General features: G+C 73.2%; 36 protein-coding genes. 16 read left to right on the forward strand and 20 right to left on the reverse strand.

Translation table 11 applies throughout. The features are described 5' to 3' along the window. Positions 1 to 705: 705 nt before the first annotated feature. Both ACY34K_RS30300 and ACY34K_RS30305 read left to right on the forward strand, forming a co-directional pair. Positions 706 to 2457: an ABC transporter ATP-binding protein gene (locus ACY34K_RS30300; protein WP_462752806.1), complete on the forward strand. Its 1752-nt coding sequence runs from the start codon at positions 706 to 708 to the stop codon at positions 2455 to 2457. Further along, positions 2454 to 4307, forward strand: coding sequence for an ATP-binding cassette domain-containing protein (locus ACY34K_RS30305; protein WP_462752808.1), 1854 nt, complete (start codon positions 2454 to 2456; stop codon positions 4305 to 4307). The genes ACY34K_RS30300 and ACY34K_RS30305 overlap by 4 nt, the downstream gene beginning before the upstream one ends. Here the strand turns inward: ACY34K_RS30305 and ACY34K_RS30310 are convergent. Continuing rightward, positions 4295 to 5689, reverse strand: a complete 1395-nt coding sequence (locus ACY34K_RS30310) for an FAD-binding oxidoreductase (RefSeq protein WP_462752810.1) — start codon at positions 5687 to 5689, stop codon at positions 4295 to 4297. The genes ACY34K_RS30305 and ACY34K_RS30310 overlap by 13 nt on opposite strands. Positions 5690 to 5803: 114 nt before the next feature. Next, complete coding sequence (locus ACY34K_RS30315) at positions 5804 to 6400, reverse strand: response regulator transcription factor (protein ID WP_462752812.1); 597 nt, start codon at positions 6398 to 6400, stop codon at positions 5804 to 5806. Positions 6401 to 6963: 563 nt separating this feature from the next. Here ACY34K_RS30315 and ACY34K_RS30320 point away from each other — a divergent pair. Next, positions 6964 to 9126 carry an extracellular catalytic domain type 1 short-chain-length polyhydroxyalkanoate depolymerase gene (locus tag ACY34K_RS30320; RefSeq protein ID WP_462752874.1) on the forward strand — a complete coding sequence of 721 codons (2163 nt, stop codon included), beginning with the start codon at positions 6964 to 6966 and terminating at the stop codon, positions 9124 to 9126. On the opposite strand, the gene ACY34K_RS30325 is transcribed toward ACY34K_RS30320, so the two are convergent. The 6 genes from ACY34K_RS30325 to ACY34K_RS30350 all read right to left on the reverse strand — a co-directional run bounded on the left by ACY34K_RS30325 (position 9113) and on the right by ACY34K_RS30350 (position 17338). Further along, entirely contained in the window at positions 9113 to 10180 is a 1068-nt protein-coding gene (locus tag ACY34K_RS30325) for a trypsin-like serine peptidase (RefSeq protein ID WP_462752814.1), read from the reverse strand. The genes ACY34K_RS30320 and ACY34K_RS30325 overlap by 14 nt on opposite strands. A gap of 27 nt (positions 10181 to 10207) precedes the next feature. Next, a complete protein-coding gene (locus ACY34K_RS30330; RefSeq protein WP_462752816.1) occupies positions 10208 to 11332 on the reverse strand; it encodes a trypsin-like peptidase domain-containing protein in 1125 nt (374 codons plus the stop codon). Between the two features lie 2 nt (positions 11333 to 11334). Next, positions 11335 to 14283 (reverse strand): AAA family ATPase, encoded by a 2949-nt coding sequence (locus ACY34K_RS30335; RefSeq protein ID WP_462752818.1) that lies wholly within the window; start codon positions 14281 to 14283, stop codon positions 11335 to 11337. Continuing rightward, complete coding sequence (locus ACY34K_RS30340; protein WP_462752820.1) at positions 14264 to 15385, reverse strand: hypothetical protein; 1122 nt, start codon at positions 15383 to 15385, stop codon at positions 14264 to 14266. Before ACY34K_RS30340 ends, ACY34K_RS30335 begins: the two co-directional genes overlap by 20 nt. A gap of 71 nt (positions 15386 to 15456) precedes the next feature. After that, positions 15457 to 16437 carry an alpha/beta hydrolase family protein gene (locus ACY34K_RS30345; protein ID WP_462752822.1) on the reverse strand — a complete coding sequence of 327 codons (981 nt, stop codon included), beginning with the start codon at positions 16435 to 16437 and terminating at the stop codon, positions 15457 to 15459. Positions 16438 to 16447: 10 nt separating this feature from the next. Beyond that, positions 16448 to 17338, reverse strand: a complete 891-nt coding sequence (locus ACY34K_RS30350) for a DNA/RNA non-specific endonuclease (RefSeq protein WP_462752824.1) — start codon at positions 17336 to 17338, stop codon at positions 16448 to 16450. Positions 17339 to 17527: 189 nt separating this feature from the next. On the opposite strand from ACY34K_RS30350, the gene ACY34K_RS30355 reads away from it, so the two are divergent. Next, positions 17528 to 18373 (forward strand): caspase family protein, encoded by an 846-nt coding sequence (locus ACY34K_RS30355; protein ID WP_462752826.1) that lies wholly within the window; start codon positions 17528 to 17530, stop codon positions 18371 to 18373. A 179-nt stretch (positions 18374 to 18552) separates the two neighbouring features. Here the strand turns inward: ACY34K_RS30355 and ACY34K_RS30360 are convergent, their stop codons facing one another. Beyond that, positions 18553 to 19629, reverse strand: a complete 1077-nt coding sequence (locus ACY34K_RS30360) for an ABC-2 transporter permease (protein WP_462752828.1) — start codon at positions 19627 to 19629, stop codon at positions 18553 to 18555. A gap of 93 nt (positions 19630 to 19722) precedes the next feature. Here ACY34K_RS30360 and ACY34K_RS30365 point away from each other — a divergent pair, with 93 nt between their 5' ends. Then, on the forward strand, positions 19723 to 19983 hold the full coding sequence (locus tag ACY34K_RS30365; protein ID WP_462752830.1) for a DUF6296 family protein: 261 nt from the start codon (positions 19723 to 19725) through the stop codon (positions 19981 to 19983). A gap of 97 nt (positions 19984 to 20080) precedes the next feature. Here the strand turns inward: ACY34K_RS30365 and ACY34K_RS30370 are convergent, their stop codons facing one another. Then, complete coding sequence (locus ACY34K_RS30370; protein WP_462752832.1) at positions 20081 to 21427, reverse strand: DUF6777 domain-containing protein; 1347 nt, start codon at positions 21425 to 21427, stop codon at positions 20081 to 20083. Between the two features lie 120 nt (positions 21428 to 21547). On the opposite strand from ACY34K_RS30370, the gene ACY34K_RS30375 reads away from it, so the two are divergent. After that, the gene (locus tag ACY34K_RS30375) at positions 21548 to 22849 is read left to right on the forward strand and encodes a streptophobe family protein (protein WP_462752834.1); all 1302 of its coding nucleotides are present in this window, start codon (positions 21548 to 21550) and stop codon (positions 22847 to 22849) included. 124 nt (positions 22850 to 22973) lie between these two features. Here the strand turns inward: ACY34K_RS30375 and ACY34K_RS30380 are convergent, their stop codons facing one another. The 4 genes from ACY34K_RS30380 to ACY34K_RS30395 all read right to left on the reverse strand — a co-directional run bounded on the left by ACY34K_RS30380 (position 22974) and on the right by ACY34K_RS30395 (position 27709). Then, complete coding sequence (locus ACY34K_RS30380) at positions 22974 to 23978, reverse strand: serine/threonine-protein kinase (protein WP_462752836.1); 1005 nt, start codon at positions 23976 to 23978, stop codon at positions 22974 to 22976. Then, positions 23978 to 24712 carry an SH3 domain-containing protein gene (locus ACY34K_RS30385; RefSeq protein WP_462752838.1) on the reverse strand — a complete coding sequence of 245 codons (735 nt, stop codon included), beginning with the start codon at positions 24710 to 24712 and terminating at the stop codon, positions 23978 to 23980. Before ACY34K_RS30385 ends, ACY34K_RS30380 begins: the two co-directional genes overlap by 1 nt. A 9-nt stretch (positions 24713 to 24721) precedes the next feature. Further along, positions 24722 to 27073 carry an FHA domain-containing protein gene (locus tag ACY34K_RS30390; protein WP_462752840.1) on the reverse strand — a complete coding sequence of 784 codons (2352 nt, stop codon included), beginning with the start codon at positions 27071 to 27073 and terminating at the stop codon, positions 24722 to 24724. Between the two features lie 72 nt (positions 27074 to 27145). Further along, positions 27146 to 27709, reverse strand: a complete 564-nt coding sequence (locus ACY34K_RS30395; protein WP_462752842.1) for a TetR/AcrR family transcriptional regulator — start codon at positions 27707 to 27709, stop codon at positions 27146 to 27148. Positions 27710 to 27797: 88 nt separating this feature from the next. Here ACY34K_RS30395 and ACY34K_RS30400 point away from each other — a divergent pair, with 88 nt between their 5' ends. From ACY34K_RS30400 to ACY34K_RS30410, 3 genes are all read left to right on the forward strand, one after another. Then, entirely contained in the window at positions 27798 to 28217 is a 420-nt protein-coding gene (locus ACY34K_RS30400; protein ID WP_462752844.1) for a nuclear transport factor 2 family protein, read from the forward strand. 108 nt (positions 28218 to 28325) lie between these two features. Continuing rightward, a complete protein-coding gene (locus ACY34K_RS30405) occupies positions 28326 to 29225 on the forward strand; it encodes an SDR family oxidoreductase (RefSeq protein WP_462752846.1) in 900 nt (299 codons plus the stop codon). After that, positions 29222 to 30421: an FUSC family protein gene (locus tag ACY34K_RS30410; RefSeq protein ID WP_462752848.1), complete on the forward strand. Its 1200-nt coding sequence runs from the start codon at positions 29222 to 29224 to the stop codon at positions 30419 to 30421. Before ACY34K_RS30405 ends, ACY34K_RS30410 begins: the two co-directional genes overlap by 4 nt. Here the strand turns inward: ACY34K_RS30410 and ACY34K_RS30415 are convergent. Continuing rightward, positions 30399 to 31442 (reverse strand): YihY/virulence factor BrkB family protein, encoded by a 1044-nt coding sequence (locus ACY34K_RS30415; RefSeq protein WP_462752850.1) that lies wholly within the window; start codon positions 31440 to 31442, stop codon positions 30399 to 30401. The two genes, ACY34K_RS30410 and ACY34K_RS30415, sit on opposite strands and share 23 nt — an antisense overlap. A gap of 107 nt (positions 31443 to 31549) precedes the next feature. Here ACY34K_RS30415 and ACY34K_RS30420 point away from each other — a divergent pair, with 107 nt between their 5' ends. Further along, entirely contained in the window at positions 31550 to 32941 is a 1392-nt protein-coding gene (locus ACY34K_RS30420) for an NADP-dependent succinic semialdehyde dehydrogenase (RefSeq protein WP_462752852.1), read from the forward strand. Positions 32942 to 33004: 63 nt separating this feature from the next. On the opposite strand, the gene ACY34K_RS30425 is transcribed toward ACY34K_RS30420, so the two are convergent. Both ACY34K_RS30425 and ACY34K_RS30430 read right to left on the reverse strand, forming a co-directional pair. Beyond that, the gene (locus ACY34K_RS30425; protein WP_462752853.1) at positions 33005 to 33988 is read right to left on the reverse strand and encodes a glutathione S-transferase family protein; all 984 of its coding nucleotides are present in this window, start codon (positions 33986 to 33988) and stop codon (positions 33005 to 33007) included. 164 nt (positions 33989 to 34152) lie between these two features. Further along, the gene (locus ACY34K_RS30430; protein WP_462752855.1) at positions 34153 to 34983 is read right to left on the reverse strand and encodes an MmyB family transcriptional regulator; all 831 of its coding nucleotides are present in this window, start codon (positions 34981 to 34983) and stop codon (positions 34153 to 34155) included. A gap of 352 nt (positions 34984 to 35335) precedes the next feature. Here ACY34K_RS30430 and ACY34K_RS30435 point away from each other — a divergent pair, with 352 nt between their 5' ends. Continuing rightward, a complete protein-coding gene (locus ACY34K_RS30435; protein WP_462752857.1) occupies positions 35336 to 36388 on the forward strand; it encodes a TrmB family transcriptional regulator sugar-binding domain-containing protein in 1053 nt (350 codons plus the stop codon). 496 nt (positions 36389 to 36884) lie between these two features. After that, the gene (locus tag ACY34K_RS30440; RefSeq protein WP_462752859.1) at positions 36885 to 37493 is read left to right on the forward strand and encodes an LAETG motif-containing sortase-dependent surface protein; all 609 of its coding nucleotides are present in this window, start codon (positions 36885 to 36887) and stop codon (positions 37491 to 37493) included. Between the two features lie 94 nt (positions 37494 to 37587). Here ACY34K_RS30440 and ACY34K_RS30445 read toward each other — a convergent pair whose 3' ends face one another. Both ACY34K_RS30445 and ACY34K_RS30450 read right to left on the reverse strand, forming a co-directional pair. Continuing rightward, the gene (locus ACY34K_RS30445; RefSeq protein ID WP_462752861.1) at positions 37588 to 38607 is read right to left on the reverse strand and encodes a PHP domain-containing protein; all 1020 of its coding nucleotides are present in this window, start codon (positions 38605 to 38607) and stop codon (positions 37588 to 37590) included. Between the two features lie 65 nt (positions 38608 to 38672). Beyond that, positions 38673 to 40736 carry a SpoIIE family protein phosphatase gene (locus ACY34K_RS30450; protein ID WP_462752863.1) on the reverse strand — a complete coding sequence of 688 codons (2064 nt, stop codon included), beginning with the start codon at positions 40734 to 40736 and terminating at the stop codon, positions 38673 to 38675. Between the two features lie 126 nt (positions 40737 to 40862). Between ACY34K_RS30450 and ACY34K_RS30455 the strand changes: the two genes are divergently transcribed. Continuing rightward, positions 40863 to 41546: a hypothetical protein gene (locus ACY34K_RS30455; RefSeq protein WP_462752865.1), complete on the forward strand. Its 684-nt coding sequence runs from the start codon at positions 40863 to 40865 to the stop codon at positions 41544 to 41546. After that, positions 41543 to 42910, forward strand: a complete 1368-nt coding sequence (locus ACY34K_RS30460) for an ATP-binding protein (RefSeq protein ID WP_462752866.1) — start codon at positions 41543 to 41545, stop codon at positions 42908 to 42910. Before ACY34K_RS30455 ends, ACY34K_RS30460 begins: the two co-directional genes overlap by 4 nt. 127 nt (positions 42911 to 43037) lie before the next feature. On the opposite strand, the gene ACY34K_RS30465 is transcribed toward ACY34K_RS30460, so the two are convergent. Further along, positions 43038 to 43214 (reverse strand): hypothetical protein, encoded by a 177-nt coding sequence (locus tag ACY34K_RS30465; RefSeq protein WP_462752868.1) that lies wholly within the window; start codon positions 43212 to 43214, stop codon positions 43038 to 43040. A gap of 246 nt (positions 43215 to 43460) precedes the next feature. Here ACY34K_RS30465 and ACY34K_RS30470 point away from each other — a divergent pair, with 246 nt between their 5' ends. Both ACY34K_RS30470 and ACY34K_RS30475 read left to right on the forward strand, forming a co-directional pair. Next, on the forward strand, positions 43461 to 44231 hold the full coding sequence (locus tag ACY34K_RS30470; protein ID WP_462752870.1) for an IclR family transcriptional regulator: 771 nt from the start codon (positions 43461 to 43463) through the stop codon (positions 44229 to 44231). A 70-nt stretch (positions 44232 to 44301) separates the two neighbouring features. Beyond that, positions 44302 to 45453 (forward strand): AfsR/SARP family transcriptional regulator (locus ACY34K_RS30475; RefSeq protein ID WP_462752872.1); only part of this gene is annotated, 1152 nt, incomplete at its 3' end.

Consider the following 45453-nt stretch of genomic DNA (forward strand, 5'->3'; position numbering starts at 1 on the left):
GGGACCGTCCACGCGAGGAGGAGGCCCACCGACATGCCCGCGCCGCGCCCCGCGCACGAACCGCGCTCCCCCCACGGGGTGCCAGCCGCGGTGGACGCGCGAACCGCGCCCGGTACCGCGCCCGCCGCGTCGCCCGCGGATGGTGCGCGCACCGTCCCCGACACGTCACCTCCCGCGGACGCGCGATCCGCATCCGGCGCGGCGCCGGGAGACGGCTCGCCGCCGGCGGAGGCTGAGCGCACCACCGCTGAGGTGGCTTCCGCGGTGGATGCGCGTACCGCGTCCGGGGCGGCTCCGGCGGCCGGTGTTCCATCGGCCGGTGCCGCGCGGGCCGCTCCGGGCACGTCGTCCGAGGCGGATGCGCGCACCGGCTCCGGTGCCGTGCCGGGGGAGGGTTCGGCGTGGGGGGACTGTGCGCGGGCCCCTTCGGTTGTGCCGCCTGTGGGGGATGGGCGTATCGCGTCCGGTGTGGCTTCTGTGGGTGCCGGGGCCGTTTCGGGCATGTTGTCCGGGGCGGATGCGCGCACCGGCTCCGGTGCGGTGCCGGGGGAGGGCTCGTCACTCACGGGGGGTGCGCGAGCCACCGCCGACGTGCCGCCCGTGGTGGGGGAGCGCGCGGCGTCCGGCGCAGCACCGGCGGGGTCGCGAACCGCCAAGGCCGCACGACCTGCGCGCGGCGCGCGGTGGGCCGGACGGTCCGCGCGCGTGCGCCGGGCCGCACCGGGCGACGACGTGCGGGCGGCGGGCGACACCGCCCTGTTCGCCGCCGCCCGGCACAGCGGCGGGCGGGTCACCGCGATCGCCGTATGTTCGCTGGCCTCGGGCGCCGTCTCCCTCGTCGAACCGGCCGTACTCGGCCGCACGATCGACCTGCTGCTGGCCGGCGCGCCGAGCTCGGCCCGCTGGGTCGCCCTGTGCGCGGTGCTGATCGTCACCGACGTGCTCCTCGACGCCGGGGTCGCGCTGCTCACCGGCACCACCAACGCCCGCACCACCGCCAGGCTCCGCTCGGAGGGCGTGACCCGGCTGCTGGCCGCCGCCCCGCACCACGCGGCGCGCTTCGCCCCGGGCGATCTCGCGACCCGGCTGACCGCCCACGCCACCGAGGCCGGCACCGTGCCCGCCGCGGCGGCGGGCGCCGCGGCCGCCCTGCTGCCCCCGTTCGGCGCGCTCGCCGCCCTGCTGGTCATCGACCCGTGGACAGCGGCCGCGTTCCTCGCCGGAGTGCCGCCGCTCGTGCTGCTGCTGCGCTCCTTCACCCGAAGCTCTTCCGACAGCGTCGCCCGCTACCAGCAGGTCCAGTCCCGCATCGCGGACCGCCTCGTCGAGGCCCTCGCCGGAGCGTGGACCGTCGCCGCCGCCGGGACCGCCGGGCGGGAACGCGATCGCGTCCTGGCGGACCTGCCGCAACTCGGTGCCGAAGGCCGGCGGATGTGGCGGGTCTACGGCAGCGCGGTCGCCCGCAGCGGCGTGCTCATGCCGCTCCTCGTGTGCGTCGTCCTGGCCGTCGGCGGCCTGCGCCTGGCATCCGGCGCACTCGGTGTCGGCGAACTGCTCGCCGCCTCCCGCTACGCCGCCCTCGCCGCCGGGATCGGATCGGCCGCGCAGCTCCTGGGTACCCTCGTCCGGGGCAGGGCCGCCGCCCGCCGCACCGCCGAACTGCTCACTCTGCCGCCCCTCGTCCACGGCCCCCATGCCCTCCCGCAGCACGGGCCCGGCACCCTCGAACTGCGCGGCGTGACCGTTCTGCGGGACGGGGCCAGAGTGTTGTGCGACGTGGACCTCGTCGTTCCCGGCGGCACCACCGCGGCCGTCGTCGGCCGGTCCGGGGCCGGGAAGTCCCTGCTCGCCGCGGTCGCCGGGCGGCTCACCGACCCGGACTCGGGCTCCGTCCTGCTCGACGGGGTACGCCTGGACCGCATCCGCCCGGACGAGCTGCGCCGCGAGGTCGGCCACGCCTTCGCCCGGCCCGCCCTGTTCGGTGCGACCGTGGGCGAGGCCGTCGCCTTCGGCGAACACACGCCCGACGACCGGGAGGTGCGGGCAGCCGCCCGCGCGGCCGGCGCCGACGGCTTCGTCGAGCGTCTGCCGGACGGCTACGCCACCCCGCTCGCCGACGCGCCGCTGTCCGGCGGCGAACGCCAACGCCTCGGCCTGGCCCGGGCGTTCGCCCACGCCGGGCGTCTGCTGATCCTCGACGACGCCACCTCCAGCCTGGACACCGTGACCGAACGGCAGGTCCAGCGGGCCCTCACCAGCGACGTACGCGCCGGCACCCGGCTCGTCGTCGCCCACCGGCTCTCCTCCGCCACCCGCGCCGACCTGGTGATCTGGCTCGACGAAGGACGGGTCCGGGCCGTCGGACCGCACCGGCGGTTGTGGCGGGACCCGGACTACCGGGCGGTCTTCGCGGCCGGCGAGGGCCCGGCCGCCGTCCGAGGGGAACGGAGCCGGTGAGCGCCCCGACGGCCCCGCCCGCCGGACCGGCGGCGGACGAGCGGGGCGCGCTGCGCCGGGTGCTGCCCGAGGGGCGGCGGTTCCTGCTGCGGCGCGTAGGCGTCCTGCTCACGCTGGGCGGCTGGTCCCTGCTGGAGTCGGCGCACACCTTCCTCGGCGGATACGGTGTCGCCCGCGCGCTGGACGACGGGTTCCTCGCCGGGCGCACCGGCGCCGGGCTGCTGTGGCTGGCCGTGGCGGTCGCCGCGACCCTCCTGGGCGGGCTCGGTGTGCGCGGCGTCTTCTCCGGCGTCGCCGGACTCGTCGAGCCGCTGCGCGACGGGCTGGTCCGCAGGGCGGTGACCCGGGCCCTGGACACGGCGTCCGCCGACCCGGCTCGGGCGGACGGCACCGCGGTGTCCCGCCTCACCCACCAGACCGAGATGGCCCGGGACAGCTTCGCCGGACTGGTCCTGACCGCCCGCTCCTTCGTCTTCACGGCCCTGGGCGCGCTGCTCGGCATGGCGTCGCTGGCGCCCGCGCTGCTGCTGGTGGTGGTGCCCCCGCTGCTGCTGGGGATCGCCCTGTTCCTGGCCACACTCGGCCCGATGGCGGCGGCGCAACGCGCGTTCCTCGACACGGACGAGGCCCTGTCGGACCGGGTCGGCGCGATCGGGACCGGGCTGCGGGACATCGCCGCCTGCGGAGGTGCGCGGACCGTGGCCGCCGGCACCGACCGGCTCGTCCGGGCGGCGGCCCGCCTGTCGGGGCACCTGGCCCGCTGGGCCGCCGTCCGTACGCTCGCCCTCGGCCTGGCCGGCCGGCTTCCGGTGATCGCCCTGCTGGTCGCGACGCCCTGGCTGCTGCGGCGCGGCGTCACGGCCGGGACGCTGCTGGGCGCGCTCACCTATGTGGTGCAGGCGCTGCTGCCTGCCCTGCACACCCTGATGGCGGCGGTCGGCGCGGCAGGCACCCGGCTGCTCGTGGTCCTGGACCGCTTCCTGGTCGACGGCCCGCCCCCGCCGCCGCGGGACGCCCCCACCGCACCCGGCACCCTCAGGGCCCCCGACCCTTTCATGACCCCCGTCCCGCCCGGCCGGCTCATGGCACCCGCCGCTCCCGGCCCTTCCGCCCCGCCGGGCGGCGGAGCGCCGCGGCGGCCACCGCCCGCCGCCGAGCTGCGCGGCGTCAGCTTCGCGTACGGGCCGCGGGCCCGCCCGGTCCTCGACCGGCTCGACCTCGTCGTCGAGGCGGGGGAGCACATGGCCGTCGTCGGCCCGAGCGGTATCGGGAAGTCGACGCTCACCGCCCTCCTCGCGGGCCTCCTCCCTCCCTGCCGGGGCACGGTCCTGCTGGCCGGCGCCCCCGCCCGCCCGCCGGGCACCGGCGCACCGGACCCGCGCCGCACCCTGCTGCCCCAGCAGGCGTACGTCTTCACCGGCACCGTCCGCGACAACCTCCGGTACCTGCGCCCGGACGCGGACGGGGACCGGGTCGAACAGACCGTGGAGGCGCTCGCCCTCGGGCCGCTCGTGCGACGGCTCGGCGGGCTCGACGCGGTCGTCGATCCGCGCCGACTCTCCCACGGCGAGCGGCAGTTGCTCGCCCTCGGCCGCGCCCACCTCTCCACGGCCCCCTTGCTCGTCCTGGACGAGGCCACCTGCCATCTGGACCCGGACACCGAGGAGCATGCCGAACGTGCCCTCGCGGCACGCCCCGGCACCCTCGTCGTCGTCGCGCACCGCGTCTCCTCGGCCGTGCGCGCCGACCGTGTCCTGGTGCTCGACGGAACCCGTGCGCAATGCGGGCCGCACCGCGAACTCCTCGCCCGGTCACCGCTCTACCGGGACCTCGTCGGTCAGGAAACCTGAGCCGTCGGCCTGATGTTGTGGTTGAGGTGGAACACGTTGTCGGGGTCGTACTCTGCCTTGACGTCGGCGAGCCGCCGGTAACCGTCCTCGCCGAAGCCGGAGATCACCCGGTCCTCGCCCTCCTGCCCGATGAAGTTGAGGTACACGGCGCCGATGGACCAGGGCTCGACGTCCTTGCGGACGTCGCGGACCCACTGTCTGCCGCGCTCGTCGTCGGCGGGGTCCTCCCACAGCCCGAACGGGTGGACCACCCAGCTTGCGCCCCGCCACGGCACCGGCCAACGCGACCCGGCCCGTGCCAGCGCGCCGCCCATCGGGAACAGCACGTGCTGCGAGGCCGAGGGCACGATCATGTCGTCGGCGCGGGCGCAGAAGCGGGCCACGGCCTCGTCGGGCAGCGCGTCGAGGTACTCGGCCGACCAGTAGTTACGCAGTCCTGCCGGGTCGTCGATCATGCATTGCAGGTCGGCGTAGGGCAGTTCGGTGATGATCTCGGCCTCGGGGCCGAGAGCCAGCAGCGGTGCCGCGGCCGCCCGCACCTCGGGCTCCGTTCCCGCGCACGTCAGGAGGACCGCGCAGATCTGCCGCCCCACGAGGTGCCGGGGGAGGAAGTCCTCGGGCGGGCCGGTGAGATAGAGGAACCCGCCGCCGATCTCGTCCGGTGCCGACTCCATGACGTCCCGGTAGACGGGCAGGAGGTCCGTCCCCTTCACCGCCGGATAGAAGAGCATGGCGATGGCCATGGCGGGCAGCGGGTGCAGCCGGAGGGTGAGTGAGGTGGCGACACCGAAGTTGCCTCCCCCGCCGTGCAGCGCCCAGAACAGTTCGGGGCGCTCCACCTCACTGGCGCGGACCTCGGTCCCCTCGGCGGTCACCAGGTCGACGGAGACGAGGTTGTCGCAGGCCAGCCCGAACTTCCGCTCCAGCCAGCCCGATCCACCGCCCAGCGTGAAGCCGCCGACGCCGGTGGTGGACGCGCGACCACCGGTGACCGCCAGGTCGTACGGCTGGGTCGCCCGGTCGAGGTGGCTCATCGTGGCGCCGCCGCCGACCTGTGCCGTGCGGGCTTCCGGGTCCACCGTCACCGCGTGCATCCGGCGCAGGTCGACCACCAGTCCGTCGTCGTTGACCGCCTGTCCGGCGACGCTGTGCCCGCCGCCCCGGACGGCCGGCTCCAGGCCGTGCTCCCGGGCGAACCCGACCGCGGCGGCCACGTCGGCCGCCATCTCGCACTGGACGATCACCGCCGGCCGTCTGTCGATCATGCCGTTGAAGATCTTCCGGGCCTCGTCGTAGCCCGTGTCACCCGGTGTGATGGCCTCGCCGCTCAGCGTCCGGCGGAGGGTTTCGAGGGCCGTCCCCGCTACGTTCCGCGTGGTCATGGCGTGCCCTTCCGAGGGCTGTACAGGACCATTTCATCCTAAGCCCGGGCCGTGGGCGATGAGAGATCGAGCGGGACTCCCGGAGGGGTCGGACACGCCGCCCGGACCCGGTCCTCAGACCCAGCCGGCGCCCTGGGTGATCCGTATCGCGTCGATCCGGTTGCGCGCGCCGACCTTGCGGGTGGCCGATGCCATGTAGTTGCGGACCGTGCCGTTGGACAGATGCAGGCTCCGCGCGATCTCGGCGATCGACGCGCCCTCCGCCGCCCGCGCCAGCACGCTCAGTTCGCGGGCGGTCAGCGGCATCCGGGACGCCTCCAGGAAACCGAAGGCCAGCGATTCGTCGACGAACCGCTCGCCCTCCGCGACCTTGCGGATGCCGCGGACCAGGCGGCCCGGAGAACCGTCCTTGTCGACGTACCCCAGTGCCCTGGCCTCGAAGGCCTTGCGCAGCGCCCCGGGGCGGCCCGCCGACGCGAGTACCAGCAGCGCGATCCGTGAGGCCAGCAGCCCTTTTCCCTCCTCCAGGAGCGCGGTGGCACCCGGACAGTCGAGGTCGACCACGCACACATCGGGACGTAAGGATTCAGCGGATCGGCTCGCGGTGCGCCATCCGGCCGAGAACACGTCGAACGACTCCTCCGATTTCAGCAGCGCCGTCAGCGCCGACCTCAGCAGACTCACGCTGTGCAGCACCAGAACCTTCGTCATGCCGTCCCCCTCCGATCCCCACGCCCCCGGAAGCCCCGCAGGACGCTGGCCAGTTCACCCCATGCGACTGCCCACGGCGGCCGGATCGGAACATATCCGCGCCCCTTGTAGGGGCGCGGGGCTCAGACATACGCGCCCCCGCGTGCGGTCGTGCGCGGGGTGTGCATCCTGGCGCCGCTGCGTGGCCGTCTACCAGGTGCAACGCCGCCCGCACAACCCTCGCGCACGTGTTCGTGCCCCGCCGCAGTGTGGGGTCCCCGGCCATATCCCGGCCCGGGCCGCGGCCCCTACGGTTCCCGTCACCCCGTCGACCACGAGCCGCCGAGAGGACCGCCATGCACCCCACCCGCTGTCCGTCCCCCCGTCATCAACGCCCGGCCCGGGTCCTGTTGAGCCTCCTGGCGCTGATCGCCGTCCTGATGACCGCCCCGGCCGGCCCGGCGCGGGCCGCCGATCCCGCCGGCGCCCCGGTCCCCGCGACGGCCCCCGCCGGGACGTCCGTCGCCGCGTCCGCCGCACTGACCCGCGTCGCCTCCTTCGGGCCCAACCCCGGCCTGCTGCATATGTACGTCCACCGTCCCGAGGCCCTGCCCGCCCGTCCGGCCGTGGTGGTCGCCCTGCACGGCTGCACCCAGAACGCCCAGACCTACGCCGACCACTCGGGGCTTCCCGAACTCGCCGCCCGCGCCGGGTTCCTGCTCGTCTTCGCGGAACAGCCCTGGACCAACAACATCAACAAGTGCTTCAACTGGTTCCTGACCACCGACAACCGGCGCGGACAGGGCGAGGCGGCCTCCCTCCGCCAGATGGTCGCGCACGCCGTCTCCGCGTACGGGGCCGATCCCGCGCGGGTCCATGTCACCGGACTGTCCGCCGGGGGAGCGATGACCGCCGTCATGCTCGCCGCGTACCCCGACGTCTTCGCCGCCGGTGCCGTCGTCGCCGGCCTGCCGTACGACTGCACCCGCACCAGCTCCCCGTACACCTGCATGAACCCCGGGGTCGACCTGACGCCCGCCCAGTGGGCGCGGCGCGTACGCGACGCCCACCCTTCCTGGACCGGCCCCTGGCCACGCATCGCCATCTGGCACGGCGACCGCGACACCACGGTCGTGCCCCGCAACGCCGACGAACTGCGCGACCAGTGGACCGCCCTGCACGGACTGTCGCAGACCCCGACCCGCACCTCGGTCATCGGCCCCGACTCCACCCGGCGCGAGCAGTACACGGCGGCGGACGGTTCGGTCGCCGTCGAGGTCGACCGCGTCCCGGCCATCGGCCACGGCACACCCGTCGACCCCGGCACGGGACCGGGGCAGTGCGGCAGTACCGGCGCGCCGTACTTCCTCGACTCGATCTGCTCCAGCCACTGGATCGCCGGGTTCTTCGGTCTGCGCGACGCCGGCGAACCGGCCCGCCGGGCCACGGCCTGCACCGGAGCCCCGGCACCCCGTGTGCCCGGCGCCGCCCACCAGCGCGCCGCGTGCCTGACCGAACTCACCACCGCCGGAACCACCCGCTCCGGCCACACCGACCCGGCCGACTGGGCCGGACTCACCCCGAAGGGCCTGCCCGTCCCCACCGGCGTGCCCGGCCTCCAGATCGACGGGTACTTCCCCGACACCTCCACCACCAACACCAACCACGGCCTCGGCCACGACGCCCAGTTCGTGATCCGGCTGCCCGACCGCTGGAACGGCGGACTGGTCGTCTCCGGCACACCCGGCAACCGCGAGCAGTACGCCAACGACCGCGCCATCGGCGACTGGGTCCTCGCGCGCGGCTACGCGTTCGCCGCCACCGACAAGGGCAACACCGGCACCGGATTCCACCGCGACGGGCACCGGCCCGGCGATGCCATCGCCGAATGGAACACACGCCTCACCCAGCTCACCCGAGCCACTCGCGCCACCGTCTCGCGGTACTACCACCGGCCGCCTGACCTCACCCTCGTGACCGGCATGTCCAACGGCGGCTACCTCGTCCGCTGGCAACTGGAGAACCACCCCGAGCTGTACGACGGAGGCATCGACTGGGAAGGCACCCTCTGGCGCTCCCAGGGGCCCAACCTGCTCACCTTCCTGCCCCCGGCACTGCGCCACTACCCCGCGCACGCCGCGGCCGGAGCCGACGCCGCCGAGGCCCGGGCCGCACTGCACAAGGCCGGTTTCCCGGCCGGCTCGGAATTCCTCTGGCCCGTCCACCACACCCACTACTGGGACCTCACCCAGCGCCTCTACCGCGAGGAACTAGACCCGGGCTTCGACGGGGAGACCGAGGCGGGCACACCGTACTGCGCCCCCGGCACACCGGCGTGCGACGCTGACTACGACTACGCGGCCCGTCCCGCCGAGGTGCGGCGCGCCGTCGAGCGGATCGCGCTGACCGGCCGCATCGGGAAACCCCTGATCACCCTGCACGGCACCCTGGACGTGCTGCTGCCCGCCGCCCGGACCTCCGACGTCTACGCGCGCATGGTCCGCGAGGCAGGGCGCGGCTCCCTGCACCGCTACTACCGCATCGAGGACGGCACCCACACCGACGCGCTCGTGGACGCCTTTCCCGACCGGCTGCGCCCGCTCGTACCGTGCCACCGCACGGCGTTCACGGCACTGGAGGACTGGCTCACGGACGGCCGGCGGCCACCCGCGAGCCGCACCGTCGCCAGGCCGGACGCAGCCGGCCCCGCCGCACTGCTGAACAGCTGTCCCCTCACACGAAGTTGACGCCCGCGGCCGTCAGCAGCGGGTCGTCCAGCAGCTCCCACAGCGGAACGGCGTAGTTGCCGAAGCCGTACCGGCCGCCGAAGTGCAGACCGAGCACCCGGTGGTCGGTGAGGTCGAAGACCGGGGAGCCGCTGTTGCCGCCCAGCGTGGAGCAGTCGTGCTTCATCACGTTCCGCTCCGGCACCAACTCGGTCGCCGTGCCCGGCTGGAGCCGCTTGACGTTGTAGATGTCCATGAAGATCCGGCGCATCGACTCCGGCTCGTTGCGCCGTCCGTCCCACGCCGGGTAGCCCACGCAGTACACCGGACGTCCCGGCAGATCCGCCGGGGCGTCCGCCGCGACGGCCAGCGGCGCCGGCAGCGAACCGGCTCCGTCGGACGGCTCGATCCGCAGCAGTGCCAGATCGAACTGCGGGTGGATTCCGATCACTTCGCTGATCTCGAACGAGGGTCCGCCGGTCCCCGGCAGGGCTCCGAACTCCTCCGCCATGTCCAGCTGTGCGCTCATGCCCTGCTGGAACCGCCAGCCGTCGCTGTCCGCCCCCGCGAACTCCACCGCCACATGACGGTTCGTCATCACGACGTCCGGGCCGACCAGGAAGGCCGTTCCGACCCAGTCCAGGCTGACGTGCCCCGACACCTCCACCCGCCCGACGCGGGCGATCGACTCCCGGATCGCCGCACGGTGGCCGTCGAGGACCGCCCAGTCGCCCGTCTGCGACGGGAAGTCACTGCCCTGCACGACGATGGCGGGCCTGCCCTCCAGCAGGACGATCGCCTCCATCCCGAAGGACTCGTCGTCGGTGATCTCGTCCGCCCGGCCCTCGGCGAGCTTCTCCAGGCCGTCGGCGCCCGCCGACAGCACCCGGTCCCGCTCCTGCCCGGCGAACTGGGAGATCTGCCCGGCGGACGCCTCGTCCGGCGGCAGCTCCTCCGCCGACTCCGGTACCTCCTGCCACAGTCCCGCTCTCACCCGCTCGGCCACCGCCCGCAGGTTCGAGAAGACCCGCTCGGGGCCGGTCGCCACCGGCGACCTTCCACGACCACCACTCATTGAGCTCACCTCGGTCCCTCGGTCCGGTCAGCCGCGCTGCGCGGCCTCGATCTCCGCGTGGACGGCCGGGTGGTGGGCCGCCAGATGCTGCAGGACGGCCTCCATCTGCGTACCGACGTTCACGAAGGCGGTCGTCCTGCCCTGGAACAGCACGTTCTCCACCCGCTTGGTGCCGCGGTGGAGCGCCACCACCTTCCAGTCGTCGGTGAGGACGGGGGACCCGGAGGAGCCGCCCCGGGTGTCGGTGAAGTACCGCAGGTCCCGCTCGTCCGCCTCGTACACCAGGTTGTTGCGCAACGCCACACGCTTCGGCTGACCCCCCGGGTGCTGGATGATGTTGACGGCGACGAAGTCGCCCCGCGCGACCTTCAGCGCCTTCGGCGCGAGCCTCAGCACCGGCCGGGCCGGTGCCTCCGCCAGCCGCAGCACCGCGTAGTCCAGCACGGAGTCGGCCGCCACCAGCTCCCGTACGGTCGCCTCCGCCGTCTCCACGTCGTCGGTGTCGTAGTCGAACCGGGCGAGGGTGTGACGGGCCTGGAGGGCGAGATCGCCGTCGCCGGCCAGCGGCCGGCCGTCGCCCGTGCCGTTGCGGGCGTTGACGACATGGTGGTTGGTGACCAGCAGGTCCGGCGTGACCAGCCAGCCCGTGCCCGCGTGGGGGAAGCCGTTCGGCTGCACCGGGGAACCCCCTTCGTAGGGGGGCACCTTCAGGCGCGCGACCGCCGCGCCGGCCAGGGCGCCGCCCTGGAGGAACCCGAACGGGACCGTGTCGTCCCGGTGGACGATCTGCTCCTTGATCTCCGGGGCTGCCGCTCCGTCCAGTACGTCCGGCTCGCCGCCGGCCTTCCTCGCCACGTCGTCCAGCGCCCGCTGGAAGACCGCGAGCGGCCCCGCCTCGGCGGTCTGGGCCACGGCGTTGCGGAGCCAGATCTCCAGCGGCACCGTGCCGTCGATCAGCCGCTCCACCCGGTTCATCCTGCTCAGGTCCGACTGGACCTGCAGAGCGGGTGCGGGGAGCTGCGGCAGCACCCCGCGGTACTTGGGCATGATCCCGTCGAACAGGAGCGGCCGCACCATCGGGTCGGCCAGCCCTGTCTCCAGCGCGGCGTCCTTCACCTGGAGCAGCTCTTCCGAGGACAGATACTCGGTCATGATCAGCCCGAGCCCTTCCGACCGGGGTGGTCCGTCCGTGCGACGCTCCGGCGGGACGACCCGAGGCCCATGGCCGCCGCGACACCCGCCACGATCTCGCCGCTTTCGTCCCGGACGAGGAGCAGCCGCCGGGCCAGTTCGTCGAGGTTGTTGTGGTCGCGCACCAGGCGCAGGATCCCGGTGATGCTGGACGGCGACGCGGCGCCGGCCTGCCGGGACGGGCCCGCGGCGTCACCGAGGAACAGCATCACCACCGGCATCAGACCCGGTTGTTGCCGCACGGCGCGGGAGATCGCCGCGCCGAGGATGTCCGGGACCTCGTCGTCCGCCGGGAGGCCCACCACGTCCAGCGCGTGGTCGAGCGCGTCCTTGTCCCGGGTGTAGACCTGCGACGCCACGGCCCGTACCAGGGCCGGCTGGTCGGCGAGCACCGCGTCGGGCAGCCGGCGCAGCCGCCGGGCCAGCCGGTCGTCGGCCTCCTCGTCGGGCGTGTTCGTGTTCGCGGCCAGCCGGGTGCGGGCCAGCAGCACGCCCATCGCCTCCAGTTCCTGCCCCAGCCCGACCGCGAGGTCCTCGGCCGCCCGCAGGTCACGGTCGGCGGAGGTCACGTCGCCGTCCTCCTCCGTGAGCCGGGCGCGGAGCAGCAGCAGTTCCAGCCGCCGCTCGGGGCAGTCCGCCGCCTCCAGAGCGGCGAGGGCCTCCCCCGCCGTCTTACGGGCCTCCCGGTGCCGCCCCAGCCTGTTCAGCGTCTCCGTGAGCAAGGCGTGCAAGGGACTGCAGGGCGTCCACGGCCGGCGCTCGCCCAGCCGCTCCAGGGCGTTCTCGGGCAGCCCCTGCGCCAGCAGGTCCTCGACCTCGCGGGCCGCGAGCCGCTCCCAGTCCTCCTGGTCGGCCCCCTCCATCACCTGCTTCTGCGGCCCGAGGCCGAGCTTCGCGCTCAGCAGTCCGGCCGCCCGCGGCCCCATGTCCTGCTCCGCACCGCCGAGGGACCGCTCGACGCCGGGCAGCCAGCGTTCCTCCACCGCGCGCGGATCCTCGTCGAGCCGCAGTCGATGGTAGATCTCCTCGGCGCGGGCCTCCACCCCTTCCCGTGCCGCGTAGTAGTCGACCGCGCGCCGCTCGACGGCCCGCGTGGTGGCGGCACGGTCGTCGTCCGACAGCCGCAGCATGATGGCGCGGACGTCCGGCCGGTGCCGCACGGCGCCGGGGCCGACCGCCTCGACCAGGTCCAGCCGGGAGAGCTCGCCGAACAGCTCCTGGGCGTCGTCCATGGTCTCGATCCGCAGACCGCACGGTTCGGCCAGCACGTCCTTGATGAGCTCGGGCGTGATGACGCGCAGCGCCAGACCGGGGTGGGCCAGCCGGCGCACGTCCTCGTTCGCGATGTGGCTGAGGATCCGGTCGTACAGCATGCCCTGGATCAGCATCTGGTCCACGCGCTGGAAGACCTGTTCGCGCCGCTCCGGCAGACCGCGGAGCAGCTCGTCCGGCTGTTCGCCCCTCTCCCGCGCGCACTCCACCGCCTTCGCGGCGAGCTTCAGACTCAAGGGGTGGCCGCCGACCCGGTCGGCCAGCTCACCGGCCAGCTCCGGGTCCGGGACGCCGCAGGCCCGCAGGAGTCCGACGGAGGCCTCCCGGTCCAGTTCGTGCAGTTCCAGTGTCCGTAGGGCGCCCGCCGCCGGATGACCGACCGGGGCGCGACCCGACACCACGTACCGCAGCATCGGATAGAGCCTCTGCCACGCGAAGAAGATGGCCCACATCCGGTTGAGCACCGGCGACCCGCGATACTGCGCCTCCTCGAACGAGTCCATGACCAGCAGGAACGGCGGATTCCCCTGGCCGGATCCCGCCACCGCCCGGACCATCACGGCCGCGATCCTGCCGATGAGCGAGGTCTCCTCCTCGGTGGCGAGCGTCTGGAACTCCCGTGACGAACTGCGCCCCAGCACGGTCCGGGTCGTGGCGAGCCGGTGCAACTGGGTGACCCGCTCCTGGCTCTCCCACTGGCTGCGGGCCGTCTCCTGGCACTCGTCCGCGAGCGCCTCCAGCTCGGCGCGGTGGGCGGGGTACTGGATGGCCAGTTGCCGGGCGACCTCGGCGATGAGGGTGATGGGCTCGTGCACCGAGAGCGTGGCCCGTTCGAAGTCGACGTACGCGAACGGGAAGTCCGGGGTGCGGTCGTGCACATGGTCCAGGACGAACCGGGCGAGCAGGGTGCTCTTGCCCATCCCGCCCGGACCGTGGACGAGCAGGGGCGGTGCCGGTCCCCGGGGGCCCTCGTCGGCGAACGCCGGGGCGCCCCCGGCTTTGCCGGCGGGTCCCCGTTTCGGCAGCCCGACGTGGTTGCGCAGCTCCTCCAGTTCATGTTCGCGGCCCTGGAACGGGTCCCGGACCAGTCTTTCGAGGGGCTCCAGCCGCCGTGCCTGCTCCAGGGTGTGCCGGAGCTCGGCGGCGTACGGCAGTCCGGTCACACCGGGTACGCGGGAGAGCCACAACACCGCCTGCAGGCTGTCCGCCAGATCGTCGACACTCTGGTCGGCGGGGGCGGGCGACGTGCCGGTGAGATAGGCCAGGGCGCTGTGCTCGGGGCCGGGTTCGTCAGGGAACTGGTCGCTGTTCGAGGTGAGGGCGAGCAGTGCGGCCTCCGGGCCGGCCAGCCCCCGCAGGGTGTTGTCCCGTACCTCGGACTTGAGCGACCAGACCGCTCTCGCCCCGTCCGTACCCACGGCCGTGCAGTCGTCGAGCAGTTCCAGCACGGCCCCGCCGCTCGGGGCTTCCTCGCCGGGCCGACGCAGCGTCTGCGGGTCGAAACGGGTGAGCAGACAGGCCGCCTCCCGGTACGCCTTGCGGGTGGCGGAGACCGCGGGGGAGTGCGTCTCCGGCGCGTTCAGCTCCTTGCGGAGCCGCGCGGCGAAGAGTTCGGCGATCTCAGAGGGAGCGGTAGACATTGACCGCCCCTTCCGCCGCGGTGCAGAGCCTGCGCATGTAGCTCTCCCCGTTGCCGCCGGTCTCGGCGGACCTGAGGACCTCCCGCACGGCGATGTCCACGAGTTCGGCGATGACGGCGTCCTTCTCCGGCCCTTCTCCCAGCCGGTCCGGAGACGCCTCGTGGAAGTACTGGTCGAAGAAGCTGCGCAGGTCCTCGGGCTGGGCCACCCGTGCGGTGTCCCGGCAGACGCTGTTGCGGACGTCGTAGGGCAGTTGGCGCATCGTGGGCCCGTAGCCGAGGAGCACCAGCCGCGGTGCCCGGTCGTCGCCCGCTGAGTGGCGCTCGTAGACGGCGAGGGAGAGCTGGCTGATGAAGTCCCAGACGTCCGAGTTCGGGTCGAGCTTGTCGCACTCGTCGAGAACCAGCCAGAAGCTTTCGTCGGCTCTGCTCGCCCAGTTGACGACATGGTGCACGGCGTCGTCGAGCGCCGGCAGTTTGTCGTTGAGCTCGGTGGGGTTGAAGGGGAAGACGCCCGCCCTGGGGTCCGTGACGAACTCGGCGAGCCGCCGGATCACCTTGGTGGCGGTCGCGGTGCTCGAGAGGGTCACCCGCACCGGGCGGAAGCCGCTGTGCTGGCCGATGTGGCGGATCAGGTTGAAGGTGTACGACCTGCCGCTGTCGGGTTCGCCGTCGACGAGGAGCACCAGCTTCTCGGGATCGGACACGAATCGGCGCAGTGTCTCCCGCAGTTCCCCCCGGTCGATGAACGCCTCGGCGCCGTTCTTGAGGACGCAGGTGAGGAAGTGGTCCTTGATCGGGTGGACACGCTGGTCCTCGCGGAGCCGCTCCAGGTACTCGTCGGCCTTCTTCTTCTCGGGCAGTGCGCTCAGTTCGTCGTGTTCCGTGAGGACCTTCACGAGCCGGAGCTGGGACTCGATGTCCCGTCGGCAGACATGGACGAGTTCTCGGGCGTTGTCCGCGGCGACGCTACTCAGCCTCAGGGACGCCACGAATTCCTCCGGGAAGTACACCCGGAGGGCGTCATGCGGCTGGGCAGTGGCGACCAGGTACTGCCGGACCCAGACCGTCACCGCGTCCCAGTCCGTTTCCTCGAGAGGCATGACGCACCTACCCGCCGCCCCTTGGGGAGAACGATGCGGACGAACGCCACGGGCGGCTACTTGTCATGTTTTCACCCGGTTCGGCGTCCTGCAAGGCGTTCCAGCAGCTCCTGGCACACGTTGCTGACCTGCGGGTTTCCGAGGTACTCGGCGATGCCGTGGTGGGTTCTGCTGGTGTTGTTCACCAGCACGTCGGTGATCCGCGCCTGCGGGGCGTACTCGGGCAGCAGGGTGTGGTCGAGGGCCACCAGGTCACGCAGGTCGGAGGCGTTGCGCCAAGCCCTTACCCCGGCCGGGACCGCGATGGGCCGCGCCAGGTGGTCCTGCACTTCGGAGACACCGAGCGGTGAGCCCACGGTGATGAACAGTTCAACTTCGTGCCCCGTCTCCACCAGTACCTCGTAGGCGACGATGGAGCCGAGGCTGTGGCCCACGACGATGAGCGGGGCGCCCTTCACGGCGTCGAGCTCCGCCCGCACCACCTCGCGGATGGCGTTGCCCGCGCCGCCGAAGAAGTAGGCGTGCACGTCCTTGAACGTGTGCTTCACCAGCAGCCGGAAGGCCGCTTTGCGGGCCGCCGAGGGCAGGGGCAGTGCCTCGGGCTCCACCTCCGTTTCGAGGCCGGCCTCCTCCCCGGGCCCTTCCCCGGGCGCGCTGCCGGGGCGGACGGCCTCGGCCTCGGCGAGGGTGTCGGCGAGGTACGTCATGTCGCGCAGCCAGCCACCGAGCGGGTCGCCCGGCTCGCCGGTCCACGGCCCCTCGGGGGCCAGGCCGCCCGATTCGAACCAGGACTCGCCGAGGGTGCGTGCCACGAACTCCTCGGGCGCCTCGACATCCGCGGGCGCCAGGGTCTCCTCGATGCCCTCCTCGCCGTCCATGGGGTCCGGCTGCAGGTCCGGCAACGGCGTCTCGTAGCGCAGCCGGGCCCAGTAGGCCATCCGGGAGGTCTCGCCGGCGTCCCGCCCGAGGAGGGCATGGTCCCAGCGGGACTTGAGCAGTTCGGAGCGGACCTTGTTCCCGTTGCCGTGAACGTAGATCACCCTCGGGTCCATGGGGCCTCCCTCAGCTCCGCATCACGATGTCGTCGTGGGACTCCAACTGCTTCCAGCGCATCTCGGGGGCGCGCACGACCGGCATCAGGTCCACGTCGGGGAGCGGTCCGAGGTCCAGGGAGGTGAGGTCGGCGATGTCGGAGACCGGCACCTGGAAGGTCCGGAAGGCGCCCAGCGGTGGCGGGGCGCCGGGCTTGGCCCCGGCGAAGGCGCGGTCCGCCGCCCGGGTCAGGTCCGGGCTCTGGTCGAGGACGTACGCGGTCGAGGCGAGTGCCCCCTCCTGCATGAACGCGGCGACCTTCCAGAAGCGCAGCGGTACCTGGACGCCCCGGTAGGGCGGGTCGGAGTCGTGCAGGACCGGCCCGGTCAGCACGACCAGCTTGCGGTCGAACTGGGCGGCGTGGTCGAGCAGGTAGTTCTCCAGGCCCTGCCACACCTGCTTGCCCTGGTTGAAGACGTCCGCCTGCGGGGCGGAATTGGTGTAGTGGAACGTGTCGTCGTTGGCACGGACCGCTTCCGCGGGCTCGCCCCACACCGGGTCGAGCCTACGCACGAGGTGGCCCCGGTCCAGGCTGTTGTTCCGGTAGACGTCGTTGCCGGCCTGCTGGTGCTCGGGCACCCGGGGGTCGAAGCGCCAGTCGTCGTCGCGGGGCACGTCCTCCACCAGGCGCTGCCCGTCGATACAGACGGCGGTGGCCGCCGCCATCCGCCGGTCCGGCCGCAGCACCACGCTGAAGTGGGTGTAGGGCAGGACGACCGTCTCGATCGCCGGGTCGACGGGCATCGGCAGCGGTACCGCCGGGCCGAGGAAGGCCTCGTCGTACCCCTCACGTCCGTTGAGCGACGCGCGTGTGGCCGCGCCGGCCCCGCCACCTTGCTCAGAAAAATCAGATGAAATCACGATATGATCGCTACCCGATGAGGGGGGGCGTGCAGCGGGGCCGCCCCCGAAGCCACCCGATCAGTCGTGTGCCGTTCAGGGGGCTCCCGCCGTGGACCGGTTCAGAGCCGGCCCACTCCTGGAACCCATCCGCAGGACGGCGCCCGTGACGCACGGTGCCGAGCGACCCCGAACGCACAAGGAGCCTTCATGCCCACCGGCCTCTCCCTCCACATCGGTCTCAACAAGGTCGATCCGAAGAAGTACGGCGGCTGGGACGGAGAACTCGTCGCCTGCGAGAACGACGCCAACGACATGGCACGGCTGGCCCGCGAGGCAGGCTTCTCGGACACCACCCTGCTCACGCCCGACGGCACCGTAGAGAACGTCACCGCGGAGCTGCGCGACGCGGCGAAGAGGCTGAGGAGCGGTGACATCCTGCTGTTCACCTACTCCGGTCACGGAGGTCAGGTCCCCAACACCACCGGCTCGGACGACGAGGCCGACGAGTTCGACGAGACGCTGGTGCTTTTCGACCGCGAGTTCCTCGACGACGAGCTGAACCGGGAGTTCGCCCGGTTCGAGGACGGTGTCCGCATCTTCGCGCTCCTCGACTGCTGCCACAGCGGCAGCGGCATCGAGGTGCGGGAACTGCTGAACCCGGACGCTCTGGAACAGCAGTTCCAGACCCGCGACCCGGAACGCGTCGAGCAGACCGCCCGCCTCATGCCCGTCCTCAAGCAGCACGAGATCTACGAACGGGACAAGGACTTCTTCCAGGAGCTCCAGCGCGGACTGGGCGACGGCACCGCCCGCGAGGCCAGCGCCCTGCTCATCTCGGCCTGCCAGGACAACCAGCTCGCCTCCGACGGGCCCGTGAACGGCAAGTTCACCGAAACCCTGCTCAGGGTGTGGGGCGGCGGCACCTTCCAGGGCGGCCACCGTGTTTTCCACCGGGACATCCTGCGCAGCATGCCGCCCACACAGAGCCCCAACCTTTACGTCTCCGGGACGCCGGGCGAGAGTTTCCTCAAGCAGCGGCCCTTCACCGTCTGAGCCCCCCGGCCCGCGCGGGGCGGGTCCCCTTCCCGGTCGGGCCGCGCGTGAGGGTTCCCGCTCCCGGTCGGGCCGCGCGTGAGGGTTCCCGCTCCGGGTCGGGCCGCGCGTGAGGGTTCCGGCTCCCGGTCGGGCCGTGAGCGAGGGTCCCGGGCCGCGTGCGAGGGTCCCGCTCCCGGTCAGGCCGCGTGCGAGGGTTCCCGCTCCCGGCCGCCCGGGTGGCGGTGGCGCCAGAACCAGAACACCCCACCGGCGCCGGCGGCCCACGCGCCCAGCACCACGAACGGGAACGCGTGCTGATGGTCCCCGAAGTACACTGCTGTGTGCTGCGCGTTCACGGAGGCGCCGGGCGGCAGCCACCGGCCGATGTGCCCGAGCGCCGAGGGCAGCAGGGGCCAGGACACGGCGCCTCCCGACGAGGGGTTGCCGAGCAGCACCATCAGCCCCCAGGTCGGGAGCATCGCCCACCGTCCGATCAGGGCGTTGAACATGCAGAAGACCATCCCCGAGGCGAACATGGTCAGCGAGAGGATCAGCCAGGACTCCACGAACGGCAGGTCCACGGCTCCCAGCAGCCAGTCCACGGTGGCGGCGATCGCGAACCCGCCGAGCAGCGCGTACGCCAGGGTGAAGGCGACCCGCTCGCCCGGCTCCAGGGCCCGGGCGTGCACGCTCATCTGGATGGCCCCCACGAAGCCGATGATCACTGCGGCGAGGGAGATGTAGAACAGTGCCAGCCCGCGGGGATCGCCCCGCTGAAGCGGCTTGATGTCCCTCACCACGACCGGCACACCGGTCTCCCGGCCCGCCGCAAGGCCCGACTCGGCCAGGACCTGGGCCACCGAGGCCCCGGCGGCACCGGCCACGTCGAGCTCGACCGCCCGGGCCCGCACGGTGAGGACCGCGAACACCTCCTGCTCCTCCACTCCGCGCCGTGCCTCGGCGCCGGAGCGGTAGGGACGCAGGGCGAGTGACGCGCCGAGGGCCTCCTCCATGCCGTCCACGAACCGCCCGCCCTGCGCGGTGTCCGCCGCGCCGACCACGGCGGTGGGGATGTGACGCGGTGTCGGATCGGCCATGGAGTACGTGTACGAGCCGGCGAACAGCGCGGCCGCCGCCGAGAGGATCAGCACGAGCACGGAGGCCGGGAGGGCGGGCGACTCCTTGAACGCGGCCCATCGCTCGGCTCTCGTGGGTGGCCTGCCGTGGGCGCCGTGCGGGTCGCGCACCGGGCCCTCACCGGGGGTGTCCGCCATGGCGCCAGGCTAGGGCGCCATGTCCGGAGAAGTGTGGAATACCCCCATGTGGGGACACGGGGGGCGTGGCGACTCCGCAGATGGGAGGCCGACATGCGCACCCATGATCAACAGGATCGATACGAACTGGTCTTCACGCATCGAAGCCCGCCCGACGCCGTGCTCCACGGCGAGGACGTGGTGGCCGTCCGCCGGACGGACCGGACCGGCCCCGGTGGCCACCCCGTGTACTCCGACGACTCCGGGATCGTCCTCGCCGAGATCAGCGACCGGGGCGAGGTGCGAATGATCGCCAGCGGCGGCCATCAGGAGCCCGCCGGGATCGTCGAGGCCCGGCCGGTCTCACCGGCCTGACAGGTCCCGCCGGGCGGCTCGGCCGGCCGGCGGGCGGCAGCGGCCGGTCCTCGGATGGGCGGGACCGGCCGCGTCGGCCTGTGCCCGGACGGTGCCGCTACCGGCGCAGCCCCATCGGCGCGCCGGAGTCTGCCGGCGCCGGCTGCCGGGGCGAGCCGTACCCCGGAGAGCTCTGCGTCGGGGTGTCCTCCTCCCGCGAGGTCGGAGGGGGCGGGGTCGACGGGGGCGGCGGCGGGGGCGGTGTCGAGGTCTTCGTGCCGGTCGGGGACGAAGGCGACCGTGACGGCGACGGCGACGGTGACGAGGACGGGGACGACGGGCAGGGGATCGCGCTCTTGTTCGGGGTCGCCAGGCCCGACACGCACGGCACCGGGGACGAGTGGGTCGGAGGCAGCGACGTCACCGTCGGGGACGGAGTCGTCGGCGGCGGGGTGGTCTTCTTGTCGCTCCGGCCCTGGGGGTCGCCCGTCTTGCGCTCGATCCACTCCCGCTTCTTCGGGTCGAAGATGATCAGCACCTTCACCACCCGCTCGGACGGCGAAACGAACACCGTGTTCGACGCACTGTAGCCCGGCCAGGGATCGCCCTTCCGCTGGGCGATCGTCTGCTGCTGCACCGGGTCGGTCAGCGGATTCCCGCATGCGCAGCGCACCCTCGGCATGCCGCGGTTGTCCACGAGTACGGCCGTCCCGGCCTGCAGCACCGCCTGGTACTCGGTCGCCCCGCCGTTCTCGTAGCCGTGGTTGGTGACCCGCGTGTCGTACTGCAGATTGACCGAGGTCAGCCCCCGCAGATAGGCGGGCACACCGGTCGCGTCGATGCCCAGCACGCCGGCGAAGGCCTCGTTCTTGGCCGGCTCACGCGTGAGGTAGTCGATCTGTCTCTCGACGTCACAACTCGCGACGTTCCGCGTACCGCCGTACAGGCCGGGCGTCGAACCGGACCACTTCCGCACCACATTGGGCCCGGTCTGCTCCTGCGTCGGGGCGGGTGGCTGGCTGGCCGGCGGCGACGTCGGGGTGGTGCGTGCCGTCGACGGCGTGAACGGCGCCGGACCCGCGGCCGACGCCTGCTCCAGGAACAGCTCGCCGCTGCCGGTCGCGCCTTCGCCGTTGCCACCCGGGCGCGTGAGGACCACCGTCAGCACGACCGCGGCGACCACCGCGCCGGCGACGATCGCGATCCTGGGGGCGGACCGCCACCACGGCCCCCCTTCTCCTCCGCCGCCGCCCGCACCGCCCCCGCCCCCGCCGCCGCGACCGCCGCCACGCCCGCGACCGCCCGGACCGCCGCCCGGGGGAACGCCGGAGGGTTCGGTGGGCGGTGGTGGCGGGTGGCCGCCCTCGGGGCGGCCGCCGGGGCCCGACAGGGGGCCGGAGGGCGGCCCTGCGGGAGCGCCCGACGAGGGATCGGTGGGGCGATCGGAGGGCGAGTGGGAAGCCACGTTTTTCCCTTTCTTCCGTTCCGGCCTATTTGTGCCCCGAATCCGGGCGCACCGCAAGCCGGGACACCGTCGGCCCAGCCCGGCGGGCGAGCTGCCCCTCGCCCGCCTAACGTGACACCCGTGAGCCGTCAGGGAGCCGACGCGCGCGGGGCGCGCCAAGCCGCCCACGACTGGGCAGCCGCCCTCGTCGCGGTCGTCGCCGGGATCGTCGCCATGGTCGTACCGGCCGCTCTCGGGCTGTGGGCGGCGGGCGCGGCCGACCTGCCGGGCGGTGCGTTCTGGAACATCGTCGCGGCCGTGGTGCTCATGGCCGCCGGCGGCGACGTCGAACTGTCCGGCGAAGCGGGCGCCTTCGCCGGGACGAACGCCGAACTGACCGCCACGCCGCTCTCGGTGAGTCTCGCCGGGGCGCTCACCCTCGGCATCTGCTTCCTGCGCCCGCTGCGGCACCGCGCCGTCACCGGCACCGGTGAACTCCTCCGCCGCGTCGCCCGGACGGCCCTGCTGTGGGTGGCGGCCCTGGCGATCCTCACCGCCCTGGCCCGGCACACCTTCTCCCTCTCGCCCGCCACCCCCTCCGACGACGACATCCTCGGTCAGCTGCTGGACGACGTGAGCCCCTCGGTCGGCTTCCGCGCCGACGTCGTGCCCACCCTGCTCCTCGGGCTGCTGTGGGTGCTCGGCGTCCTCGTCGTCGCCCTCCTCGTGTCCCGCCGGGCCCCGCTCCCGGTCCGGCTGGTGGGCTATCAGGAGCCGGTGCGACCGGCCGCCTTCGCCATGCTGCTCCTGCTCCTCGCGTACGTCGCCGTCGGTCTGGTGATCGCCCTGGTCGTGGCCGCGACCAGGGACCACCCGGCCGACACCTTCGCCGTGATCCTCCTCGGGCTGCCGAACATCTCCTGGTTCGCCCTCGGTATCGGCATCGGCGGCACCTGGGACGGCAGGGTGGAGGGGCCCTTCGGCCTGCCGATGCCCCAGGTGCTGGACGCGGTGATGCGCGGTTCCCAGGACGCCACCGTGGATGTGTCCACCCTCGCGGCGCAGGACCCGAGGGCATGGTGGACCATTCCGGTCGCGGCGGTCTCGCTGCTGGCCGTCGCCTTCGTCATGGCGGTGCGCTCACCCGCCCGGGTGAGGCTGTGGCAGCACGCCCTGCACCTCGGTGTCGCCTTCGGGCTCACCATGCTCGCCGTCGCGCCCCTGACCCGGGTCTCCGCCCGCTTCGGCCTGTCCATCCTCGGCATCGGCGAGATCGACGATCTGGGCGGCAGGGTCTCCCTGGACCCGCACGTGTGGGCGCTCGTCGGTCTGGCGGTGCTGTGGGGGCTGCTCGCGGGCTTCCTGGGCGGTCTGGCGGCCACCCGCGTACGCCGCCACGGAGAGGTCGAGGCCCCTGTCGCGAGGGGGCACGGCAGCCCCTGACGGGCCCGTGGGCCCCGTCGCGGGGCGGTACCGGCCCGAACGCGGCGGCCCAGGGCGTGTTTCGAAAGTCCCGTCCGGCCGGGAATGCCCGGCACGCACGCTCGCGGCGTTGCCGAAACACGCCCTAGTCGAACGCGGGACCGCGGAACACCGGCAGGGCCCAGTCCGGCGGCGGTGGTGGCGGGGTCGGACGTCGCGGGACCGACGGGCCCTTCCCGGTGGGCCCCGGTTCCACGGGGCCGGTACCGCCCAACGCGGCCCGCAGCTCGGCCACGAAGTGCAGGCACGTGTCGTACCGCTCCTCCGGAGACTTGGCCAGTGCCTTCGCCAGGACGGCGTCGACCGCAGCCGGCAGATCGGGGCGCAGGCCGGTCAGCGCCGGCGGGGCGTCGTACTGATGGGCCCACAGCAGCGCCATGTCGTCGTCGCGCCGGAACGGCGGCGCGCCCGCCAGCGTCTCGAACACGACGCACCCGAAGCTGTACACGTCGCACCGGCCGTCCACCGGACGCCCCGAGATCTGCTCCGGCGCCACGTAGTCGAGCGTTCCCACGAACTGGCCCACGCTGGTGAACCCGGTCAGGGAGAGGGACTTCTTCGTGAGCCCGAAGTCCGTCAGATAGGTGTGCTCGGGGTGCTCGGCGTCCGTGCCCTCGGCGACCAGGATGTTGCCCGGCTTGACGTCCCGGTGCACCAGGTCGTGCGCGTGAGCCGCGTCCAGGGCCGACGCCACCTGGGCGGCGATCCGGCCGGCCTTCGCCGGCGGCAGTGGCCCCTCGCGGTCCAGCAGCGCCCGCAGGTCCTGCCCGGCGACGTACCGCATCGCGATGTACAGCACGCCCTCCGTCTCGCCCGCACCGAACACCGGGACGATGTGGGGATGGTCGATCGCGGCGGCCACCCGTGACTCGTGCGTGAACCGCTGGCGGAAGGTGTCGTTGCGGGCCAGTTCCGGCGCGAGCAGCTTCAGTGCCACCGTGCGGCCCAGCCGCAGATCCCGCGCCCGGTACACCACGGCCATGCCACCGCGCCCGATCTCGCTCTCCACTTCGTAGCCCGCGATGCGCTTGCCGACCAGCCCCGACGGGCGTCCCGCGGGCAGGTCGGAATCGTGCGTGACGCGGTCCATCAGGGCTCACCCGCCCGGTCCGGCGACGTCCCCTCGCCGCCGGGCCACTCGACCATCCGGGTGGGCTCGGCGTGCGGGTCCGGCGGTACGGACCCCGGGTCCACGACCCGCGTCGGCTCGTGCCCGGCCGCGACCCGGCCCCCGGAGGGCTGTTCCCCGCCGGCCGGCCGGGGATCGGTGTGCGGCGCGGGCTCGGCGTGCGCCCCTCCCGTCGAGGGCCCCGCCGGGGCGGCGTACGAGGTCAGCCGCGTGCCGTCGCAGTACACCCACCGCTCGTGTTCGGCGTCGTAGAGCCACATCGCCTCGCCGTCCACGACCATGCCCACGCGCATACCCCGCGTGCCCTGCCGGAACGTCTCGCCGTCCGACCGGCCCGCCGCCAGCTCCTCCACGGCCTGGCGGTAGCGGCGCACCGCCGCCTCCGCCCTGGCGAGCAGCGGCCGCGGGTCGGCCGTCCGCGTCAGCTGGCGTTCCGTCGCCGGGGGATCGGGCGGGACGGAGACCAGCAGCCGGCCGTCCACCCACGCGGACCACCCGTTGGAACAGACGATCCGTCCCCAGTCACCCACCCGGTCCACGAGCTGTACGGGGAGGAACGGGTCCAGTGGCACGGTCGGCTGCGAGGGATCGGGGGCGTCCCAGGCGGGCAGGCCGTCGCGGGGGACGACGTGCGTGGGCCTGAAGTCCGGGCCGATCAGGTCGAACGAACTCGTGGGGGTGAGGGGAACGCCCATAGGCCCTGCCTACTTTCGCATGATCGCGGGTTCGTGCCGGCGCAACAGTCTCGCGACCACGAATCCCAGGACGAGGCAGAGCACCACCATCATCCCCATGTCCAGGAGCCACACCTGCGCCGTGTGGTCGAACAGCGGATCCTGCGTCTTCTCGCTGGGCGCGATCTTCTCGATGTCGACGGTCGCCCCCATGGCCGCGAAGGCCCAGCGGGAGGGGATCAGCCAGGCGAGCTGCTCGATGACCGGCGAGCCGTGGATCGTCAGCAGGCCGCCGCAGAACACGACCTGGATGATCGCGAGGAGCACCAGCAGCGGCATGGTGACCTCCTCCTTGCGCACCAGCGCCGAGACGAACAGGCCGAGCATCATCGCCGTGAAGGACAGCAGCGCCACGGCCAGGGTGATCTCGACCAGGGGCGGCAGCAGCACGCCCTCGCCGCCCGGGACGTTAAGCGGCACACCGATCAGGGCGACCAGGGTCAGCACGACGGCCTGCACGACCGTGATCAGGCCGAGTACCACCACCTTGGACATCAGGTACGCCGATCTGGACAGGCCGACGGCTCTCTCCCGGCGGTAGATCGTGCGTTCCTTGACCAGCTCCCGCACCGCGTTGGCCGCGCCCGTCAGGACGCCTCCGACGCAGAGGATGAGCAGGACGTTCAGGGTGGACTCCGGGCCGAACTCCCCCTCGGACAGGGCCCGGGCCATCGCCCCCATCACGAACGGCAGCGCGACCATGATGGCGATGAAGGTGCGGTCGGCGCTCAGCGCCGCCGTGTAGCGGCGTACGAGAGTACGCAGCTGGGCGCCCCAGCTCTGTGCCTTCGGCGGCGCCGGCGGGGCCGTGACCGGCTCCGTGGCCGGCAGCCGCGGCTGCTCCATGGCACCCGTGATGTACTGACGGTGGAACCGGGACCCGCGGTACTGCCCGGCCCAGTCGCGGTCTCGGTCGTTCTCGAACGCCTCGAACGCCTCCGGCCACTGGCCGAAGCCGAAGAAGTCCAGCGTCTGCTCGGGCGGCCCGTAGTAGGCGATCCGTCCGCCCGGGGCGAGCACCAGCAGCCGGTCGCACACGTCCAGACTGAGCACGCTGTGCGTGACGACGATGACGGTACGGCCGTCGTCGGCGAGCCCGCGCAGCATGTGCATCACCGAGCGGTCCATGCCGGGGTCGAGGCCCGAGGTCGGCTCGTCCAGGAACAGCAGCGAGGGCTTCGTCAGCAGCTCCAGCGCCACGCTGACCCGCTTGCGCTGGCCGCCGGAGAGGCTGTGAATGTGCTGGTCGGCCCGTTGTTCGAGGCCCAGTTCGTGGATCACCTGCTCGACCCGTTCCAGCCGCTCCTCGTGGGCCGTGTCCTCCGGGAAGCGCAGTTCGGCGGCGTAGCCGAGGGCGCGCCGCACGGTCAGCTGGAGGTGCAGGATGTCGTCCTGGGGGACGAGCCCGATGCGCTGCCGGAGCTCCGCGTAGTCCCGGTAGAGGTCCCGGCCGTCGTAGAGCACCGTGCCCCGGTCGGCGGGGCGCAGCCCGGTCAGCGCGTTGAGCAGCGTGGACTTGCCCGCGCCGCTGGGTCCGACGACGGCGAGCAGACACTTCTGCCCGACCGGGAAGGACACCTGGTCCAGGAGGGACTTGCGGCCGTGGTCGACCGTGACGGCCAGGTCCTGCACGTCCAGGGAGACCTCGCCGGTGTCGGTGAACTCGACCAGCTGGTCACCCGCGAGACAGAACGCGGAGTGGCCGATGCCCACGATGTCCCCGGGCGTCACCCGGGCCTCCTCGACCGGCCGGCCGTTGAGGAACGTGCCGTTGTGGCTGCCGATGTCGTGGATCCAGTAGGTGCCGTCGTCGCGGGCGCGCAGCTCCGCGTGGTGCCGCGACACCACGAGGTCGTCCACGACCAGGTCGTTGTCGGTGCCGCGGCCGATGCGCACCGTGCGCGTGGGCAGCGGCCGTACGGAGGTCGGCTGCCGGAAGGTACCGGTGGCGGCGGGCATCGAGACGGACGACGGGCGTTGCGGGCCCTGCGGCGCGGGTGGCCGGCGTCCGGACAGCACGGCACGCGGTCCCTCGGCCGGATGGCCGAAGCGGAGGACGCTGCCGGGTCCGACGCCCCACACCCGCACGCGGCGGCCGTCGGCGAAGGTGCCGTTGGTGCTGTCCTGGTCCCGGACGGTCCACTGGCCGTTCTCGGTCAGCAGGACCGCGTGGTGCCACGAGATCCTGGCATCGCCGAGGACGATGTCGCTCTGGGGGTCGCGCCCGATGCGGTAGACCCGGTCCGGACTCATCACTGTCGAGTCACCGTCGACATCGAGGACCAGCTCGGGCGTGGTGGGCACGACGGGCTGCTCTCCCATGTCTGAATTTTATCTTTTGCGCCCGATATGTGCCTGGTTAGCCGGAGGTGTTCGCGGCGCCGGTGTCCGCGGTCATTCCTCCGCGGCGCCGCCCAGCAGCAGGCGCGCCGCCTCGCGGGCCTCGTCCGCGGGGGCGGACGAGCCGGTGATGGCGGCCGTGGTCATGGCGCCCTCGGCGAGCAGGGTGATCTGGGTGCCGGTCCGTGCGGTCGCGCCTGCTCGTTCGGCCAGGCCGGTGACGTAGACCCGGAAGGCGTCCTTGTGTCCGCGGGCCGCCTCGGCGACCTCTGGGGAGCCGGCGCCGAGTTCCCCGAAGGAGTTGATGAACGCGCAACCACGGAAGCCGGGTTCCTCGAACCAGCGCCGCAGCCAGTCGAAGACGGCGAGCACGCGTCCGGCCGGTGCGGCGTCCACGCCGTCGACATACGCCGCGAGGCTCTCCCGCCATCGTGCGTCGCGCCGCAGCAGATAGGCCTCCACCAGGGCGTCCTTGGACGGGAAGAGCTGGTAGAGCCGGCGCAGGGTGACGCCGGAGGCGGTGCGGACGGCGTCCATGCCGACCGCCTGGATGCCTCGGCCGTAGAAGAGCTCCTCCGCCGCGTCGAGGATGCGGTCCCGGGTCGCCTCGATGTCCATGTGGTCACTCCGTTGCGCGAGAACAAACGTTCTCGTAGGGTACGGCAACGAGTGAGAACGACCGTTCTCATCGTGAAGGGAGACCACCGTGTCCGACCAGCGCCCGCCCCTGCCGCCGTTCACCGAGGAGACCGCCCGCCAGAAGGTGCAGCTCGCCGAGAACGCCTGGAACACCCGCGATCCCGAGAAGGTGGCCCTCGCGTACACCGAGGACTCCGAGTGGCGCAACCGCGACGTGTTCGTCAACGGCCGGGACGAGATCGTCGCGTTCCTGACCGGCAAGTGGCAGCGCGAACGGGACTACCGCCTGCGCAAGGAGCTCTGGGCCTGGACCGGCAACCGCATCGCCGTGCGCTTCGAGTACGAGTACCGCGACGCCGGCGGCCAGTGGTTCCGTGCCTACGGCAACGAGAACTGGGAATTCGACGGAAACGGCCTGATGCGCAAGCGCCTCGCCAGCATCAACGACCTCGCCATCGCCCCCGAGGAGCGCCGCATCTCCCGTTGACCCGGCCGGGTGGCCGCCCGTGATCCAACGGGGCGGCCGGCGCGTGCATCGCCCGGCCGCTCCGGGGAACGCGGAGAGCGGACAGCGCAGACCAGGAGGTGCCCCCCCATGACCGATGCCCCCCGCCCCGACGACCGCGCCCACGACCCGGTCACCCGGTATCCCCGCCCGGACTTCCCCGAGCAGGAGCAGCCCCACCCCGGCTGGACCGGGCCCATGGACCCGCCGCCCGACCACGGCGAGGAGTCCTACCGCGGCAGCGGAGTGCTGGAAGGCCGGTTCGCCGTGGTCACCGGCGGCGACTCCGGTATCGGCCGGGCGGTCTGCCTCGCGTACGCCCGCGAAGGCGCCGACGTCCTGTTCACCCATCTGGCCGAGGAGGAGGGCGAGGCACGGGAGACCGCCCGGCTGATCGAGGGCGCCGGGCGCAAGGCCACCGCGGTCGACTGCGACATCAGGGACGAGGACCAGTGCCGCGCCCTGATCGACCGGGCCGTCGGCGCCCACGGCCGCATCGACGTCCTCGTCAACAACGCCGCTTACCAGATGGCGCAGCCCGACGGCATCGAGGCCATCACCACCGAGCAGTTCGACCGGGTGATGAAGACCAACCTCTACGGCATGTTCTGGCTCACCAAGCAGGCCCTGCCGCACATCCCCAGGGGCGGCTCGGTCATCAACACCACCTCCGTGCAGGCCTACAAGCCGAGCCCGCCGCTGCTCGACTACGCCATGACGAAATCCGCGATCGTCTCCTTCACCCACAGCCTGGCCCAGTTGCTCGCCCCGCGCGGCATCCGCGTCAACGCCGTCGCTCCCGGCCCCGTCTGGACGCCGCTGATACCGGCGACCATGCCGGAGACCGCCGCGTTCGGAAAACAGTCGCCGCTCGGCCGCCCCGCCCAGCCGGCCGAAATGGCCCCCGCGTACGTCTTCCTCGCCTCGGCGGGCGCGAGCTACATCACCGGCGAGATCGTCAACGCCACCGGCGGCACCCCGCTGCCGTGACACCGACACCCGGCGCACACGCCCTCGCGCGCCGGATCGGCCGGGAGGCGGCTGCCGCCTGGCGCTCGGCGCGCCGCGCCCTCACCGGACCCGGACCCGAGCGCGACACGGGCGTCCAGTCCCTCAAGGCGGCCGGGGCCGCCGTCCTCGCCTGGGCCCTGGCCGGCTGGTGGTGGCAGGCCCCGCTGGCGCTGATGGCGCCGTGGACGGCGCTCGTACTGGTGCAGAGCACGGTCTACCGTTCGGTGCGCGCGGGAGCCCAGCAGGTGGTCCTCATCGCGGCCGGGACCGTCCTGGCGAGCGCGGCCGTCTCCCTCACCGGGAACACCATGGCCGCCATGGCGCTCGTCCTGCCCGTGACGATGCTGCTCGGAAACCACCGGCGCTTCGGCGACCAGGGCATCTACGCCTCCACCACCGCGCTCTTCGTCCTGGTGTACGGCTCCTACACCGGCTTCGACATCGTTCACCGGCTGCTGGAGACGCTCCTGGGCGCCGTCATCGGCATCGCCGTGAACGCCCTGGTCCTGCCGCCCGTCCACCTCCGCCACGCCCGTGACACGCTGTACCGCCTCCCGCGCGACGGCGCCGAACTGCTGCGCGCCATGGCCCAGGGCATCGAGCGGGGCCACGACGTGTCCCGGGCCCAGGAGTGGCACGCCGAAGCCCGCCGGCTGTCCCGGCTGCTCGACGACCTGCGCAGCGCCCGCGGCCGGACCAGGGAGAGCTACCGCTACAACCCCGCCCACCGCATGCGACGCCCCGGCCCGGCGCTGCCCTCGACCCACTGGGACGCCGCCTGGGAACGGGTGGCCGGCCGGCTGACCGCGCTGACCGGACTCCTCGCCGAGGCGGCCGGCGACGAACCACGGTTCACCCCGCCACCGGACCCCGCACTTCATGATCTGTCCGCGCTCCTGCACGCCCTCGCGGACGTCTGCGAGGCGGACCGCGCGGTGCTGGACGGGGGCACGGCGGTGGGGGCGGACGCGGGGACGGACAGGGAGAGCGCGCTGGTCAGGGCCCGGGAGGCACACCGCGGTCTGCGGGCCCGCCTCGGCACCCGCCTGACCGCTGACGACACCGAGACCGCCACCTCGCTCGGCGGCCTCGCGGCCGGGAGCCGGCGGCTGCTGCACGAGCTGGAGGACGCCCGGCCCGCCTCCGGCGGCGTCACTTCCCGGAGCGGCGCCTGAGGCTGCGCGGCCACTTGCGGGTGTCGCGCGGCTCCACATACGGCTCCTGCGACTCCGGCAGGCCGCCACTGATGGCCCGCTGCCGGGCCAGCTCCGCGTCGAGCTCCAGGCCCAGCAGGATGGCCAGGTTGGACAGCCACAGCCAGATCAGGAACGTGATGACGCCCGCCAGGGTGCCGTACGTCTTGTTGTACGAACCGAAGTTCGCGACGTACAGCGCGAAGCCGCCCGAGGCGATCAGCCACAGCAGCACCGCCAGCACACTGCCGGGGCTGACCCAGCGGAACCCCGGCCCGCGCACGTTCGGCGCGCGCCAGAACAGCAGCGCAATCATCAGGACCACCAGAATCAGCAGCACCGGCCACTTGGCGATGTTCCACACGGTGACCGCCTCGTCACCGACACCGATGGCCTCACCCGCGCGGTGCGCGAGCGGGCCGGTGAACACCACGATCACCGCGCTCACCAGGAGCAGCAGCATCAGGATCAGTGTCAGCCCGAGCCGCAGCGGCGTCAGTTTCCACACCGGCCGGCCCTCGGGGAGGTCGTACACGGCGTTCGCGGTCCGGATGAAGGCGGCCACGTATCCGGACGCCGACCACACGGCCGCCACCAGGCTGATCGCCGCGACGACCCCGCTGGCGCCCGACGCGCCCTGCAGCTGCTCTATCGCGTCCTCCAGGAGGTCCCGCACCGGGCCCGGAGCCAGCTGGTCGAGATTGTCCAGCAGGCCACGGGTCGCGGAGTCGCCGATCAGGCCCAGGACCGAGACCAGGACCAGCAGCGCCGGGAAGATCGACAGCACACTGTAGTAGGTCAGGGCCGCGGCACGGTCGGGAAGTTCGTCGTCCAGGAACTCCTTGCCGGTCCGCCGGAGGACCGCCCGCCAGGAGTGTTTCGACAGCTGGGTCGGCTCGTCGGGGACGTCCCGCGGGACCTCGTCCGGCACCCCGGGAGTGTCCTCGCCGCCGTTCACGGCTCGGCCGCCCCTGCGCTCGTGCTCGTCGTGGGTGTTCGCCATACGCGCACGGGTTACCCGAGAAGCCCGCCTCAACCCGGCAGCGCTCGGTTTGCGGGCTCGGCCGGGGCGCGGCAGGGTCGGGAAAGCGACTTGCGAGGAGGACACCCATGCCCATCGCGACGGTGAACCCCGCGACCGGCGAGACCCTCAGGACGTTCGACCCGCTGGACCCGGCGGAAATCGAGCGGCGCCTGGCCGCCGCCGACGCGGCCTTCCGGCGCTACCGCACCACGGAGTTCGCCGAACGGGCCCGCCTGCTCGAGCGCGCGGCCGAGCTGCTCGAACAGGACCAGCACGACATCGCCCGCACCATGACGACCGAGATGGGCAAACCCGTCGCGGCGGCCCGCGCGGAGGCGGCCAAGTGCGTCAAGGCGATGCGCTGGTACGCCGCCAACGCCGAACGGCTGCTCGCCGACGAGCACCCCGACGAGCGGGAGGTGCGCGACTCCGGCGCGGCCACGGCCCGCGTCCACTACCGGCCCCTCGGCCCGGTGCTCGCGGTCATGCCGTGGAACTTCCCGCTCTGGCAGGTGGTGCGCTTCGCCGCGCCCGCACTCATGGCGGGCAACGTCGGACTGCTCAAGCACGCCTCGAACGTCCCGCAGACCGCGCTCTACCTGGAGGACCTCTTCCGCCGGGCGGGCTATCCCGAGGGCTGCTTCCAGACCCTCCTGATCGGCTCCGGCGCCGTCGAGGGGGTCCTGCGCGACGCCAGGGTCGCCGCGGCCACCCTCACGGGCAGCGAACCGGCCGGCCGCTCGGTGGCGTCCATCGCCGGCGACGAGGTCAAGAAGACCGTCCTGGAGCTCGGCGGCAGCGACCCGTACGTCGTCATGCCGTCGGCCGACATCGACCGGGCCGCCGAGGTCGCGGTCACCGCCCGCGTCCAGAACAACGGCCAGTCCTGCATCGCCGCCAAGCGGTTCATCGTCCACGCCGACGTCTACGACGCGTTCGCCGAGCGCTTCACGGCCGGCATGGCGGCGCTGACCGTCGGCGACCCCATGGACGAGTCCACCGACGTCGGGCCGCTCGCCAGCGAACAGGGGCGTGACGGCCTCGCCGAACTCGTCGACGACGCCGTGCGCGCCGGGGCGACCGTGCGCTGCGGCGGAGCCCGGCCGGAGGGCCTGGACCGCGGCTGGTACTACGCCCCCACCGTACTGAGCGACGTCACACCGGGCATGCGGATCCACCGTGAGGAGACCTTCGGCCCGGTCGCCACGCTCTACCGTGCCGGGACCATCGACGAGGCGGTGGAGCTCGCCAACGACAGCCCCTTCGGACTGAGTTCCAACGTCTGGACGCGGGACGACGGCGACGTCCGCCGGTTCGTACGCGACCTGGAGGCGGGCGGTGTGTTCGTCAACGGCATGACCGCCTCCCACCCGGCGCTGCCCTTCGGCGGTGTGAAGCGCTCCGGCTACGGGCGGGAACTGTCGGGCCACGGCATCAAGGAGTTCTGCAACGCCACCACCGTCTGGCAGGCGGCCTGACGCGTCGTCCCGCGGCGGCGGGCGCCCGCGCTCACAGCGGCGTGTGCCCCTTCACAGCGCGTTTCACAGCGGTGTGACGGTCTCGTCCTCGGGCGGCGGCCCGGGCGGCACCCCGTCGCCGAAGGGCCGGCCGCCCAGCTCCTCACGGTGGTGCGGGGTGCGCCAGGCCCGCAGATCCGGCCCGCGCGGGACGATCCGGGTCGGATTGATGTCCTCGTGGACCTGGTAGTAGTGCCGCTTGATGTGGTCGAAGTCGACCGTGTCGCCGAATCCCGGCGTCTGGAACAGGTCGCGTGCGTAGGCCCACAGCACCCGGTCCTCGGTCAGCTTGTTCCGGTTGCACTTGAAGTGGCCGTGGTACACCGCGTCGAACCGGACCAGCGTGGTGAACAGCCGGATGTCCGCCTCCGTGATGGTGTCACCCATCAGATAGCGCTGTCCGGACAGCCGCTCCGACAGCTGGTCCAGCCGGGCGAACAGCCGCCCGTACGCCGCGTCGTACTTCTCCTGCCGCTTCGCGAACCCAGCCGCGTACACGCCGTTGTTGACGTCCCGGAACACACCGTCCATCAGCTCGTCCATCTCGTCCCGCAGCGCCTCCGGATACAGGTCCGGCGCCCCCTCGCGGTGCAGGGCCCGCCACTCGGTGGCGAGGTCGAGCGTGATGCGCTGGTAGTCGTTGGTCACCAGCAGCCCGCTGCGCACGTCGACGACGGCGGGGACGCTGATACCGCCCTCGTACCCCTCCTCACGTGCGTGGTACGCCTCCCGCAGGAAACGGATGCCGAGCACCGGGTCGCGGCCGTCCGGGTCCAGTGTGAACCGCCAGCTGCGCTCGTCCTGGATCGGGTCGGCGACGCCCAGGGAGAGGGCGCCCTCCAGTCCCAGCAGCCGCCTCGCCACCAGGGAACGGCTCGCCCAGGGGCAGGCGCGGCTCACGACCAGCCGGTAGCGGCCGTCCTCCACGGGCCAGCCGTCCCGCCCGTCGGCCGTGATCCGGTCGGTGAAATGGCTGGCTGCGCGTTCCCACTCGACGGTGCTGCTCACGGCGCCCACCCTTTCTCGTGTCGGGACGCGACGGCACCCCGCCGGGTACCCGGTCTCCGCCGGGCCTCACGCCCCTCCCCGGAGCGGGGGTGGTGACTCTCCGGCCGGGCACGACGACGCGGAGTCTCGCCGGCGGCGGGCACGCGGACTCCGGCAGGCCCCGGCTACGGATGCGAGCGGGCGCGCAGGGCCGGTACCCGGGCGTGCCGGCGCTGCTCCCCGGCGTGGAACACGAGAATGATCAGACGGGCGCCGGGCGCCGCCATGGGCTGCGCCGCACACATGGTGACCCAGCCGGGCCCCAGCTCCGAGTGGTGCAGGGGCCGCTCGTCACCGTCGGGATGGATGTAGGCACGCGACGACTCGTAGATCGGCGCGGCCACCGGATCGGCGAGCACTTCCTTCTCGATCTGCGAGAGTGTCTCGTCGCCGGGGTCCGCGGCGAGGGCGGCCCGCAGCTGCGGCAGCACCAGCGGGGCCCAGGAGTGTTCCCAGTTCGCCAGTACGGTCCGGGCCTCCGGCTCGACCGTCATCCACCGCATGGTGTTGGTGGGCACCTCCCGGCGGGGGAAGAGCGACGCGAACGGGGCGTTGTGGGCGAGCAGGTTCCACGAGCGGTCGTTGATGTACGCCATGTGCGAGATGCCTTCCAGGGCCTCCTGCCACCCGCCCGGAACCTCCTCCCCGGAACGGGAGTTCAGCGGGTGCGGCGGATCCTGGCCCAGGGCGTACCGCCACAGCGCGATCCACTCCTGCTCGTTCATGCCGAGCAGCCGCGCCACGTCCTGCAGCAGGTCGACCGGAGGGTTCGGGTAACGGCCCGACTCCAGCCGCCCGTAGGTGTCCGGCGCGCGGTGCAGTATCTGGTCCATCTGCGCCTGGGACAACCCGGGAGCGCGCCGGCCCTGCCGGGTCGGGCGCGACAGTCCGTGGCTCTCCGGTGTGATGAGCGCGCGGCGTTCACGCAGCAGAAAACGCAGTGCGACCTTGTCCATGACGGTGTCTTCCCCCAAGGAGGCGGCCGCCGGGATCGCCGGCGGCCACCGCGGTGAGCTGTGGAACGGTGCCTGATCAGCCCCAGGCGGAATCGCGCTTGACGGGGGCGAGCCCGGGCGCGGCGAGCAGGACCGGGCCGGCCGGCGCGCGGCGAACGGGAAGCTGCATGTGACGTCCTTTCATGGGCATTCGGGGGAACGGCCGGAGCTCCCGGTGCTGTGCGGAGCGGAAACCGGGAGTAGCCGCACGGGTACGCTGGCCTGCTGGACAGGGAGCGATCAAGCCTCTGCGTGGTGCGTACATGCGCACGGCGCACACACGCAGCGGCGAACGGGGGCAGGTGTGACGGAAATGGACAACCCCATACGTCCGGACGACGAGTTGTCGGCCGCCGCCAGGGAACTCTACGGCCGGATCACGCTCGGCGAACGGGTCGGACCCGGGGACGCGCCCGCCCTGCGCGAACTGCTGGCGTGGCGGCTGGTCGCCGTCGACCCCGAGCAGCCCGACCTGCCGATCGCCCTCGACCCCCAGGAGGCAGGCCGCCGCCGGCTCGACGAGGAACTCCGCGAGGCGGCCGCCAGGGCGGCCCGTGTCGCGGCGATCCCCGGCATCGCCGACCAGCTCAGTCTGCACTTCGAACGCGCCAAGTGGCGCTCCGGCTCCGGCAGTGAGTTCCTGGCCGAACCCGAACAGGTCAACGCCCGGATCGGGGAGGCCATCAGTCAGGCCGAGAACGAACTGCTCACCGCCCAGCCCGGCGGCCCCCGCACCCGCGAACTCCTGGAGATCGCCATGGCACGCGACTCCGGCGCGCTCGCCCGCGGCGTCAGCGTGCGCACGCTGTACCGCGACAGCGTCCGGGACGATCCCGTGACCCGCGAATGGGCGACCGTCATGTCCGCCAAAGGTATGAGGTTCCGTACGCTGGTCGCGCCCTTCCAGCGGTGCGTCGTGGTCGACCGCCGTCAGGCGTTCATCTCCGACCACGTCGTCAACTCGACCCCCACGCACGCCGCCTGGCACGTCATGGACCGGGCCCTGGTGGCGTTCATCGCCGAGGGGTTCGAGGACGCCTGGCGGCGGGCCGAGATCTGGCACGGCGACCCCCGCCGGGCCGTGCCCGCCGAAGGCGCCGGGCTCACCCGCCGCCAGCGCGAGATCCTCATCGACACGGCCGCGGGAATCGACCAGCGCATCACCGCCCGTCGGCTGAACATCGGACTGCGCACCCTCACCAAGGAGCTCGGTGGACTCCGCGCCCGCTGGGGCGTGTCCACACTGGCCGCTCTCGCCTACCAGTGGGCCCTGTCCGCCGAGCGACAGCAGATGGCCGACGAGCCCGAAGGCCCCGGCGGCAAAGGCGGCGAGGCCGACCGACCGGACACGAAACGGGGGACCTGACGCGGCCCCGCGGGGTTGCTCGCTATTGCCGGACACTTTTTTCGCCGAAAAAGCATCAGAGGAAAAGCCCGCCCGATTGCTGCATGCTGGAGGAGGCCGATCGGCAGCGTTCCCACGGGCGCCGACGAGGGCCGCGAAGCCGCTATTACGGGGGGCGTTATCCGCGCCTCATGCCAGAACCGGGCAACGCAGGGCACGGGCAGCGTGTCCTGCCGGGCATCGCGTGGATACCGCAAGGTCGTGCCAGGGCCGCGCGGCACGCAAATCCGAATCCTCGGTACGTCCCCCGTGATAGGGCCGCCGACCGGGCGAGTGCCCGGGCCCGGGTGCCTCGGTCGGGGAAGAGCCGTCGGCAATTGCCTTGATTCCCCTCTCAGTTGAGTGTCCGGTTACGGATGGGGCGACTGTGAGTCGGATCGGCGGGACCAGTACTGTGCGCGCTGCGCGTCCCCCGTGACGTGCGACACGTACCCGTCCCCCGTACGGAGGTACCCCCATGTCCCTCTCCGCCGGATCGAGGCGCTGCGCCGCCCTCGCCACCGCCGCGGTCCTCGGCGCGGCCGGCGTGGCGCTGACCGCGGCCCCGGCCGCCACCCATACCCCCGCCTGGTCCGTGACCTGCTCAGAAGTCCAGGTCGACCTGACCAACTACACCGAGAACGTCACCAACGAGGTGACCGTCACCGTGGACGGCAAGGACCTGTTGCCGAAGGAGACCTTCGGCCGGGAGTTCCACAAGAAGCTGACTCTGCCCGACCACGACAAGGAGCTGACGGTCCGCCTCGTCGTCAAGGACGGCAGCGAGGGCGGAAAGTTCTCCCGCGACGAGACCAGGACGGCACCGGTCTGCGGCGACTCCTCGCCGCCCACACCGCCCACGACCTCGCTGGCCCCCGCCCCGACGCCCGGCGAGACGTCACCCGCCCCGGCGCCCCCCACGCCGTCCGACGCCCCGACTCCGGCGCCGAGCCCCACCGGGCCGGGCCTCGCGGAGACCGGCTCGTCCGGCTCCACGCCGCTCGTCGCCGGCGCGGCGGCGGCCGTGCTGCTGGCCGGCGGCGGCATCCTGTGGGCCGTCCGCAAGCGCCGCACGGTCCGGGACTAGGGCGTCTTTCGAAAGTCCCGTCCTCCTTCCCCGGGCGGACGACGCCACTTTCGAAACACGCCCCGGACACCGCCTTCCATGGGGCGCGAGCGGCTCAGACAGGCGCCTCGCGGGTACGGGTCCAGGTGAGCAGCTCATCGGCCGACCAGGTGTTGATCACCCGGTCGGCCGGTACGCCGCACTCCTCGGCCCGTGCGCAGCCGAGGATCTGCCAGTCCAGCTGGCCCGGGGCGTGCGCGTCGGTGTCGACCGCGAAGAACACCCCCGCCTCGACCGCCCGGCGCAGCAGCCGCTTGGGCGGATCCAGCCGCTCCGGACGGCTGTTGATCTCCACCGCCGTCCCGGACTCGGCACACGCCGCGAAGACCCGGTCCGCGTCGAACTGCGACTCCGGTCGCTTCCCGCCGACCAGCCGGCCCGTGCAGTGGCCCAGCACATCGACCCGGGGGTCCCGCACGGCCCGGACCATCCGCCGCGTCATGGCGGGGCCGTCCATCCGCAGCTTGGAGTGCACGGAGGCGACCACCAGGTCGAGCCGGTCGAGCAGCTCGGGTTCCTGGTCGAGCGAACCGTCCAGCAGGATGTCGCACTCGATGCCGGTCAGCAGCCGGAACGGCGCCCACCGCTCGTTCAGCCCGGCCACCACGTCGAGTTGTTCCCGCAGCCGCTCCGCCGACAGCCCGCGGGCCACCGTCAGCCGCGGCGAGTGATCGGTGAGCACGGCCCACTCGTGGCCCAGCGCCCTCGCGGCCCGTCCCATCTCCTCGATCGGACTGCCCCCGTCCGACCAGTCCGAGTGCAGATGGCAGTCGCCGCGCAGCCGGGCCCGCAGCTCCGCGCCGCCCTGCGCCGCCGGGTCGCCCGCCTCCTCCTCCAGCTTGCGCAGATAGCCGGGCACCTCCCCGGCCAGCGCCTCCCGCACCACCTGAGCCGTCTTCGGCCCGACGCCCCGGAGATCCTCCAGGGTCCCCGCGGCCGCGCGCTGCGCCGCCTCGCCCTCGCCGAGCGCGGTCAGCGCCGCCGACGCGGTCCTGAACGCCTTCACCCGGTACGTCGGCGCCATCGACCGCTCCAGCAGGAAGGCGATCCGGTCCAATGCCTCGACGGGGTCCATCCCGGCCTCCAGCCTGCTGCTCGTGCCCCTGAGTACGGGCGGTTCGGTTCTCGCCGGCCCGGTGCTCAGCCCGGCTGCCGCACCGACGACGGGCCGATCTCGCACCACACGGCCTTGCCCTCGCCGCGCGGCTCGACCCCCCAGCGCAGGGACAGCGCGTCCATCAGCACGAGCCCGCGGCCCGACGTGGCCGCCTCGCCCGGCGTACGGCGCTTCGGCCAGGCGCTGGACCGGTCCTGCACCGACAGCCGGACCCGGCGCACCGGCTCCGGCAGCACCTCCAGCGTGAGGACCGCCCCGCCCTCGGTGTGCAGCAGTACATTGCCCAGCAGCTCGCCCGTCAGCAGCTCGGCGTCGTCCGCGAAGTCGCGCAGACCCCAGTCGCGCAGGGCCCGCCGCACCACGGCCCTCGCCTCGGACAGGCCCTGGGGATCGGCCTGGTGGATGTACTGGTGCACGCGCGGCGCGCGCGGCGTCCCCGGGTCGGGGCTGCGCCGCAGCACCAGCAGCGCGACGTCGTCGCCCGCTCCCCAACGCTCCCAGAACCGCTCCGACAGGTGGTCGGCCAGCGCGTCCGCGCCGGGCGGCCCGCTGCTCACCGCCTCGGCCAGCGCCGCGATGCCCGCCCCGATGTCCGTGCCCGGCTCCTCGACGAGCCCGTCCGTGCACATCACCAGCGTCTCGCCGGGCACCAGGTCGAGCCGTGTCTCGGGGAACTCCTCGTCCTCGAACACCGACGCCACGCCCAGCGGCAGCCCACCACGCAGTTTCGGCCGTCCCACCCGGCCGTCGGTGTGCCGGATCAGCGGCCCCAGATGTCCGGCCCTCACCGCCCGAACGGTCCCGGTGCCCAGGTCGACCTGGGCGTAGGTGCAGGTCGCGAACCGCTCGGTGTCCAGCTCGGCGAGGAACCGGGACGCCCGGGCCAGCACCGTCGACGGGGCGTGGCCCTCACCGGCGTAGGCGCGCAGGGCGATCCGCAGCTGGCCCATGATGGCGGCGGCGTGTGTGTCGTGGCCCTGCACGTCACCGACGACGATCCCGACCCTGCCCCTGGGCAGCGGGATCACGTCGTACCAGTCGCCGCCGACCTGCCGGCCGCTCCACGCCGAGTGGTAGCGCACCGCGATCTCGCCGCCGTCGATGACCGGGATCCGGCGCGGCAGCATCGTGGCCTGGAGTCCGGTCGCGAGCTCCCGCTCCTCGTCGAACAGGGTGGCCCGCTGCAGCGACTGGGCCACGATCGCGGCCAGCCCCAGCAGCAGGTTCCGCTCGTCCGCGGAGAACGCGGTGTGACCCCGGTAGAACAGCGCCATTCCGCCCAGGGTGCGGGCCTGTGCGACGAGTGGCAGAAAGGCGGCCGCCCGGAACCTGAGCCGGCCCGCGTGCGGCGCGAGCTCCGGGTAGTCCCGCGCCAGTTCCGGGAACCGGCTGCTGAACAGCGGCCGCCCGCTGATGACGCTCTCCGCCATCGGCATCCCCGGTTCGAGCCGGCGCACCCGCAGGTCGTCGAGGAGCTCCAGGGACTCTCCGCTCAGCGCGATGATGTTCAGCGAGCCGTTCTCGACGAGTCCGAGGGCGAGGCCGTCCGCGCCCAGCCGCGCCAGACCGCCGGGGCCGGTCAGCGCGGCGGTGACGTCGTCGACCGTGACCGCCCGCGACAGCGCCTGGGTGGTGCGCTCGACGATGTTCGTCTGGCGCTGCCTGCGCTTCTCCAGTTCCATCACGAATGCGGAGTGGGTGACCTCGGAGGTGGCGTCGCGGACGATTCCCACGATCCGGTGGCCCCGGCCCTCGCCGTCGCGCAGGATGCGCGCCTGTACGTGCGTCCACTGGGTCGACCCGTCCGCCAGCGGGATCTGGAAGTGCGCGGCGTAGGACGCCCGGCCGCTCTTCAGGGCGTCCTTGATCACCGACTCGACCCGCGTCCGCTCTTCCGCGTCGAGCCGTTGCACGAGAGAGGCGGGCCGGGAGTCGAACGTGCCGGGTGCCAGGCCGAACACGAGCAGACCCGCCTCGTCCACGTCGATGGTCCCGGCGTCGAGATCCCAGTCGAAGCTGCCCGTGCGGTTCATGGCGAGCCGCTCGGTGGGACCGATCTCGCCGCCGTGTACCCGGTTGTCCGTCATCACCCTCATTGTCGAGCGGGTCACGCGGGAACGCCAAGGCATCGGAGACGAACCGAACCCGAACAGCGGTGACCCGGACGGATCAGCCGCCGTGTGGCGGCGCCGCATCGCGATGAGCATGGGGGCATGCCCCCGACACCGGTACCTCGCGCTCTGCTCGCCGTGGCGGGCCTGGCGCTGGCGGCGGGTTGCGCCGACGCGGAGGGGCTGCGCGGGTACGGCACGCCCGGGCGACTCCGGGCCCCGCTGTCGCTGTGGGAGGGCGTGAGTCCGGCCCCACCGCCGCCCGGTGAGAAACCGGGCAGGCCGGCCCGGGTCGCGGTCCCGCCCGTGCCGTCCGGCGACATGCGCGACACCGACGCCCTGGCCGTGGTCAAGGCGGACATGGCCGCCGCCGCGCGCGCCGACGGCGGACGGGGCATCCTGGTCGATCCGCGGGCCGTGCGGCTCCTCGCCGGCTGCGCGGGCGCGGCGTGCCCGGTCCGCCCGGCGGTCCACCACGACCTGACCGGCGACGGCAGGGCCGAGTTGATCACCGCGGTCGACATCGACGGGCGGCTCAGCGAACTGCGCGTCTACACCGTACGGTCGGGTGCCGTCACGCGCGTCCTGGCGCGCCGCGCCGTCCTGGAGGGCACCGAGGTGGCGGCCGGCCATCTGACCGTGCGCGAGCCCACCTCCAACCCCGTGTACGTCAGCGTCTCCGAGTACGTCTGGGACGGCAAGGAGATGAGCCTGGGCGGGCTCATGCTCGACCAGTGCCCGGCGCTGAAGAAGACGCACAGCCCCTGCCCGCGCAGCCAAGCATGACCGGCCGGCCCGCGCACGACGCACCGCCGGGCGGCTCCTCCCCACAGCGGCGGGCTCCGAGTGCCCCCGCCCGGCCGCCGGGCCGGTTGCTCACCGGGCTGCGGCCCGCCTGGGCGTCGAGCCTGCGCTGGAAGATCGCCGCGACGACGACCGCCGTGTGCTGCGCGGTCGCCGCCGTCCTCGGGGTGCTCGTGCACAACGTGGTGGCCCAGCAGACCGTCGGCCAGGTCCGGGCCGGCCTGCGCCAGGATCTGGCCCTCGCGGCCGCGCACTACGAGTACGGCACCTCCACCGGCCGGCTCGCCTCGGAGCTCGACCCGCCCGATCTCCCCGCCGAGCTGCGGGAGCTGGTGCGGCGCGGCGGGACCGGCACGATGGTGGGCACCCGGCTGGGCAAGCCGGTCATGTGGGCGGCCGCGCCCGCCGACGACCACGCCCTGGCCGTCTGGCGGCCCTACGCCGACACACGAGCGCATTTGCGTGCCATCGACACCGCCATCGTCACCTCCGCCGTCTCGGCCGCCGGGGCCGTCGCCGTCGCCGGTCTCTTCCTCGCGGTCCGCATCAGCCGCCGGCTGAGCGCCACGGCGGCCGTCGCCCGCCGGATCACCGACGGGGACCTGGACGCGCGCGTAGGGATGCCCGGTGACGGTGGCCGGGGCGCGGAGCGGGACGAGGTCCGGGCGGTGGCCACCGCACTGGACTCCGTGGCCGGCTCCCTGCAGCGGCGCCTGGAGACCGAGAAGCGGTTCACCGCGGACGTCGCCCACGAATTGCGGACCCCCCTGACCGGGGTGCTCGCCGCGGCCGGTCTGCTGCCCGACGGCCGCCCCAAGGAAATGATCAACGACCGGCTGAGGGCGCTCCACGGCCTCACCGAGGACCTGCTGGAGATCTCGCGGCTGGACGCGGGCGTGGAGCGGGCCGAGTTCGACGGCCACGACCTGGGCCCCCTGGCCGAGCGGGCGGTGCGCGCCACGGGACTTCCGGTCGAGCTGCGCGTCGAGTGCGACGCCCGGGTGGAGACCGACCGGCGGCGCTTCGACCGGGTCCTGGCCAATCTGATCGTCAACGCGCACCGGCACGGCGCACCGCCCGTCGTGGTCACCGTCGACGGCCCGGTGGTGCGGGTACGCGATCACGGGCCGGGCTATCCGCGCGAGCTGGTCGAGCGCGGCCCGCGGCGGTTCCGTACCGGCGGGCGGGGCCGCGGTCGTGGCCACGGGCTCGGCCTGACCATCGTGATGGGCCAGGCGGCGGTGATCGGTGCCCGGGTGGAGTTCGGTGACGCCCCCGGCGGCGGAGCGCTGACGACCGTGCGCCTGCCGAAGGCCCCGCCGGCCCCGCCCTCCGAACCGGGCTGACCACCGGCAGGACAACCGCCCCCGCACGTCTGCCCGTTCCCCCTGTGGCACCACTGCGGCCGGACGCCCGGTGGCGCCCGGCCGGACGGAGGCCGGGACGGCGCGTGGCCGCCCCGTGGCCCGTTCGTCAGTCGACCTCGACGTCACCGGCGTCGAAGTGGTGCGCCTCGGCATCGCCGGCCTCCACGTTCGAGCCGCTCAGGTAGCCGACTTCGACGTCGGAACCGTGTGCGGCCGCCGGGGCGGCGGCGAGGAAACCGACAACCAGCAGGCCGGCCAGGACGAGCGGGATACGACGAGGCATGGGATCTCCTTGGAGTTGGGGGACTCGGACACGACTCTCGTCCAGTTGCCGCCACCTCGCACGTCGAGTCGTACGGGTGGGTGGGGCCGCCTCGGCGCGCGGACCGTGGACGGACGCCACTTCGGGTCCCCAGGGAGGCGCTCACCCCCACGCACGGCCATTGCCCGGTCAAGTGGCCCGTGACTAGCCTGTGTTCGTCACACCGGCCACCGGCCGGGGTTTCGAACGAAGGGGTGGGTGGGCGGAGTGGGTCGTCTTGTCCCGGCGGTGACCAGAGCGCTCGACATACTGGAGCTCTTCCTCGACGGCGACGGGACGCTCTCCGCGCCGGAGATCACCCGCAGGCTCCAGCTGCCCCGCACCAGCGTGCACGAACTCCTCACCACGCTCACGGCCCGGTCCTACCTCGTGCCCGTGCCCGCCCGGCCCGGCCGCTACCGCCTCGGCGTGCGCACCTTTCAGCTCGGCAGCCGGTACGCCGAACGGCTCGACCTCGCCGCCGAGGGCCGGGCCGTGGCCCGGGAGGTCGCCGAGACCTGCGACGAGACCGTCCACGTCGTCGTTCTGGAGGACACCGACGTCATCTGCATCGCCGAGGTGGGCTCCACCCACGCCGTGCGCATGGTCCCCGCCGCCGGCCGGCGGCTCCCCGCGCACTGCACCGCCGGCGGCAAGATGCTGCTCGCCTCCCTTTCCGAGGACGAACTCGACACCCGCATCGACGGACGTGAACTCGCCGCCATGACCCCCCGCAGCCGCACGGACCACGACGAACTGCGCACCGAACTCAGCGCCGTCCGCGAGCGGGGCATCGCCTCCGAGTACCAGGAGTCCAATCCCGACGTCTCCTCCGTCGCCGCTCCCGTGCGCGACGGAGCGGGCCGGGTCGTCGCCGCCCTGTCCATCTCCGTCCCCATGAACCGGTGGAGTGACGTGCGCGAGGCCGAACTGGCCGAGCTCGCGGCCGAGGGCGCCGACGAGCTGTCCGCACGCCTCGGTCACCGCGGCACCCGGTAACCATCCGCCGTGATCCCCTCGGGCGGGTGGGACGTCCGGACGGCCCACCCGCGCGGGAGACAATGACCGGGTGACGAACGGCCACGGCCAGGGCTGCCGCTACCGCCTTCTCGGGACCACCCGGGCGTTCCGCCCCGACGGCGCCGGCGTCCCGCTCGCCGGAGCCCGGCTGCGGGCGCTGCTCACCGCGCTCGCCGCGGCCGCCGGGCGCCCCGTGCCCGTGCACCGGCTGGCCGCGCAGGTGTGGACCTGCGACCCGCCGGCCGACGAGAAGGCGGCGCTGCAAGCGCTCGTCGGGCGGCTGCGCCGGGCCATCGGCCACGACGCCGTCGCCTCCGTGACCGGCGGCTACCGGCTCGCCGCCGAGCCGGACGACATCGACCTGTTCCGCTTCGAGCGGCTCGCCGCGGAAGGCGCCGCCGCGCTCGGGGCCGGCGATCCGGGGACCGCCGCCCGGCTCCTCGACGAGGCGCTCGCCCTGTGGGACGGCCCGGCTCTGGCGGATCTGCCGGACGGGGACGACGATCCGCTCGCCGTGCGGACGCGACTGCACCACACCGAGGCACGGTGCGCCCGCCTCGCGGCCGAGGTCGGACTCGGCCGTGCCGAGGGCGCGCTGGCCGGCCTCGCCGAACTCGCCGCGGACCGGCCGCTGGACGAACCCCTCGCGGCCCTGCGCGTCCGCGCCCTGCGCGCGGCGGGCCGGCCGGCCGAAGCGCTGCAGGTGTACGAGGAGGTGCGGGTCCGGCTCGCCGCCCGCCTCGGCACCGGGCCGGGCGGCGAACTCCGGGCGCTCCATGCCGAACTGCTCGCCGACGAGCATCCGGACGACAGGCCCGCACCCGCCCGCCACCTCAGTGGCCACCACCGCGGCGCCCTCGACAGCAGCGCCCACGACCGCTCCCGCGACCGCACGGCCCCGGGAAATCTGCGCACGCGGCTGACGTCCTTCGTCGGTCGGGAGGGCGAACTGGCCTTGATCGCCGGTGAACTCGCCCACCGGCGGCTGATCACCCTCCTCGGCCCCGGCGGGGTCGGAAAGACCCGCCTTGCGATGGAATCCGCGGCCGCCGCGGCACACGAGTGGCCCGACGGGGTCTGGGTCGCCGAGCTGGCCCCCGTGCACGACGAGGAAGGAGTCCCGGAAGCGGTGCTGAGCGCACTCGGCGGGCGTGAACCGCTCCGCTGGGGCACCGAGGCACCGCCCCGGGACCCGCTTCCC

Source organism: Streptomyces sp. STAM6, assembly GCF_054963715.1.

Coding starts and splice junctions, on each gene's coding strand:
- ACY34K_RS30415 (WP_462752850.1), bottom strand. CDS start 31,442: ATGGCGAACACCCACGACGAGCACGAGCGCAGGGGCGGCCGAGCCGTG.
- ACY34K_RS30340 (WP_462752820.1), bottom strand. CDS start 15,385: ATGCCTCTCGAGGAAACGGACTGGGACGCGGTGACGGTCTGGGTCCGG.
- ACY34K_RS30435 (WP_462752857.1), top strand. CDS start 35,336: ATGGACAACCCCATACGTCCGGACGACGAGTTGTCGGCCGCCGCCAGG.
- ACY34K_RS30395 (WP_462752842.1), bottom strand. CDS start 27,709: ATGGACATCGAGGCGACCCGGGACCGCATCCTCGACGCGGCGGAGGAG.
- ACY34K_RS30360 (WP_462752828.1), bottom strand. CDS start 19,629: ATGGCGGACACCCCCGGTGAGGGCCCGGTGCGCGACCCGCACGGCGCC.
- ACY34K_RS30420 (WP_462752852.1), top strand. CDS start 31,550: ATGCCCATCGCGACGGTGAACCCCGCGACCGGCGAGACCCTCAGGACG.
- ACY34K_RS30325 (WP_462752814.1), bottom strand. CDS start 10,180: ATGAGTGGTGGTCGTGGAAGGTCGCCGGTGGCGACCGGCCCCGAGCGG.
- ACY34K_RS30380 (WP_462752836.1), bottom strand. CDS start 23,978: ATGGACCGCGTCACGCACGATTCCGACCTGCCCGCGGGACGCCCGTCG.
- ACY34K_RS30335 (WP_462752818.1), bottom strand. CDS start 14,283: ATGTCTACCGCTCCCTCTGAGATCGCCGAACTCTTCGCCGCGCGGCTC.
- ACY34K_RS30465 (WP_462752868.1), bottom strand. CDS start 43,214: ATGCCTCGTCGTATCCCGCTCGTCCTGGCCGGCCTGCTGGTTGTCGGT.
- ACY34K_RS30440 (WP_462752859.1), top strand. CDS start 36,885: ATGTCCCTCTCCGCCGGATCGAGGCGCTGCGCCGCCCTCGCCACCGCC.
- ACY34K_RS30430 (WP_462752855.1), bottom strand. CDS start 34,983: ATGGACAAGGTCGCACTGCGTTTTCTGCTGCGTGAACGCCGCGCGCTC.
- ACY34K_RS30310 (WP_462752810.1), bottom strand. CDS start 5,689: ATGACCACGCGGAACGTAGCGGGGACGGCCCTCGAAACCCTCCGCCGG.
- ACY34K_RS30445 (WP_462752861.1), bottom strand. CDS start 38,607: ATGGACCCCGTCGAGGCATTGGACCGGATCGCCTTCCTGCTGGAGCGG.
- ACY34K_RS30385 (WP_462752838.1), bottom strand. CDS start 24,712: ATGGGCGTTCCCCTCACCCCCACGAGTTCGTTCGACCTGATCGGCCCG.
- ACY34K_RS30455 (WP_462752865.1), top strand. CDS start 40,863: ATGCCCCCGACACCGGTACCTCGCGCTCTGCTCGCCGTGGCGGGCCTG.
- ACY34K_RS30405 (WP_462752846.1), top strand. CDS start 28,326: ATGACCGATGCCCCCCGCCCCGACGACCGCGCCCACGACCCGGTCACC.
- ACY34K_RS30320 (WP_462752874.1), top strand. CDS start 6,964: ATGTACGTCCACCGTCCCGAGGCCCTGCCCGCCCGTCCGGCCGTGGTG.
- ACY34K_RS30330 (WP_462752816.1), bottom strand. CDS start 11,332: ATGACCGAGTATCTGTCCTCGGAAGAGCTGCTCCAGGTGAAGGACGCC.
- ACY34K_RS30390 (WP_462752840.1), bottom strand. CDS start 27,073: ATGGGAGAGCAGCCCGTCGTGCCCACCACGCCCGAGCTGGTCCTCGAT.
- ACY34K_RS30345 (WP_462752822.1), bottom strand. CDS start 16,437: ATGGACCCGAGGGTGATCTACGTTCACGGCAACGGGAACAAGGTCCGC.
- ACY34K_RS30315 (WP_462752812.1), bottom strand. CDS start 6,400: ATGACGAAGGTTCTGGTGCTGCACAGCGTGAGTCTGCTGAGGTCGGCG.
- ACY34K_RS30450 (WP_462752863.1), bottom strand. CDS start 40,736: ATGACGGACAACCGGGTACACGGCGGCGAGATCGGTCCCACCGAGCGG.
- ACY34K_RS30355 (WP_462752826.1), top strand. CDS start 17,528: ATGCCCACCGGCCTCTCCCTCCACATCGGTCTCAACAAGGTCGATCCG.
- ACY34K_RS30460 (WP_462752866.1), top strand. CDS start 41,543: ATGACCGGCCGGCCCGCGCACGACGCACCGCCGGGCGGCTCCTCCCCA.
- ACY34K_RS30365 (WP_462752830.1), top strand. CDS start 19,723: ATGCGCACCCATGATCAACAGGATCGATACGAACTGGTCTTCACGCAT.